The following is a 41,449-nucleotide window of genomic DNA, read 5'->3' as shown; positions in this document are numbered from 1 at the left end:
CTCGGCCATTGCGGTGGGCGATATCACCTATGCCTCCATCATGATCTGGACCCAGCGCGACAACGTGCTGGAACTGATGGTGCTGCTGCTGCTGTTCTTTGGTTTGCTGACCTGGGTGGTCAGCCATGCCGGGCACTGGCTGGAACACCGACTGAGGATGCCCGGCTATGGCAACCGCTGATTCCAACTTTGCGGGTTCGCCCGCATCGGCTTCATGGCCGCGCGCGGGCCGCTTCGCCGCGCTGCTGTGGTGCCTGCCGCTGCTGGCGGTGGGTCTTGCGGCTACCCGGCATCCGGACCTGGCGCGGGCGCTGGCCAGTGCCTGGCAGTGGTCGCCCGCGCTGGTGCGCGGCTTCCTGGTCAATATCGGCGTGAGCCTGCTGGCGATCGCGCTGGGCACGGCCGGCGGGCTGCTGGTCGGCGCCTTGCGGATGTCGCCGGTGGCGCTGCTGTCGCGCCCCGCGCATTGCTATGTGCAGGTGTTCCGTAACGCCCCGTGGCTGGTGCTGATCTATTTTTCCACCTATGTTTTTCCGTTCGAGCTGAATATCGGCAGCCACATCGTGCCGTTTCCCGACTGGTTCAAGGTGGTGGTGGGGCTGGCGCTGCCGGCCAGCGCCAACGTGGCCGAGGTGCTGCGCGGCGCGGTGCAGTCCATCCCGCTCACGCAGTGGGAGGCGGCCGGCTCGATGGCGTTCTCGCGCTGGCAGATCCTGCGGCTGATCATCGTGCCGCAGTGCGTGCGCCGCATGCTGCCGCCGTGGATGAACCTGTACGCCACGCTCACCATGGGCACCGCGCTGGCCTCGCTGGTGGGCGTGCACGACCTGCTCGATACCGCGCAGATCGCCAGCAATACCGTCAACCAGACCGCCTTTACCGTGCTGATCTACTTCATCGTGCTGGCGCTGTTCTTTGCCTGGTGCTACCCGATTTCCCGCTTCACCCGTTTCCTGGAACAAAAACATGCTGTTGCCTGAACACGCTGGCGGACCCGTGCTGTCCGCCGTCCCCACGGCTGCCGCCGCACCGCTGGTTGCGCTGCAGGACGTGCACCTGGCCTTCGGCGGCAACGCGGTGCTCAGGGGCATCGACCTAGAAGTGCGGCGCGGCCAGGCGGTGTCCATCATCGGCCCGTCGGGCTCCGGCAAGTCCACCATCCTGCGCTGCCTGACCGGCCTGCTGGAGCCGCAGCAAGGCAAGGTCACGGTGGGCGGCGTTTCCGTGCGCGGCCTGCGTACCGAGGCCGAGCGCATCGCGCTGCGCAAGCGCGTGGGCTTTGTCTTCCAGCAGTACAACCTGTTCCCGCACCTGACCGTGCTGCAGAACCTCACCATCGCGCCGGTGCGCGTGCTGGGCCGCAGCCGCGCGCAGGCAGAGGCGACGGCCATCGGGCTGCTGCGCAAGGTGCGCCTGGCCGACAAGGCCGGGGCTTACCCGGGCGAGCTGTCGGGCGGCCAGCAGCAGCGCGTGGCGATTGCCCGCGCGCTGGCGATGGAGCCCGAGCTGATCCTGTTCGACGAGGTGACCTCGGCGCTCGACCCCGAAACGGTGGGCGAGGTGCTGACCGTGATCGGCGACCTGGTGGACGAAGGGCTGACCTGCCTGCTGGTGACGCACGAGATGCGTTTTGCCGAGGAGATCAGCGACGAGGTGTATTTCACCGAGGGCGGCCTGATCGTCGAGCATGGCCCGGCCCGCCGCATCTTCAGCCAGCCGCGCAGCGAGCGCACGCGCGCCTTCCTCAACCGCGCGCTGGGGGCACCGGCCCGGCCGCCCGCCGATCCGTTCGTCGCCAGTTTCGACAAGCTGCGCTTTGCCATCTGACGGCGGGCCGCCAGCCAACCCACACCGAACGACCATGAGCCATCATCGCGATACCCGACTGATCCACGCCGGCACGCCGCCCTTCAGCCAGGGCCACGGCCCGGTCAATGTGCCGGTGGTGCGCGCCAGCACCGTGCGCTTCGAGAGCGCCGCCGCCTATGACGATATCCGCGAGCGCCATGCGCGCGGCGAGCGCGTCAGCGCCTACGGGCGGCAGGGCATGGAGACGCACCGCGCGCTGGAGGACGCGATTGCCGCGCTGGAAGGCGGCGACCGCACCTTCCTCGTGCCCTCGGGCCTGGCGGCGATCTCGCTGACCTTCGTGGCGCTGCTGTCGCCGGGCGATCACGCGCTGGTGGTGGACAGCGTCTATGCGCCGGTGCGCCGGCTGGAGCAGACCCTGTTGCGCCGCCTGGGCATCGAGGTCAGCTACTTCTCGCCGGGCCGGGACGATGTGGCGGCGCTGATCCGGCCCAACACGAAGCTGCTCTACCTGGAGTCGCCCAGTTCGCTGCTCTACGAGGTGCTGGACCTGCCGCGCCTTGCCCAGATCGCGCACCGCCATGGCGTGGTGGTGGCGGCCGACAATACCTGGGCTTCCGGCCACGTGCTGCAGCCGCTGGCGCTGGGCGTGGATGTGTCGATCCTGGCCGCGACCAAATACATCAGCGGACACTCCGACCTGATGCAGGGCGCGCTGGTGGTCAGGGATGCAGCGCTGGTGCGCCGCCTTGCCGACGCCTACGACGGGTTCGGGCTGGCCATCGGCGCGGACGATGCCTACCTGGCGCTGCGCGGCATCCGCACGCTGGCGGTGCGCCTGGCCCAGCATCAGCGCAATGCGCTGGCCGTGGCGCACTATCTCGAGGCGCACGCGGCGGTGGGCAGGGTGTTCTATCCGGCCTTGCCGTCGGACCCGGGGCACGCGTTGTGGCTGCGCGACTTCTCCGGCGCCAACGGGCTGGTGTCGTTCTCGCTGCCCGGGGCGGACGCCGCCGGGGCGCGCAAGCTGGTGGATTCGCTGCGCCTGTTCGGGCTGGGCGCCTCCTGGGGCGGCTATGAAAGCCTGGTGCAGGTGGCCGCGCCGGAACGCCTCGCCGAGCACTCGTACTGGCGCGGCACGGAACCGGTGATTCGCTTGCATATCGGGCTGGAAGCGGCGGATGACCTGATTGCCGACCTGGAGCAGGGACTGGCGGCGTTGCCGCAAAGGCGCGCCGCGGCCTGAGACAGGCAGGGCTGGCCGGGTTGCCCGAAAAAAGGAAGCGGTGCGGGGTGTTTGCCCGCTTCCAAAAAAGCCAGTGTCATCGTTGCGCTGGCTTTCAGTACGCTTTGGCCTGGCGCGGCCGCGCCCGGCTGCCGGGGCTCAGATCGCCCAGCCGCCGCCGTAGAACACGGCCAGCGCCAGCGCAATGCCGACCGTGCCGACGTTCAGCTTGCGGAACTCGCCGGCCACGATGCGGCCGATCACCAGGGTGCAGAAGCCCAGCATGATGCCGGTGACGATATTGCAGGTGAGCACGATAAAGACCGCGCAGACCAGCCCGGCCATGGCGTCGACCATATCGTCCATATGCAGCTTGCTGACGCTGCTGAGCATCAGCAAGCCGACATACATCAAGGCCGGCGCCGTGGCGTAGGAAGGCACCAGCGCAGCCAGCGGCGAGAAGAAGATCACCGCCAGGAACATCAGGCCGACCACCACCGCGGCCAGGCCGGTCTTGGCGCCGGCCGCCACGCCCACGCTCGACTCGATATAGGCCGCCGCTGGCGCGCCGCCGAAGAAGGCCGAGAAAATCGAGCTCAGCGAATCCGCGGTCAGCGCGCGGCCGCCGTTGTGGATCTGTCCTTTCTCGTCGAGTTGCCCGGCTTGTCCCGCCACCGCGCGGATGGTGCCGGTGGCATCGAACACGGCGGTCATCACCAGGGCCAGCACGCTGGGCAGCACCGCCAGCGACAATGCGCCCTTGATATCCATCGCGCCGATCAGCGAGGCATGGCCCGGCGCGCTCAGCGAGGGCAGGGCGAACACCCCGGAGAACCTGACGGCGGGATCGAAGGCCAGTCCCAGCGCGGAGATGGCCACGATCACCAGCAGGATGCCGCCCGGGACGCGGCGCTTTTCCAGGCCGAAGATCGCCGCCAGCCCCAGCACCGACATCACCACGGGGAACGCGGTGATCTTGCCCAGCGCGACCGGCAGGCCGGCGCCGGGGTTCTTGACCACCAGGCCCACATCGCTGGAAGCGATCAGCAGCAGGAACAGGCCAATGCCGATCCCGGTGCCATGCGCCACGCCGGCGGGCAGGTTGCGCAGGATCCAGGAGCGCACGCCGGTGACGGAAATGGCGGTAAAGACCACGCCCATCAGGAAGATCGCGCCGAGCGCGACAGCGGGCGTGAGCCCTTGCCCCAGCACCAGCCCGAAGGCGGTGAAGGCGGTCAGCGAGATCGCGCAGCCGATGGCGATCGGCAGCCTGGCCCACATGCCCATCAGCAAGGAGCCGAACGCCGCGGTCAGGCACACCGCGACAAAGACGGCGCTGCTGTCGAAGCCCGCTTTGCCGAGCATGCCCGGCACCACGAACACGGAATAGACCATGGCCATGAAGGTGGTGACGCCGGCCACCACCTCGCGGCGCTGCGTGCTGCCGCGCGCGCTGATCTGGAAGTATCGGTTCAGGAAGCCCGTGACCTTGGTGGCTTCGATCGCCTCTGCGGCGTCGATGGCCTCGGTGCCGGGGGCGGCGGCACGGCCGGGGAACGGCTGTTCAAGCATGGCGGAGTGTCTCCTTTGTGATGCACTGGGGCGGTGGCTGGGCACGCGCATCCAGGCTGTCTCGCTTTATCGTTGTCGGTACCGGAGCCGGCACGCCATCCGCGGCACAACGCAAGGTTGCGCTGCGGGCAGCACTGCATGGTTCCGGTACGCCGCTGTCAGCCAGGTGTTCGCCACTCCGTGCTGGCGCCCCTGGTCAGACATGGCGCAAGACTAAGGGAGGGCGGGGCGTTTCCCCATAACCGGCCGCGCATGGCGGGCATTGCGATTTTTGTATGGGGAGGCAGGCGAGTGCCTGCCGCGGCACCGGGTTGGCTATCCAGTCAACCGATCGGCAAAATAAGCGGCGAAGCGATTCGTCAACCGATACGCGTTCTGAGTCCGATGCGGCGCAGGACTGCCTGGATGGCATCCGTGGCACCGCCTCTTGCGCGCGCGTCGTTCAACACGGCGCGGACCCGCAGGGCCAATGCTTGCGCGATCAGCAGGGCATCGGCATGCTGCGGGCTCGATCCGCTGCGCGCGTAGAGGTCGACTTCGTTCAGCGGCGTGCTGCCCTGGTAGACGAAGAGCCGTACCTTCGGCAGATAGCCGCCGTCGGCGAGCGCCTTGGCGCGCGGCATGACGCGGTAGGAAATCTCATTGTGCGTGGATGGCATGACGGCATTCACGGTCAGGCGTCGCGCTTCAGGGGCGACGTGGCAATGCCGACTTCAGGCCGGGTGGCGTAGTCGACGCCGTGCCGCTCCAGATAGTCGCGGATCAATTGCCGCACCACTTGCGAGGGCGTTTGGTCCTGCGCCGCGCATAGCGTTTCAAAGGCTTTCTTCTTCACCGGGTCGATCAACACGGTGAGACGGGCGGTCTTGGATTCCATGCGGTCTGTCGTGGCGCTTCATGATAATAGAATTATCATTATATACAACTGCGTGCTGGCGTAACAGCACACAGGCGCGTGCCGGGCCATCGCTGGCGAATGACGGATCGGACCCGCACCGGCGCGCCTCAGACCAGCACGTGGCGCGTTTCCTCGAAGAAGCGGAAGATCCGCCGCTCCATCTCCGGATCGATCATCGCCTCGGGCCGCTTTCCATGCGGGCAGGCCAGCCGTGGCGTGGTCCCGAACAGCCGGCAGATCAGCGGACGCTCGGCGTACACCTGGCAGCCGTTGCTGCCAAGGTGCGGGCAACTCAGTTGCGCAAGCGCCGCTTCATGCTCGGCATCGCTCTTGACGGGAAGCCTCGACATCTCTTCGGTGGAAGTGGTCACCGGTCCACAGCAGTCATGGCATCCGGGGACGCACTCGAACGCGGGGATGCGGGAGCGGAAGAACCTGATTTTCTGGCTGGTCATTTGCATTTGACGCTTTCCCCGTTTTGCTTTCCGCACCACACCGAGTACCAAGCCGAATACCGCGCCGGTTGCCATGACCATGCCAGGCGCATGGCGCTCAGGAAAACCGGCGGGCGAGCCATGCCGCTACTCCTGCCGCCGCGGCCATCCATAGCACGATAACCGCGGCGCCCGCTATCCAGTTGACGGGCGCCTCGGCCGTGGGGCCGGCCGCGGCCCGGTGCTGTTCCATCACTGCGGGCGGGATCAGCCGGATGGCCACCAGCACGCCGAGAGGCAGCAGCACCACATCGTCCAGATGGCCGATCACCGGGATCCAGTCCGGCACCAGGTCGATGGGCGACAGGGCATAGGCAGTGATCAGGCGGGCAACGCCTTTCGCGTACCACGGCGTGCGGGGATCGCGCGCGGCCAGGCGCAGGGCGGGGAGCTCCCGCCTGACCTCGCCCTCCCATGCGCGTGCGCGCGCCGCCAGCCGCTGGAGCAGGTCCCGGCGCAACAAGCGGTGCCGTACATCGTCGATGACGGGCACCGCGGCGAGCGCGAGCAGCAGGGTGGCCAGCGGCAGGGTGGAGCTGAACCCGATATGCTTGAACCCCAGCGCGCCGATCACGCCGCCGGCGAAGAACAGGGAAACCAGCACGGCGAGTACCCGCAGCTTCTGCCGGTTGGCCAGCACCGGAGGATGGCCGTTGCCCGCCCTGGCCAGGTTCCAGTAGAAGAGCTTGCCGAGTTCGATGCCGATGTCGGTCACCATGCCGGTGACGTGGGTCGTGCGGATCTCGGCATTCGATATCTTGGTGATCATGGCATTCTGCAGTCCCATGATGAAGCAGAGCACCATCACCGTCGCCGGCACGAACAGCCATTCGTGGTGTTCGAGATTGCTTCCCAGCAAGCCGAAACACACCAGCAAGGCCGATTCCAGCATCAACGGCAGCGCGTATTCGCTGTGCAGGCGTTCGCGCCGTCCCCAGTTGATCAGGATCGCGGAGCATGCGGCACCCGCCAGGAACGAAAGCAAGGCCCCGAGCCCGTCGAGGATGAGCCCGATATTGCCTAGCGCCAGGTTGTCGGCCATGGCGGAAACGATGCCCGACATATGCGAGGTGTACTGCTGTACGGCGAGAAAGCCCCCCGCATTGGTCGCGCCGGCGACAAAGGCAAGATAGCAGGCCAGTTGCCGGTTAGCCTGGGGGCTGCGCACCCTCCCGGTCAGTTGACGCAAGTACGAAGTCGGCATGGTTGCTGTTCGTGGGCAAGGCTGCGCGTTGTGCCGGCAGTGGATGCAGGTTCGGGCGGTGCGCTGCCGTCGTCCGCCGGCGGATTTTCAGTTTGCCAGCTTGCGCCAGAAGCTGCTGTCCGCGGCGAACTGCCTGCCCCGCTTCATGCGGCGCGCGGCGGAGCGCAGGTTCAGTGGGTGCGCCATCTCCAGGATGCGTGCCCGCGCGAGCAGCGCATCCAGCGACGGGAGCGCCCATTCCCCTTTCCATGCGAACAGCGTGTAATTGCAGCTATCCTCGGACAGCGAAACGACGAACGAATCGCCGAATACCGAGCTGACCTCTTCCAGGTAGAACGGAATGTCCTCGTCGCTTTCGAGGTAGTTGGCGACCAGCACGCCATCGTCGGCGAGCCGCCTGTGGCAGGCGGCGTAGAAATCCGCGGTACCCAGCCGTGCCGGCATGCCCGAGGAAACGAAGCCATCCACCAGGATCACGTCCGGCCGCGCATCCTGGCCTTTGACGTAGTCCGCACCATCCGCGCAGACCACTTCGAAGCGGTCGTCGTCGGGCGGGATAAAAAACGTATCGCGCAGCGCGATGACCGCCGGGTCGATCTCGATGGCCACCAGCCTGGTCGCCGGCAGGTGCCGGTAGCAGTACTTGGCGAGCGAGCCGCCGCCGAGTCCGATCATCGAGATCCGCGCTGGCGATGGCCGCAGCAGCAGAAAGCCCATCATCGTCCGCGTGTATCCGAGCACCAGCTTGTCGGGCTCGCGCACCGACATCATGCTTTGCGTTGCATGCACGTCGAAATGCAGGGAGAGCGCATGCTCGGTTTCCAGCACGACCGGCGTACCGTCGCCCGGCGCCTCGGCGAGAAACTTCAGATAGGCTTCAAAGGAGGTCAGCGTGGGATCCATCTGGCGGGGGTGGTCCGCTCGCAAGCCTGGCAGCGCCGGCGGGTGGACTCGTTTAGTCGCATAGCATGGTAATAGCATTATCATACAGTACTATTCCGAGTCGCATGAGAGGCCACCCGCCGCGTTGCGCCGCGCCGGCCGGCCTGGCGGGGCCAGGAAGGCGGGCCCGGCAGGCTGGACGCTCTGCGGGCTTCGCTCATACACTGCAACGCTCAACCGGCCCACCGAGCGATGCCATGCAAGTGATTTTCCGCTGCGATCCCCTGTTGCAGGACATCCTGCCGCGCCCCCTGCCGGCGCAGCAGGCGCTGCCGGACTGGGTGCGGGCAATGCGGCCCAAGGCCTTCTCGGCGTTGCACGGGCGGGATATCCGCACGGTCAAGCAGTGCCCGCCGTTCATCGACGCCATGACGCTAGGCTTCGTGATCGTGCTGCCGTGCGATGTGCGGGTGGAGCGGGGCGTGTTTTCCTGGGACTGGGCCTTGCCGGAGCCGGGCATCGACGGCCATCCGCGCGCGCCGCTGAGCTTTCACGTGCCGGAGCAGCTGGCCGGTTCGCCGCTGCATGCCGGCGCGGTTGCCCTCAAGTTCAACAGTTTCTGGACCATCGAGCTGCCGGCCGGCTGGTCCTTGCTGGCGATGCATCCGGCCAACCGGCTGGACTTGCCTTTCCGGACCCTGAGCGGCCTGGTCGACGCGGATCTTTTCCATGACGTCGGCATCAACTTCCCGGCCCTGTGGACCGATCCGGATTTCGAGGGGGTGCTGCCCAAGGGCACGCCGGTGGCGCAGTGCTGCCCGGTGCCGCGCACGCAGCTCGCGTTTTCCTATGCGGCGATCGACGGGGAGAGCGCCGTTCGCTACGAGAAGCTGGCCGCGGACGTGCTGACTACGCCCGGGGTCTACCGCAAGCGCTTTCGCGCGCCGCGCGAGCGCGGCGGTCAGTCCTGAGCATGGCCAAGGGTGGCCAGCAAGGCGCGCAGCGCACCCAGGTCCGCCCATAGACGGCCATGCGGCCCTGAGCACAGGGCTTGCGCGATGCGGCCGAAGGTGCCGGGCTCCACGCGGAAGGCGTGGGCGTATGCGGCCAGGGCCGCATCGGGCTGGCGGTCCGCCTGCAGCACGATGCCGAGGTTGACCGCCGCCGGCGCGGCATCCGGGCGGCAGGCCAGCGCGCTGCGCAAGGCGGCCTGGGCGCCGGCCAGGTCGTGCCGGTCCTGCCGGACCAGGCCGAGCTTGATCCAGCCGTCGTAGTCGTCCGGGTGCGCGGCGAGCAGGGTTTCCAGCGAGTCCTGCGCGGCAGCCAGCTCACCCAGTTCCTGTTGCGCAATGGCCAGGTTCAGGCGGGCCTCCCTGCTGCGCGGCTCCAGTGCCGCGGCATGGCCAAAGGCGCTGGCCGCTTCCGCCAGCCGCTTTTGCCCGTACAGGACCTTGCCCCGCTGGAAGTGCGTGCGCGCGGCGTTGCCGTCAAGCGCGATGGCGCGGTCCAGCGCGGCCAGCGCGGCTTCCGGCTGGCCGGCCTGCCGCATCGCGTCCGCCAGTTCGATCCAGGCCGGCGCGAAGCCCGGCGCGCGCTGGATCAACTGGCCCAGTTCCGCCAGGGCGTCCGCGCTGCCCATTTGCCGGCGGGCGACACAGGCGAGGTAACAAGGCTCGACGGCATTGCCGCTCAGCGCGCAGGCCCGCAGCAAATGCGGCAGCGCCTGTGCCGGCGCGCGATCCGCCAGCGCGGCACGGCCGGCGATCAGCAGCGACGGCAGGTGGTCCGGGCGCAACGCCAGGCTTTGAGCGATATGGTGCCGTGCCTGCGCGGTCTCCCCGCGCTGCATGGCGATCAGCGCGATCAATTGCAATACCGCGGGATGCGCCGGATGGTGCCTGGCCAGGGCGGCGGCGCATGCCGCGGCGGCTTCGGCCCGGCCTTGGTTCAGGTGCGCAAGGGCGGCGGCCAGCCCGGCTTCCAGGCTGGTTTCCTGTCCGTCTTCAGGCGTGGCTTGATCCGTACTCTGCCTGGTCATGGCGCGCGGGGTCGTTGGGTTGCCGCAAGCTTAACCGGTCTGGCTTGCCGGCGGCATGCGCGCAGCCGATTCGCCCTGGATTCAGGCCGGACCGAATTCCGCCAGCAGGCTGGCGCGGTGCTCGTCCAGCCTGGGCGAGCGCCTGAAGGCGGCGCCGGTGCCGGGCGCGCTGCCGACCTTGACCGGGTTGCCGGCCAGGGTGATGGGACGGTTCTCGCCGATGCTGGCCTGCAGCAGCATAGCGCGGGCCTGCACATGCGGGTCCTGCACGATGTCGGCCACGCTCTGCAGCGGACCGTGCGGCACCCCGGCACGCTCCAGCGCGGCCGACCAGCCGGCGCAGCCGGCCTCGGCAAGGCGGGCTTCCATGCAGGTCTTCAGTTCGGCATGGTGCTGGTTGCGCGCCACCACGGTGGCGAAGCGCGGATCGGCGGCCAGCTCCGGCTGGCCGAGCGCGGCGCAGAGTTTCTGGAACAGGGTGTCGTTGCCCGCGGCGATGACGATATGGCCGTCGCCGGTCCTGAACATGTCAAAGGGCGTGATGGAGGGATGGCGCGTGCCCAGCGGCGCGGGCACGGCGCCGGTGGCCGAGTGCCGCGCGATGGCGTTTTCCAGCAGCGCGACCTGGCAGTCGAGCATGCCGATATCGACGCGTTCGCCCAGGCCGGTGCGGCCGCGCTTGAGCAGCGCGGACTGGATGCCGATGGCGGCATACAGCCCGGCGCCCAGGTCGCCGATGGAGACACCCACGCGCACCGGGTCGCCGCCGCTCTGGCCCGTCACGCTCATCAGCCCGCCCATGGCCTGTACCACCATGTCGTAGGCGGGCCTGTCCCGGTAGGGGCCGGTCTGCCCGAAGCCCGAGATCGAAGCGTAGACCAGGCGTGGATTGGCGGCATGCAGCGCCTCCCAGGTGAAGCCGAGCTTCTCCATCACGCCGGCGCGGAAGTTCTCCACCAGCACGTCGGCGCTGGCGATCATGGCCGCCAGCACGGCGCGGTCGCGCGGCGATTTCAGATCCAGCGCGATGGATTCCTTGTTGCGGTTGACCGAGGCGAAGTAGGCGGATTCCCCGTCCACGAAAGGGCCCACATGCCGCGAATCGTCGCCGCCGTCGGGGTTTTCGATCTTGATCACGCGCGCGCCGAGATCGGCCAGCATCATGGTGCAATAGGGGCCGGCCAGCACGCGGGTCAGGTCCACCACGGTGAAGCCCGCGAGCGGGAGGTCTGCGGCAATGCGATTCATGGAAATCCTCTTGGGCCGGAGCGGCCCGTGTATGGCGAATGGAGAAGACAACGGCGCTCAGTCGATCCGGGCGCCGCTGCTGAGCGTCAGCTCTGCCACGGTCTTGCCCTCGCGCTGCGCGAACGCCTTGAACTCGGCAGGAGATACCGATGGCGAGACCTCCTCGCCGCGGCTTGCCAGCTTTGCCCGCAGGTCGGGCCGCGCCAGCGCCCTGGCCGAGGCGGCGAAGAGCTTCTCGATGATGGCGGGAGGCGTTTGCGCCGGGGCAAACAGGCCGTACCAGCCGCTTATGTCGTAGCCCTTGATGCCGGCTTCCGCTAGGGTGGGATAGTTCGGCAGCACCGGGGAGCGCTTGGCCGAGGTCACGGCAAGGCCGATGACTTTGCCCGTATCGATCATCGGCTGCACCGAGGCCGGTGTGGCGAAGGTGAATTGCGCGTCGCCGGCGGCCACGGCCTGCGCGGACGGCGCGCCGCCCTTGTACGGCACATGGGTGATCCGCACATCGGCCAGCCTGGCGAACTGCAGGCCGGCCAGGTGCGTGATCACGCCGTTGCCGGACGACGAGTAGTTGAGCTCGCCGGGATGCTGGCGGGCTTTTGCCAGCAGCTCGGCCACACTGCCGATGCCGGCGCCCTTGCTGGCGGCCAGCAACAGCGGCGACGCGGTCAGGCGCGTGATGGGCGCGAAGTCCGTGGGCTCGTAACGGATGGTCTTGTACAGCACCTTGTCGCCGCCCATCAGGCTGGCGGTGGCGATATACAGGGTGTAGCCATCGGCGGGGGCCTTGGCCACGGTGTCGGCGGCAATGGTGGTGCCGGCGCCGGGTTTGTTGTCGACGATGACCGGCTGGCCCAGTTCCTTCGAGAGCGCATCGCCATACAGCCTGGCCACGTTGTCGGCGCCGCCGCCGGCGGGGAAGCCGATCACGATGCGGATCGGCTTGGATGGGAAGGCGTCCGCCGCCAGCACGGGGCCGGCCAGCGCGGATGCCATCAGGAACAGCAGGGTAGGGTGCCGCTTGATCATCGTCGTCTCCTGTTTTGTTTTTTCGCGCCGATGCGCTGGTCTGCTTCTGGTGTGCTTCCGGATGGCTTCGCCCCGGGCTAGCGGCCGGTGAAGGCCGCCGGCCGCTTCTCGCGCCACGCGGCCGCGCCCTCGCGCAAATCGGCCGACGCTCCGGCGCGCGCGATGTCACGTTCCAGGGCGGCTACGTCCAGCGCCCCGCGCGCGATCTGGTTCAGGGCCTGCTTCATGCCCAGCAGGGCGATGGGCGCCATGCCGGCGAGCGTGGCGCTGAGTTCTTCCACCCGCTGCGCCAGCGTGTCGGCCGCGACCACCTCGTTGAGGAACCCCACCCTCAGCATCTCGCCGGCATCGAGCCGCGCGGCAGTCAGGAAAAGGCGCTTGGCGGTATCCACGCCCAGCCGGCTGACATAGCGCTCCAGCCCGCCGCGATAGAAATGCAGCCCCAGCCTTGCCGCTGGCATGAACATGTCGCAATGGGGCACGCCCACGCGGAAATCGCAGGCCAGGCAGAGATCGGTGGCGCCGCCGTACACGCCGCCGTTGACCGCGGCGATGGTGACGGGGCGCGCGGCTTCGATCAGGTCGATCAGCTCGCCGAAGGCCGGCGCCCCCGCCTCGTCGGCATTGGCCAGGGCGCCGATGTCGTAGCCGCTGCAGAAATATTTGCCCGTGCCGGTGAAGCGCAGCACCAGAACGTGCGCCATCGCGTTGACGGAGTTGATATGCTCGCGCATTACCTGCAAATCCCCCGGACTCAGCCGGTTGGCTAGCTCGGGTCGTTTTAAAGTGATTGTTGCAACGCTTTTTTCGATGCAGAGATGCGGTTCGCCGTTTGTTTGCATATAAGATTGATGTTTAGATATATTTAAATTGATTTTAGATATGCCCAAAGAGCCTTCAAATCGAGGTTTACCCGTGCAGTCTCTCCAGGACCGGATCCGCGAAGCCATCGAGGAAGAGATCCACGCCGGCAAGCTGAAGCCCGGATCGCAGCTCGACGAGCGCGCGCTGGCCGAGCAGTTCGACAGTTCGCGCACGCCGGTGCGGGAGGCCTTGCTGATGCTGGCCGCGCAAGGCCTGGTGACGATTGCCCCGCGTGCCGGGATCTTTGTCCATCAGGCAACCATGGCCGAACTGGTCGCCATGTTCGAGACGCTGGCGGAGATGGAGGGTGTGGTGGCGCGTCTGGCCACGCAGCGCATCGGCGCGGCGGGCAGGGCGGCGCTGGTGTCGGCCTTCGAGCAGGGGCGCGCCTATGTGGAGGCGGCCGACATGCCCGGCTATGTGGAGGCCAACCGCGCGTTTCACGACGTGCTTTACCACGCCACGGCCAACCCCTACCTGGCCGATCAGATCCGCATGCTGCGGCGGCGCCTGGCGATCTACGGGCGCCATCGCGGCTTGATCAATCCGGCCCGGATGCCGGGCTCATTCCATGAGCACGGGCTGATCGTTGCGGCCGTGCTGGAGGGCAATGCGGACGCGGCGGCGAGCGAGATGCGCGCGCATATCTCAGCGGGCGGCAAGGCCGTCGCCGACCTGGTACTGATGGCGCAGGACGCCTACTGCGAGTCCGCCGGCAGCACCGTAGCGCGCTGACAAAAGGCGGCGGGCAGGCGTGGCAGGCGCGCGCGGGCGACAACTGGTAGCATGGCAGGCAGCTTGCCCGGACGGGGAGGCGGGGCCTGGATTCCGGGTTCCCGCGCCCGTTCGCCGCGGCCGTCAGGCGGGGGCGCACCGCGCGGCCCCCGGTCTTCAACGCTGTCTTCCCGACTATCCTGCCTCGTGTCCGCCGATATCCATTTCTATGAGCCCGCAAAAGGGCATGGCCTGCCGCATGATCCCTTCAACGCCATCGTCGGGCCCCGGCCGATCGGCTGGATCTCCTCGCGCGGCGCCGACGGGATCGTCAATCTCGCGCCCTACAGCTTCTTCAACGCCTTCAACTACACGCCGCCCATCGTCGGTTTTGCCAGCATCGGCTACAAGGACAGCGTGCGCAATATCGAGCAGACCCGCGAGTTCTGCTGGAACCTCGCCACGCGGCCGCTGGCCGAGCCCATGAATGCAAGCTGTGCGGCGGTGCCGCCGGAAGTCGACGAGTTCGTGCTGGCTGGCCTCACGCCAGCGGCATCACGCGCCGTCTCGGTGCCGCGCGTGGCGGAAAGCCCGGTCTCGTTCGAGTGCAGGCTCACGCAACTGATCCAGCTCGAAGGCGTCGGCGGCGAGAAGGTGCCGACCTGGCTGGTGCTGGGGGAGGTGGTGGGCGTACATGTCGACAAGGCGCTGCTGAAGGACGGCATCTATGACACCGCCGCCGCCCGGCCCATCCTGCGCGGCGGCGGCCCGGCCGATTACTTCGAGATCGGGCCCGAGGCACTGTTCAAAATGTGGCGTCCGCGCTGAAGACAGCCGCGGGAGTCGTTTCTGGCGGCTGATTTCCGGGGATCGAGGCCGTGTCGAGGCGCACCTTGACAGACAGACCTGTCTACTCAAATAATGTAGACAGGTCTGTATCATTTCGTGAGCGACCGGTGAGCCGAATGTGCCGCCGACGCGCCAGTCATGCGCTGCGGGCCATGGTTCGGATCCCCGGACCCGCTTCGGCCACCCCGGCCGTCGCGCCTTAACGCCGCCAGGAGAAACCGATGTCGTCGCATGCCGAAGTCCGTCCGCCGTTGCCCCCATTCACCCGCGCGACCGCCATCCAGAAGGTGCGCGCCGCCGAGGACGGCTGGAACAGCCGCGACCCCGAACGCGTGGCGCTGGCCTATACCGCCGACAGCGCGTGGCGCAACCGCGCCGAATTCGTCAACGGGCGCCAGGCCATCGTCGATTTCCTGGCGCGCAAGTGGCAGAAGGAACTGGACTATCGGCTGATCAAGGAATTGTGGGCATGGGAGGGCAACCGCATCGCGGTGCGCTTTGCCTACGAGTGGCACGACGATTCGGGCAACTGGTACCGCTCCTATGGCAACGAGAATTGGGAGTTCGACGAAGCCGGCCTGATGCAGCGGCGCTTTGCCTGCATCAATGATGCGCCGATCAAGGAAAGCGAGCGCAGGTTCTTCTGGCAGCTGGGACGGCGTCCCGACGATCACGCGAGCCTGAGCGATCTCGGCCTGTAAAGCGGCATCATCCGCCCACGCTTTGAACCAAGGAGTCTTTCAGCCATGGCCACGCCTTCCGCCCGCGAGCGCATCCTGGATACCGCGGCCCGCCTGTTCTACCAGGACGGCCTGCGCGCGACCGGCATCGACAGGATCATTGCCGAATCCGGCGTGGCCAAGATGTCCCTGTACCGGCATTTCGCCTCGAAGAACGAATTGATTGCCGCCTTCCTGCAGCGGCGCCACGAAAGCTGGATGGCCTGGTTCGAGCAGGAGGTGGAGGCGCGCTTCGCGGCCAGCCCGGGGCTGGACGTCATTGCCGACGCGCTGGCCGGCTGGTTCGATGGCGGGGATTTTCGCGGCTGCGCCTTTATCAATGCGGTAGCCGAGGCGGGCGCATCGGGCGAGGGGAGCCAGGTCGCGCAGTCCGTGGCGCACAAGGCGGCGCTTGCCGCCTTCATCGGTACGCTGGTCAGGCGGCTCGGCCTGCCGGAGCCCGAGGCGGTGACGGAAGAAGCGATGCTGTGCGTGGAGGGCATGATCGTGCGCTTCCAGATGACGGCCGACCCCGGCGTTGTCGATGCCGGCCGGCGGCTGCTGCGCCGGCTTCAGCAAGCGGGTTGAAGGGCGGGCCGATGCCCGCCTGCTGCCCTATTGTTTCAGCGAGGCGATCAGCCGGATGCCGAGCAGCGCCATCACGCCACCCGCCGCACGGTCGAGCCAGAGCTTGAAGCGCAGGTAAAAGGCGCGCGGGCGCGCCGACGACAGCGCCACCGCCACGATGGCGTACCAGCCGGTCTCGATGGCGAAGACCATCAACGGCAGCGCCAGCAGCAGCGGCGCCGGCACCTCGGCCGGCAATAGCGCGGCGAAGACGCTGGCATACACCACGGCGGTCTTGGGGTTGCTGAGTTGCGTGGCCAGTCCGCCAAGCAAGGCGCGGCCGCCGCCGGGGGCCTGCACGGTGCCGCTCTGCTGCGCGCCGGCCGCCATCGCGAGGGGCTCGCTCGCGCCGCGCCAGATGCGCATGCCCAGGTAGACGAGATAGACGCCGCCGCCGACCTTCATCGTCATGTAGAGCCAGGGCACCGCGGCCAGCAGCAGCTTGAGTCCGAGCAGCGCGGCTGTCGCGAACACCACGCCCCCAAGTCCCATGCCCACTGCCATGTGGAGTGCGTCCGCGCGCGAGCGGGCAATGGCGGCGCGGGCCACCATCACGAAGCTGGGGCCGGGGCTGACGGCGCCGAGCGCCAGCGCTCCGCCAATGGCCAGTATGGATGTCAATGCGTTCATGGGGTTGTCTCGCGGGGGATCACGTCGTCAGGGAAGGGCGCGCCAAGGCGCGGCGCCTTGGCGGCATGGCTGCCATGGTAGCAGGCCACCTGCACGCGCCGGCACTGCGTGCATGGCACAGGCGCTTTTTTCAGTTCGCGCCAGCCTGCAGGCGGCTCAGTCCGGCCACCGTCTCCGCCAGTTCCGCCCGCAATCTCGCCACCAGCTTCGCCGCCGGCAGGCTGCGCGACAACTGCGCCGCCTGTCCCGCCCACTGGGCGGCAAAGGCGGCATTGCCGCGTGCCTTGGCTGCCGCATGCAGGGCCTTGCCGGCATCGTAGGTAAGCGGATAGTCGGGAATCGGCGGGCAATCCCGTGCCTCGCCCAGTCCGGTCAGGCGGTTGACGAAGCCGCGCGCGCGCCGGCCCGAGATGGCGCTGGTCAGGGTGGTGCCGGCTGGCTGGCCTGCCAGCAGGGCCGCGCGGTATGCGGCGTCGGCCGCGGACTCCGGGCAAGCCACGAAGGCGGTGCCGAGCTGCGCCGCCTGCGCGCCCAGCGCCAGCACCGCCGCGATGCCGGCGCCGTCCATGATGCCGCCGGCGGCCACTACCGGTAGGCTGGTGTTGCGTGCCAGCAGGCGTACCAGGGCCAGGGTGCCCAGGCCTTCGTCACGCCCTTCGGCCTTGAAGGTGCCGCGATGGCCGCCGGCCTCGATGCCCTGCGCCACGATGGCGTCGATGCCGGCGTCTTCGATCCGGCGGGCTTCGTCCAGGCTGGTGGCCGTGGCCATCAGCACGATGCCTGCCGCACGCAGCGCGTCGGTCCAGGCCTGCGCGGGCAGGCCGAAATGGAAACTCACCACCGCCGGCCGTTCTTCCAGCAGCATCGCGTACATGGCTTCGTCGGCGACAAAGCTGGTGTAGATCTCGCGCAAGGCGGCCGGCGGCGTGGCGCCGAACTCGGCGAAGTACGGCGCCAGGTAGGCCAGCCACTGTGCCTCGCGCGCCGGGTTGGCGATGGCGGGCGCGTGGCAGAACAGGTTGATGTTGAAGGGCTTGTCCGTCAGCGCGCGGGTTTCGCGGATGGTCTTGCGGGCACTCTCGGCATTCATGGCGCCGACGCCGAGCGAGCCCAGGCCGCCGGCATTCGATACGGCGGCAGCGAGCGCCGGGGTGCTGACGCCGGCCATCGGCGCCTGGATGATCGGCGTGGCGATGCCGAGCAGGGAAAGCAGCGCGCGGCGCTGTGTGGCTGGGCTGTTCATTGGCAGGCTCCTACGCATGGGTTGAATTGTTGCGATACCGGGGGTGTCTGCTAAAGGAAGCATGCGGCGGTCGACGCCAGCAAGGCGACGGTGGCCGCGGCAAGGGGGCCGGCAAAGCTCTGGGCGTGCGCCATCAGCGCATTGGAAACCAGGGGGCCGGCGATCTGGCCGACCCCATAGGCGGCGGTCATGGCAGCCAGCAGGTTGAACCTGACGGCGTGCGCCATGCGCTTTGCCGCCGGCATGGCGATGGTCACCGTCCCGACGAAGGTGCCGCCCACCAGCAGCGCGCTGGCCAGGTAGGATGGCGCCGCCTGGCTCAGCGCAGGCAGGATGACGCCCACGGCTTGCACCAGCAGGTTGAGCGCGAGCGCACGCCGCGTGCCGAGGCGGTTGTGCAGCGCATGCCAGAAGAAGCAGGAGGGTGCGGCGCCAAGGCCGAAGGCCGCCCAGATATGGACCGGATCGATATGGCCGAGCGCGTCGCGTACGAACAGCGGCAGGTAGGTCGCGGTCACGATGTAGCCAAAGCCGGCCAGGCCGTAGCTTGCCACCAGCGGCCATGGCCCGGGGTCCCCGGTCCTGGCGGCGGGATAGCCGGCATGGCCCGGCGCGTTTGGTGACGGCGGCGGCTGCGGCGCACGGCTGGCCCCGAAATGCGGCCATGCGGGCAGGGCCAGCACGGCGGAGCCGGCGCAGAGCGCGCTCCATAGCACAGGGCTGTGCCAGCCGGCGGCGTTGCCGGCCGCGATCAGTTCGGCGGAGAGCAGGATGCCGGCACCCACGCCCGAGAACAGCAGAGGCGCGCTGTGCGCCTGGCCCGGCAGATGGAACAGCCAGACGGAGGCGGCAATCAGCGCGATCGCGCTGAATACGCCCGCCAGGAAGCGCACCGCGATGAAGAACCCGGGGGCCGCCGGCAGCGCCAGCGCCAGCAGGCACGCGGCGGTGCCGAGCAAGGCCACGCGGCACAAAAAGGGCGCGGCGCGCTCCGGGCTGCGGGTCATGGCGAGGGCGCCCGCCAGGTAGCCCGCATAGTTGGCCGAGGCCGCCAGCGAGCCGGCGCTGACGCTCAGCAGGCCATCGCGGACCATGAGGGGATACATGCCTGTGAACGCGAAGCGGCCAAAACCCATGCCCACCGCGAGCACCAGCGCGGCGGCCAAGGAGGGCAGCAAGGGCAGCCACGCTGCCAGGGCGGTGCGCGCCGATGCGTCCCCGCGCACCGGGCCGGAGCGGATCCTAGCCACGCTGCAACTCCTGCAGGAAGGCTTCGTACGCCGAGGTGATGAACCCCGAGCGCCGCACCAGGAAGGTGTGGGCGGTACGCACCGGCACGGTCTGCAGCGCCGTAGCATCGGGATGCAGCGCAAGCAGCGACCTGGGCAGGATGGCGACCGCCGAGCCGGCCGCCACGCAGGCCAGGATGGCGTGATAGGAAGCCAGCTCGAGCATATTCGGGGCAGGCCGCGGGGTCTCGGCGCCGCCCGCCAGCCACGCCTCGGCGCACATGCGATACGTGCAGCCGCGTGCGAAGGTGGCCAGGCTGCGCGGCAGGATGTCCTGCGGCGCACGCACCGGCGGATGGCCGGGCGGCAGCACCAGCAGGAGTTCCTCGGTGAAGAGGAAGGCGCCTTCGAGGCCGGGGCCGAGCACGTCCATGTCGAGCGTGGCCGGCGTCCCTTCGGCGGGGTGGGCGACCACGGCGCAATCGAGCCGGTGCGCCAGCAGGGAATCGATCAGGGCCTGCGTGGTGCCGGTCTGGATTTCGATCTGCACATCCGGCCACTTGCCGTGGTAACGCGCCAGTGGCCGGGGCAGCCGGCTGGCCGCCGAGCTCTCCATGCTGCCCACCCGCAGCTTGCCGGTGGGAACGTCGCGGCGCATGGATTGCCGGGCTTCCTCGGCCAGGGCCAGCAGTTGCTCGGCGTAAGCGAGGAAGCGCTGGCCTTCGGGCGTCAGCGTCATGCGCTTGCTGTCGCGCAGGAACAGCGCTACACCCAGTTCCTCCTCGAGCTGCTTGACGCGCGTGGTCACATTGGACTGCACGCGGTCCAGGCTCCTGGCGGCACGGGTGACGCTTTGCTCAAGCGCCACGGCCCGGAAAATCTCAAGTTCGGCCAGATCCACGGCAATCCTCTTGTAGACAGAGACCTTTACGTTCTTAAAAGAAGAACGTATTTTTGCTTACTATCATTTATAAGGATGAATAAGTCAAGGAAGTCCTACACCCGGCAGGGCGGCGCAGGGACAGCGGATAAAGTGGAGTAGCACCGGAGGCGGTCAGGGCAACGGTGGTGGCGCAAGCTCGGCCCGGAAGATTTCCGCCGCCCATTCGATAAAGGCGCGGACTTTCGCCGTCAGGTGGCGGTTGCGCGGATACATGGCCACCAACGGCAGCGTGCCGGCGTTCCAGTCGGGCAGCACGGGCACCAGCCGGCCGCTGGCCAGGTGTTCCCGGATCATCCGGTTGGCCGGGCTTTGCATCAGGCCCATGCCGGCTACGGCCGCGGCGATATAGGTGTCGGCATCGTTTGCCGCGACCCAGTGCGGCCGGTTGATTTCATAGGCCTCGTCGCCGCGCCGGAAGTCGAAGGGGAATATGCGCCCGGTCTTGGCCGAGAAGAAATTCACGAAGCGATGCTGGTCGAGGTCCGCCAGCGTGGCGGGCGTGCCATGCCGTTGCAGGTAGCAGGGCGCCGCGCACGTCACCACCGCCAGTTCGCCCAGGTGCCGCGCGGCCAGGCTTTCGTCATGCACCAGGCCGCCGCGAATCACGCAATCCACGCCTTCGGCGATCAAGTCGACCGGACGGTCGGAACTGCCCAGTTCCAGCACGATCTGCGGGTAGCGGCGGAAGAATTCCGGCAGTGCGGGCGCGATCATGTGGCGGCCAGTGGCGGCGGGCACGTCCACCCGGAGCCGTCCAGCGGGCGTCACCACGGCATGGCCGAGCGCACCTTCCAGTTCATTCATTTCCTGCAGCATCGCCACCGCGCGCTGGTGGTAGACCATGCCATCGTCGGTCAGGCTCAGCCGGCGCGTGGTGCGATGCAGGAGCCGCGCGCCCAGATGCGTCTCCAACTCCTGGATGATGGTGGTGACACGTCCCTTGGGCAGATGCAGCGCGGTCGCCGCGCGGGTGAAGCTGCCAAGCTCGACCACGCGGACAAAGACTTCCATGGACTTGAATCGGTCGATGCTCATGGGGGTGTACGTCGCTGATTGTTTTGATTGGTGTGAACAGTGATTCTCCGAATCGTAGTTTATTCGGAAAGAACCGCACAATAGACTGGCTTCATCGCACAACCGATCAACGAACCGATCAACGAACCGATTGAAGGAGAAGCAAGATGACCGCATTGCGCAACGTTCCCGCCATTGCCCTCGGCGCGCATGGCCCGCGACAGGTTTCCGCCCTTGGCCTGGGCTGCATGGGCATGTCGGATTTCTACGGCGCCAGCGACGACGGCCAAAGCATCTCGACCATCCACGCCGCGCTCGATGCCGGCATCAACCTGCTGGATACGGGGGACTTCTATGGCGCCGGCCATAACGAAATGCTGATCGGCCGGGCGCTGAAGGGGCGCCGCGACCAGGCGCTGGTCTCGGTCAAGTACGGCGCGCTGCGCTCGCCGGACCACGGCTGGCTGGGCATGGACGGCCGACCGGCAGCCGTGAAGAACTTCGCCGCCTACAGCCTGCAGCGCCTGGGCACCGATTGCATCGATATCTACCGCATGGCCCGGCACGATCCGTCGGTGCCGGTGGAGGAGACCATCGGCGCTGTCGCCGACCTGGTGAAGGCTGGCTATGTGCGCTACATCGGCTTGTCCGAAGTGGGGCCGGACATCATCGAGCGCGCCCACAAGGTGCATCCTATCAGCGACCTGCAGATCGAGTACTCGCTGCTCAGCCGCGGGCCGGAGGCCAGGATCTTCCCGCTGCTGAAGGTGCTTGGGATTGGCGTGACCGCCTATGGGGTGCTGTCGCGCGGCCTGCTTGGCGGCTCCAGGCCCAAGGGGCCGGAGGACTTTCGCAGCCACCTGCCGCGCTTCAGCGGGGAGAACCTGGACCACAACCGGCAACTCGTGGACGCGCTCCAACAGGTTGCGCGGGGGCTGGGCGCCACCAGCGTGCAGGTGGCGATCGCCTGGGCCCTGGCCAAGGGGCGCGAGCTGGGTGTGCAACTGGTGCCGCTGGTCGGCTCGCGCACGCTGCAGCAGCTGGAAGGCGCGCTGGGCGCGCTGCCGCTGACGTTGTCCCCCGCGGATATGGCCCGCATCGAGCAGGCCGTGCCCGGCGATGCCGTGGCCGGCACGCGCTACGGTGCCGAGCAGATGGCGTTTCTCGACAGCGAACGCTGAGACCGCGCAGGCCTAGCACGGCTGCTGCCGCGGATGCTCCTGGTTCAGCGAGCCGTGCTGCGCTGGTGCGGGTCTTGCAAGCAGTTGCCGGATCGAGGCCAGGTAGCGCTCCCCGACTTCGCGGCTGGCGCGGGTGGCCTGGCTGCGCAGGGCGCGGCGGCTCGGTGGCGTCACGTTCAGGCTGCGGCAGATCGTCGACAGGTAAGGCTTGCGGTCGCCGGTCAGCCGCTGCGCCGCGGCCTGCAGGGCGGCGTCGCCAATTCGCGCGCGCAGCCAGGCCAGGACTTGCCTGTCATATTCGTTCTGTACCCGGACCAGGTGTTCCATGATCGGCTCCTGTAAATTCTGGGAAAGACTGTTGGCTACTGTTCATGCATACAGTACCTGTAAATATATACAGTATTCCCGGATTTGCAAGGGCGCGATCGGCAAGGCTCTTGGCCGATCCCGGCGATCCGGCGCTAGCTTCCCGGCAGCTCCCGCTCCGGGATCCTGCCGGTCTCGCCCGCCGTGGTTCCCTGCGGCCGACGTTCCCGCAGGGCGGGGTGATTCTTGTCCGCCCAACGTATCACTTGCCACAACGCGAGGATGCAGATGACTGCGTAGCTGCAATAGGAAAGGATGAGCATGTGCGCCTCGCTCCGTGCCCGCTTGGGGGCGAGTGGTTGAAGTAGCTGCGAGTATGCGCAATGACGCACTCGAAGCGATATCACTCCATGGGGGGGCTCGCGCGCCACTTGCCGCAAAGCCATGCTGGTGGCCGTTCCTGCCGCCACGCCCGAGCCAGGCGAGACAATTGTTTGCAGTTCGGGCGGCTTGCTTCAGCGAAATGGCGCGTGACGGGCGTGCCAGGCGGGCAAGCTAGGCTTGATCATCCGCGGGCGCATCTGCGCGGTATTCCAGCAGATCGCCTGGCTGGCAGTTCAGCGCCTCGCAGATTTTTTCCAGCGTATCGAAGCGGATGCCCTTGACCTTGCCGGATTTCAGCAGGGAAAGATTGGGCTCGGTGATGCCGATGTACTGGGCAAGTTCGCGCGATTTCATCTTGCGCTCGGCAAGCAGGACATCAAGTCTGACAAGAATGGTCATGGCGTCTCAAACAAAGCCTTCGTTCTCCCGGGCGATACGGGCCGCTTCCACCATCGCCCAGGCGATCGCCAGCAGCAAGCCACCCAGCAGACCCAGCGCAAAATCGCCGAAGTTGACGATCACCAGCATGTAGGGGCCGGGGCCATCGCCGCTGACCAGGGCCAAGCCCAGCAGCGTCTTGGTGAGCGGAACCACCGCGCTGAACGCCGTCACCATCAGCGCCACGCGGCGCAGGCGCAAAGCCGTTTCCAGCGTGAAGACCATACCGTGCGCGAACGCGGCGAAGAGCTTGCGCGCCTCCATCAGGCCGCCGACGAGCACGCTCGCCGCACCCGCCGTGATGACGAAGCCGGCCAGGCGGTACGGCATCGACACCAGTACCCGGTACTCCGCTGCCCGGATCTCCAGGAACCGGCGGAGGTGCTGCTCGAGCGCTGCATCGGACAGCCAGAACCAGAGGGCGATCATGCCGGCCAGCGTCATGGCGATGCCGCAAAGCGTGAGCCATTGCATCCGGCGTGCAATGGCGCTGACGCGACGCATTGCGGCGTCAGCCGGCAATGAAGGGGCAAGCGGACTTGGCATGCCAGTCTCCTGATGGGATTGCATGATACGAATATTTGCTGTAAAAAGGAAATATCTTATCGTTTTGCGATAATTTATATTCGTTGGAGATTAAATTATATGCGCTCTATCGTTGTTCTTCGCCGCCTGCGCCTTCATCTGGCATGCGCGCTCGTGCCTGCTACTGCGCTGGCGATATCTTCCGGCGCGCCCGCGCACGCCGCGGGCGCCGGGCTTCCTTCGAGGCCATGGACGATGCGCATCGGCGTCGTCACCAAGGCCATTGCATGGCTCGGGGCAGGTTGCGTGCTTGCCGCCTGCGCGCCCACGCAACTGGCCAGTCCGGCCGCCACGGCGGTCAGGATCACCCACAACGAGCCGGGCGCGGGATGTACCTACCTCGGGGATGTCACCGGCAGCCAGGGCGACTTAGTACGGGGCGCCGTGACGTCGAATGCGGACCTGGAAACCGGCGCGCGCAATGACCTCAAGAACAAGGCAGCGGCAATGGGCGGCAATGTGGTGTACCTGCTTACCCAGCGCGCTGGCCAGACCGGCGGCAAGGATCGCCTGGAGCAGACCAATGTGACGCTGTCCGGCAATGTGTACCGCTGCGCTGCGGTGGCCTCGCCCGGATCGCGAATGCCCGGCTGAGGCAGGCCGCCCGACCGGGCGCGGCACGGTAATCGCCATCGGTGCGCGCCGGGCATGGTGCCAGGGATGCATGCTGTCGAAGCGGGCGTGCCCGGCCTGGCGGCAGCCTGCGAAAATCGACAGGCCGTCGCCGAACGACGCCGCGCGGTATATCAGGCCGGATCAGGCCAGCGCGCCGATCAGCGTGCTCTGGGCCGAGATGCCGCGGCGGCCGCGGCGGCGCCGGTAGTTGCCATCCGAATCCATTTCCCAGGTGTCGCGGGTGTCCTTCAGGTAGAGTTTCAGGCCTTCCTCGATGACGCGCTTCTTGAGGGCCTTGTCCAGCACGGGGAAGCACACCTCGATGCGGCGGAAGAAGTCGCGCTCCATCCAGTCGGCGCTGGACAGGCGGACGTCTTCCGCCTTGTCGTTGTAGAAGTAGAAGATCCGCGCATGCTCGAGGAACTGGCCGAGTACCGAGTGCACCCGGATGTTCTCCGACAGGCCCGGTATGCCGGGCCGCAGCGCGCAGCCGCCGCGCACGATCAGTTCGATCCGCACGCCATCGCAGGACGCCTGGTACAGGGCCTGGATGATCTTGGGCTCCAGCAACGCGTTCAGCTTGGCGATGATCAGTCCCTTGCGGCCGGCCTTGGCATGCTTGCCTTCGCGGCGGATGGCGTCGAGCAGCGCCGAGTGCATGGTGAAGGGCGATTGCCATAACTGGGCGAGGGTGCCGGGGTGGCCCAGGCCGGTCAGCTGGGAGAACACGTTCGCCACATCGTCCGCGATGGCTTCCTTGCAGCTGAACAGGCCGAAGTCAGTGAAACGCCGGGCTGTCTGCGAGTGGTAGTTGCCCGTGGACAGATGCACGTAACGCCTGAGTTTTTTCCCCTCGCGCCGCACCACCATGGCCATCTTGGCATGCGCCTTGTAGCCGACCACGCCGTACACCACATGGGCTCCGGCCTCCTCGAGCTGCGCGGCCCAATTGATATTGGCCTCCTCGTCGAAGCGGGCCAGCAGTTCCACCACCACACTGACTTCCTTGCCCCTGCGCGCGGCGCCGATCAACGCCTGCAGCAAGGCCGAGTCGTTGCCGGCGCGGTACACCGTCTGCTTGATCGCCATCACATCCGGGTCTTCCGCGGCCTGCCGTATGAAGTCGACCACAGGGGAAAACGACTGGTACGGATGGTGCAGCAGGATATCGCCGTCGCGGATGGCGCGGAACATGTCGGGCTGGTTCACCAGCGTCTTCGGCAGCCCTGGCCGGCACGGGGGATACTTCAGGTCGTCGCGCTCGACGCTGTCGGGCACCGGCAGCAGCCGTACCAGGTTGACCGGGCCATTTACGGCAAAGACCTCGGGGTCCTCCAGGCCGAACTGGTTCTGCAGGAACCGCGTCATCTCGTCGGAGCAGTTGTCCGCGACTTCAAGCCGTACCGCGTCGCCATAGTGCCGCTGCGGCAATTCGCCCTGCAGCGCTGCGCGCAGGTTCTTGATCTCTTCCTCTTCGACGAACAGCTCGCTGTTGCGGGTGACACGGAACTGGTAGCAGCCGCACACGCGCATGCCGGGAAACAGTTCGCCCACATGGGCGTGCAGGATGGACGACAGGAACACAAAGCCGTGTTCGCACCCGGAGACCTCCTTCGGCAGCAGGATCACGCGGGGCAGGGCGCGCGGCGCCTGCACGATGGCCGCGCCCGCCTCCCGGCCGAAAGCGTCCCGGCCTTCGAGCTCCACGGCGAAGTTGAGGCTCTTGTTGAGTACGCGCGGGAACGGGTGCGCCGGATCCAGGCCGATCGGGGTCAGCACCGGCATCAGCTCGCGGAAGAAATAGTCGCGGATCCACTCGGCCTGCTGCTGCGACCAGTGCGGGCGGCGGAGGAAGCGAATTTCCTGCTGGTCCAGTTCGGGGATCAGCACTTCGTTGAGCAGGCGGTACTGCTCCGCCACCAGCTCGTGCGTACGGGCGCTGATGAGCGCATAGACCTGCCTGGCGTCGAGCCCGTCCGGGCCGGGAACGGCGGCCTGGAGCTTGATCTGCTCCTTGAGCCCGGCGACGCGGATCTCGTAGAACTCGTCGAGGTTGCTGCTGAAGACGCAAAGAAAGCGCAGGCGCTCGAGCAGGGGGATATCGCGGTTCTTCGCCTGCGCGAGCACCCGCCGGTTGAATTCGAGCAGGCCTGCGTCCCGGTTCAGGAACATCGGATGCGCGCCGGACAGGAAATCCGGCGGCGCGCCGCGAGCATCACCCGCGGGGAGGGGCAGGGAAGGGACGACCTGTAGCGGGGCAGCCGAGCCTTCAGCCATGATGGGCTTCAATCCTTTCTCTGGTGTGGATCATCGGGAAACGATGAACTGGTAGCGTGATATTACCGCGCTGCGAGGCGCGGGAGCCAGTGGTGTGCGCAAACTGTCCCTTGTGTGTGTCGCGCAACGTACAGGGCGCCGCCGTCTTGGTGTTGGAGGGGCGGAACCGGGGCCGCCGGTGGTGCGCGTTGCCTCTGCATGGCTGATCGGCGCAGTGCTGGCATCGCCATTGGCGCAAGCCCGGGTTCGCCTGATGGACGAAGCGCCTGTGATAACGTGGCGCGCGCGCCGGCCGAAATCGAAGAACTGATCGCGTCCTTGAAGGCGCAGCCCCCTGACGAACGGCGCCGCGCTCGCCAGCCTGCGCGATGCACGGGCCGTGCCGTTTCTTGCCGGTGCGTTGCGGGACGGCGACCACGAGGTTCGGTGCAAGGCGATCGAGGCCATCGGCCGTATCGACGCGACGGGCCATGCCGCCCTGATCCTGGGTTGCCTCCAGGACCCGAGCCGGCAAGTTCAGCAGTCGGCAGCCGAAGCACTCTGGCTGCCCGGCGGCGCCGTAACACCGCCGGAAGCGCTGGCCTTTCTGTGCGCCCCCGATGCGGATGCGCAAGTGAAGGCATCGCTGGCGAAATCGCTGACGCGCCATGGCGACCCCGCAGTCATTCCGCATCTGATCGACGCGCTCGCCACCACGCAGGCAGATGCGCGCGCAGGTCTCGTTGAAGCCTTGCGGGAACAACCCGATCCGCGTGCGATGGCGCCGCTGCTTGGACTGCTGAGTGACGACGACGGGGTGCGCAGCGAGGCGGCGTTGGCGCTGGCGGCTATCGGCGACGATAAGGCGGTCGCGCCATTGGCGTCGCGGCTAGAGCGTGAGCCGTCGCCGGACGTCCGGCGCCGGGTTGTCTGGGCGCTGAGCTTCTTCACGCCCGGCAAGGTGCTGCCGTTGCTGACGGGCAGCTTTGGCGACAGCGATCCCCATGTGCGGCAGCAGGCTGTCCAGGCGCTGGCCGAGATCTGCGACGTGGCAGAGCTGCGCGCTCCGCTGTCGGCACTGCCGAAACGGCTCGACGATGTGAGGCAAGCGCTTGAGGAGGCGATCGAGGCACTCGAATGCGACGCGACGCTCGGCGAGCGTGGCAGATCCCGCCGCGTCAGCATCGGAACGGTGCACTACGCGTAGCAGGCCGCACTTTGGGCTGTCCAATGCCGCCTTTCACCACCCGTTGTGGCTTTCTCGCATACGTACATTCACCTAATGCTGCGCTGCGCCATTCCTTTTGCTACAATTAGGGAAAACCCGATGAGGGTTATCCCTGAAAGGAAGAAAGCCATGAACACCCATACCGACATCAAGATGACCGACCAACTCGAACGCGAACTGATGAAACGCGAACTTGGTCCCCGCAGCCCCGCTTTCGTCGAAGACGTGAAGAGCGCCATCGCCGCCGTCCAGAGCCTCGTGGCCCGCCTGCAAAACCAGGCACGCAAGGCCAAGGTCGTTTTTGCAAACGGCTGATCGCCTGAGCACTGACTGACACCAAGCCCGAAGTTACCAAGAAGTCTGAATCGTTATTGTTGCGGTAGTGCGCTGTAGTTGTTTTTGTTTGTAGCTGATTGTTGATACATGTAGTTTTGGTTTGACGAGTACCACTGTTGCTCGCTGGCGTGCGCCAAGGCATGCACCCGGACGAGGGCAGCCGGGCACTACGTGAAACCTGCGTGGGGATTTTCCACGCGGCAAGACCGGCCAACGCGTCGCTCCACGGAGCGCAACGCATTTTGGCCGGTTTTTTTATTGGTGCGCCGGAATCGCGGAATCGCGGGCGTTTTCGCTCATGGACATTCTCTTGCGAAATCGGCTCGCAAGCCTTGCGAGACATTTTCCTTTTACTGCCGCACAGGATGGCGCTATCGTGGAGGCCCCCAAAAGAGCCTCCCGCGCCCCCCATGTCTCCCCGCCTGCTGCTCTGCCTGACGATTACCTACCTGGTATGGGGCACGACTTATCTAGCCATCCGCTTCACGCTGGAGAGCTTTCCTCCCTTCCTGATGATGGGTTCGCGTTTTATGTGCGCGGGTTTGTTGCTCGCCCTGTGGCTGTGGTACCGCGGCGCTTCCATGCCGACGCTGCGGCAGTGGCGCAACTGCGCGGCGCTGGCTGGCTTCCTGCTGGTCGGCGGCATGGGGCTCACGGCGGTGGCCGAGCAGACCATCTCCTCCGGCGCGACGACCGTGATGATCGGCTCGATGCCGATCCTTGGCTTGTTCTGGGGATTCTGCTTCGGCGCGCGGCCGCGCTGGTATGAGGGGCTGGCCATCGCACTGGGCAGCCTGGGCATCCTGGTGCTGACCGGTGGCGCCGAATTCCGCGCCAGTCCTGCGGGCGTCGGGGCGCTGCTGCTTGCCATCGCCAGCTGGTCGTTCGGCTCGCAGCTTCCCAGGCGCATGGACCTGCCGCGCGGCGCGGTTGCGTTTGCCGCCGAGATGCTGTTGGGCGGGGTCGCGTTGCTCGTCATTTCCACCGTGACCGGCGAGCCATGGCCGCGGGCGGTCAGCAGCCAGGCGTGGTGGGCCTGGGGCTACCTCGTGGTGGCCGGGTCCCTGGTGGCGTTTTCCGCCTATATGTACCTGGTGGCCAATGTTTCGCCAACGATCGCTACCAGCTACGTCTACGTGAACCCGCCGGTGGCGCTTGCCGTGGGCGCGTGGCTGGGCGGAGAGCAGATCGCGCCGCAGACCTGGGGGGCGGTAACGCTGATCCTGGCCGCGCTGGCTGTGCTCAGCCTGGGCACCTGGCGTGGCGCCAGGGTGGCCGCGTCCACATGAATCCCGGATCCGGCACTGGGAAACCGCTGCAATGGCGGTGCCTCAGGACTGGGATTGTTCCTCGATCCACATCGACAGGCGCGCCTTGTAGGCCTGCTGGATATGCCGGCGCGTGATCTGTTCGGCCAGCGCGGGGTCGCGTTGCTCCAGCGCTTCCACCAGGGCGATATGGTCTTCGTAGGAGACGCGTGCGCGCCCCGGCAGCGCCAGCGTGGTCCGGCCCAGCAGTGCCATCGACTCGTGCAGGGAGCGCAGGGTCTTGAGCAGGTAGCGGTTATGCGCGCAGCGGTGCAGGGTTTCGTGGAAGAGGCGGTTGTTGGTGGCGAGCCTGTCCGGCTCGTCGGCGATGGCGAGGTCGCGTTGGACGATATCGCGCAGCAGGGAGATTTCCACATCGGTGGCGTGGCGCGCGGCAAGCGCGGCGGCGGTGCCTTCCAGCACCTCGCGCATGACGTAGAGCTCGCTGACCATGCTGGCGTCGAGCCGGGTCACCATCATGCCGCGGTTGGGCTCGTTGACCACCAGGCCTTCGGATTCCAGGCGCGACAGCGCTTCGCGCACCGGCGTGCGCGACAGGCCCAGCGCGGCGGCCAGTTCCACTTCGCGCAGGCGGGTGCCGGAGGGCAGTTGCCCTGCCTGGATGGCGTTGCGCAGGTGCTGGTAGGCCCGCTCGGCGCGGGGCAGGGATTCATCGGGACCGGTGCCTGCGGCGCCGTTGGGATCAGCGGAAATCATGGGAGACTGCGAAAGAGCCGTGGTCGTAGCGTTATCGTTGCCGGGCCGTGCGCGGCAGCCTCGCAGGGCCGCCGGATTGCCCGGTCGCCATCATGATACGCGCTCCAGGTCCGGCAACATCACACTGGCGGAATATCCGTCACCATGGGGCCCCGGCATTGCGCGCCGATGGCCCCGAGATGCCTGTCCGGCCAGGCCGCGGGCGCGTTCGATCAAGTACTGCGCGATTCGCATGACGTTTGGCGGAGATCCGCCACGGCAATCCGGTTTCGGCGGAGGGCAGATCCTGGCGGCGGCAACGCCATCCGCACAGGGTGGCGGCACCGGATTTTCCTGAATTCCCGGAAATTGATTGTTTTATTTTCCGGCTAATCGGCGAGGGCGATCAGGGTTACGCTCAGGTCATGGCGCGATCCCGTGCCGCAGAACCGCAGAACCTGCTTGATGGAGCCCGCAATGAAAGCCGTTGGCCTGACCCGTTACCTGCCGATCAACGACCCGCAATCCCTGGTCGACGTCGAGATCGCCACCCCCGTGCCGGAAGGGCGCGACCTGCTGGTCAAGGTGGAGGCCATTGCCGTCAATCCGGTGGACACCAAGGTGCGCGCGCCCAAGGGCAAGGTGGAATCCGCACCCCGCGTCCTGGGCTGGGATGCGGCCGGTACGGTGTCCGCCGTGGGCCCGGATGTGACCTTGTTCAAGGTGGGCGATCCAGTTTTCTATGCGGGCAGCATCACCCGGCCTGGCGCCAATAGCGAATACCACCTGGTGGACGAGCGCATCGTCGGGCATAAGCCCGCTTCGCTCGATTTCGCGCACGCCGCGGCGCTGCCCCTGACCGCCATCACGGCCTGGGAGGCCTTGTTCGATCGCCTGGGCGTGTCGCCACGGGGCGAACATGCGGGGCGCTCCGTCCTGGTGATCGGCGGAGCAGGGGGCGTAGGCTCCATCGGCATCCAGCTGGCCAAGACGCTGGCGGGGCTGACCGTCATCGCCACCGCGTCACGCCCCGAGTCGGCCGCCTGGTGCCGCAAGCTGGGCGCCGACCACACCATCGATCATCGCGGCGACATGCCGGCGCAACTGCGCGGCCTCGGCTTTGCCGAAGTCGACTACATCCTCTGCTTCAATGATACCGACCGGCATTTCGGCGCGATGGCGGCCGTGATCGCCCCGCAGGGCAAAATCTGCTCGATCGTGGAGAACAGCGGCGCGCTGCCGGTGGGCGACCTGAAGACCAAGAGCGCCAGCTTTGTCTGGGAGTTCATGTTTACCCGTTCGATGTTCGGCACGGCGGACATGGTGGAGCAGCACCGCCTGCTCAACGAGGTGGCGCGGCTGATCGATGCCGGCCGCTTGCAGACTACCCTGGGCGAGCATCTCGGCCGCATCGACGCCGCCAACCTGCGGCGTGCCCACGCCATGCTGGAGGGCGGCCAGACGATCGGCAAGCTGGTGCTGGAAGGGTGGTTCTAAGGCCAGGGTATTACGGGCGTTCCAGGTCTTGGGGCGGGTGCCATTCGAGCAAGTGGCCTCGCATCTCCTGAATCCTTAGCACCACGACTGCCTCGCCGCTTGCAGCAGATTGCCATGTTTAGAAACCTGCTCGCTTGACCCTTGGGGTTGTCCTTGCTGGGCCATTTCTGCTCTTGCGGGTGCTGGTACGCAATTAACCGCCATTATTTTCAATCATCCGCCTGCTGCGGGTTCGTGGCATGCCACGAACCCGCTTTGTCTGCAGGGCGCGGTAGAAAACCCTGGCGGATGTCTAGTCCAGGCAGCTTGAGCAGGGCATGCGTCATGCGTGCAGCGCGGCCACCCCGCTTGTCCTGGCATGCCGCGGCAAGGCGGCCATGGAGCCGAGAAAATCCACCGTGCTGGCAATGACCCCGGCGTCGCGCAACACGCGCCGGTGCCCAAGTCCTTCGGTGGTCATCAACTTCGCGCCGGGCCAGGCGCCCACAATCGCCGCGCCGTTCTCCCAGCAAACTTCATGGTCCTGCCGGTCGTGGACGACCAGGGTAGGGGGCACCGGGCGGATGCGGCCGAGCGCCGGCACATTGAGCGCCGACCACGGCATGCCCAGCCAGCGCTCGCTGCTGCGCTGCATGCGGGCCAGGATCGCCGGGCCGATGCCGAGCCGCCAGGCCAGGGCCGCTGCGGCGCGGTGCATGTCGGCCGGCGGCGCGATCATGACGGCGGCCTGCAAGTGCAAGCCTTCGCGTATCGCCAGCGCCAGCGCGGCACTCCCGAGGGAATGCGATACCACGGCGTGTATCGGCCCGGCATGCCATGCCGTGGCCAGCAAGGCGCGTGACATCTCCACCACGGAGGTCTGGTCCGCGCCACGCGCGCCTGCGTCGGAAGCGCCATGCGATAACGCATCGAATGCCACCACGCGCATGCCCGCCGCCAGCAGGGGGGCAACCAGGGGCTGCCACTGGGCGGCATGGCCACCCCAGCCGTGCGCCAGCAGCACCGCGGGGCCGCTGCTTCCCCAGCGGTAGACGCGCACCCGGCGGCTGGCTCCCTGTCCGGTCACCAGCGCCCAGTCCATCCGCGCCTGCGCCAGCAGTTCGCGGCCTGCATGGTCCGGGCCGGTGCCGCGCGGAGGCCGGAACCATTCGCGTTCCAGCGCCCGCGCAGCGCCAGGCGGATACAAGTGTCCGGCCAATTGCCAGAGCAGGCGCGACCAGTGCCTTGGCGTGCCGGCGCCGCGCGCCGCATGCCGAGGCTGATGGGGTGGGGAAAGCGTTTGCGTCACGACGGACATCTCCAGCGAAACCTGCAATTTTCGGGTCGGTTTTGGCATGCGCAATCTCTCTCTTTTACATAAAAGACCGACCAGTCGTGCTATTTTTAATATAAAAAAATATGACGTTGATTTGTCGTCCCATGCGGGTCTGCACGCATGCCTCATGGGCTCTTTTTTCCCTGTTCCGGTGCAAAAAGATCCCCGTTCAGGTGCGCGAAATCCCCAGCCCCACAGCCATGTGCAGCCAGGCTAGAGACCAGCCGGCAGCGCAAGTTCGGCGCGCCTGAGCAAGCCTTCGAAGGCCCGGCAGGCCATGGTCTCGGCATCTTGGCGCCCCAGCAGCTTGAACGATTGCTGGAACGCCATGCCGATGCCGATCATCTCGAAAGCGAATTGCCGCGGATCCTGAGCGGCGGAGAGGTCGCCTTCTTCAATGGCATCGGCCACCACCCGCGCAATCGCGCTGTGCCAGTCCTTCATCGACTGCACCACCATATCGCGGATGGCACCCGGGCGGTCGCGGTACTCCTGGCCCAGGGCCATGAACAGGCAGCGCCCCTTGGTAACCGATCCCCCGAGCCATAGCAGGTAGCCGTCGAACAACGCCTGCAGCCGCCGGCTGCCGCGCGGCTGGCGCATGGCCGGCCGCACCACGATGTCGGAGAAACGCTCGAGGGCCAGCCCGAGCACCGCCTGCTGCAGGGCCTCCTTGGACTTGAAGTGGGCGTACAGCCCGCTCTTCGACATACTGGTGTCGGCGGCCAGCGTGGCGAGCGATAACTGCTCGAAACCGACCCGCGCCGCGGTGTCGAGGGCCTGTTCGATGATGGCTGCGCGCGTGATCTGACCTTTTTGCATGATTGTAAGAATAGCACGACCGGTCGGTTTGTCAACGATCCGCCTGTGCGCCGTCGTCAACCTATTGCCGGGTAGCTCGTTATGTCACACGGAGGCAGATGATTGTGCTCTATCGGACCTATTGACAGGTGCGGCAGAGCCTGCGCAGGGCGCTTGCAAGAAATCTGCACAAAGTGTTGCCTTGATTACATACGGAACGCTTTGCGTGCTCTATACTCGAATGCACGTCCGCGCACTTTTTTTTTCACTGGTGACTGGAGACCGACATGAACAGTACAGCCGTGCCTAGAGGCGCTAGCGAACCGTTCCGGCAACTGCGGGCGTTGCGCCGAGCGCGAAAGCTCAAGCAGGAAGACGTCGCCCGTAAGGCCGGAATTTCCCGGGAAGCTTACTTGCGGGCCGAATCGGGTCAAGCCGACCCCCGCATGTCGACTTTCCTAGCGGCTTGCGAGGCGCTGGGGCTTGAAGTGGTGCTGGCTCCCCAGCACCTTGCCGCCGACGTCAACGCGTTTATTGCCAGCCGCAATGGCGGCGTCACGGCCGCTTCGATGGCTGGGCAAGCGCCTGCCGCCACCCCCGCCGCCGCGAGCCCCGCACCTGCCTCCCCGGTCGGTTCGGGTTTTGCGTCGAGCCCGGGCGAAGGTCACAAGCCAGCCTGATTGCTTGCATCCGTTCCGGTCGGGTCTGCGGCCGGAACGGACCCAAGCGGGCCATACCCAAGGCGGATGCGCCCCCACGCGTCTGCCTTGGGGTGGCTTGCCTTGTATGCCTGGGGGGGCGCGTCCGCGACCGCCAGGGGCCGCTGGCATACGCTCGCGGCGTGCTATCGCCGCCCACGGTCATCAGGCCGGGAGGAGGCAGCGTCGCGCTGCCGGCCTCCGCTGCGCCTCCGGAACTGCCGCTTCCTTCCCTTGCTGTCTTTCTTGCGTTCTCCCACGGAGTAACGCCGCACCCGGCTGCTTGCTGCCCGGGCCGGGCAGAACATCGGCTTTGCGTTACGCGACGAAGCGGCGCATCCAGCTCTTTAGCGTCTAGCCCTTTCCAGGTTTCCCGCCGTTTCCCATCTTCCCGCCTAACCTTCTAGCAGGGCTGGCGCTCCTTGTTTTTCACGGCCCGCCGCCCGTGCGGCATCTCATTGTGGTTTGACACGCCCGAAAGCTGAGATTACGATATAGTAAATCGATTACGTATTGTGTAATTTTTGGTGGCGATACCGGCGCGCGCAGCTGGTGGAAGACCGCCGCGAGCGTGATCGCCGGTCGCCTGGAGTCCCCTGCGGCGCCATCCTGCCATGCCACGGCAGGGTTGCCCTGCATCCCGCGGGGCGCCGGTTCCACTAAAAGAGGAGCAACCATGAGCAAGGCCTTCGCATCGCAGGCGGATCTGCAGGAAAAGCAGGTCACCTTCACCAGGCTGTCGGATAACGCGTACGCGTATACGGCGGAGGGCGACCCGAATTCCGGCGTGATCATTGGCGATGACAGCGTTCTGATCGTCGACACCACCGCTACGCCGGCGATGGCGCAGGACTTGATCGCTCGCATCCGCGCCATTACCGACAAGCCCATCAAGCATGTGGTGCTGTCGCACTACCACGCGGTGCGGGTGCTGGGGGCCTCCGCTTATTTCAAGGAAGGCGCACAGAACGTGATCGCCAGCCGCGGCACCTACGAGATGATCGTGGAGCGCGGCGAGGCCGACATGAAGTCCGAGATCGAGCGCTTCCCGCGTCTGTTCGCCGGCGTCGAGACCGTGCCGGGCCTGACCTGGCCCAACCTGGTGTTCGAACGCGAACTGACGCTCTATCTCGGCAAGCTGGAAGTCAAGATCATGCATCTTGGTCCGGGCCACACCAAGGGCGACACCGTGGTGTGGATCCCTTCGCAGAAGATCCTGTTCTCCGGCGATCTGGTCGAGTACGACGCCGCCTGCTATTGCGGCGATGCGCAGCTCGAAGAATGGCCGGCCACGCTCGAGGCGCTGCGCGCGCTGGGGCCGGTGGCCCTGATTCCCGGCCGTGGACCGGCCCTGACGGACCCCGTCATGGTCGGGCGCGGCCTGGATTACACCCGTGACTTCGTCAGCACGCTGCTGCAGCGCGGCAGGGAGGCCGTGGCGCAGAAGCTGGACCTGAAAGGCGCCATGGCGCATACGCGCGCGGCCATGGACCAGAAGTTCGGCCAGGTCTTCATCTATGAACACTGCCTGCCCTTCGATGTGGCGCGCGCCTACGATGAAGCCAGCGGCATCAAGCATCCGCGCATCTGGACCGCGCAGCGAGACAAGGATATGTGGAAGGCGCTGCAGGAGTGAGGCGAGGCGGAGGACGATGATCCGCGGCGGCGCGGCTGCGCCGCTGCCCCATGGCGATAGCCGCAAGAGCCGCGCCAGCGGTCATGGCTGGATGGAGACACGATGGATACGAACTACCAGGCCCGTACCTTTGCGTACCAGCCCTGTGCCGAACAGCACGCGCCGCAGCCGGGCGCCGATGCGCATCCCACGCATCCGGTGGTGGTGATCGGCGCCGGCCCGGTGGGACTGGCCGCGGCCATCGACCTTGCCCAGCGGGGTGTGCCCGTGGTGCTGCTGGACGACGATTGCACGCTGTCGGCCGGCTCGCGGGCCATCTGTTTTGCCAAGCGCACGCTGGACATCTTCGACCGCCTGGGTTGCGGCCAGCGCATGGTCGACAAAGGCGTCAGCTGGAACGTCGGCAAGATCTTCTTCGACCGGGACCTGGTCTACAGCTTCGACCTGATGCCCGAGAGCGGTCACCACCGGCCTGCCTTCATCAACCTGCAGCAGTACTACGTGGAAGGTTTCCTGGTGGAGCGCGCCGCGGAACTCGCCAATCTGTCGGTCCGCTGGCGGCATCGCGTGGCCGGGCTTGCGCAGGACGCTGGCGCGGTGACGCTGGACGTGGAAACACCCGATGGCAACTATGCCCTGCGGGCGCGCTACGTGGTGGTGGCCGATGGGGCGCGCAGCCCGGTGCGCCACGCCATGGGCCTGGAGAGCAAGGGCCGTGTCTTCAAGGACCGTTTCCTGATTGCCGACGTGAAGATGGCCGCGCCATTTCCGAGCGAGCGCTGGTTCTGGTTCGACCCGCCGTTCAACCGCAACCAGTCGGTCCTGGTGCATCGGCAGCCGGACAATGTGTGGCGCATCGATTTCCAGCTCGGCTGGGACGCCGACCCCGATCTGGAAAAGCAGCCGGAGCGCGTGACCCCGCGTATCAGGGCGTTGCTGGGCGAGGATGTGGCGTTCACGCTGGAATGGGTCAGCGTCTACACCTTCTCGTGCCAGCGCATGGACAGCTTCCGTCACGGCCGCGTGCTGTTTGCGGGCGACGCCGCGCACCGCGTCTCGCCGTTCGGCGCGCGCGGCGCCAACAGCGGGGTGCAGGACGCGGAGAACCTGGCCTGGAAGCTCGCGCTGGTGTTGAGCGGCAACGCGCCCGATGCCTTGCTCGACAGCTATGCCAGCGAGCGCGAGTACGCCGCCGACGAAAATATCCGCAACTCGACCCGTTCGACCGATTTCATTACGCCCAAGACGCCCGCGAGCCGAGTCTTCCGCGACGCCGTGCTGATCCTGGCGCGCCATCATGCCTTTGCCCGCCAGCTGGTCAATAGCGGACGGCTCTCGGTGCCTGCGGTGCTGGCCGGATCGGTGCTGAATACGCCGGATGGCCCGGACGCGACAGGCGAGGGGATGTTTGCCGGACAAATGGTGCCGGGCGCGCCGTGCGCGGATGCGCCGGTGCGAGCGCAGGGCCAGGCCGCGTGGCTGCTGGGCCAGTTGGGCGAGCGCTTTACCGCCATGGTCTTCGCGGGCCCGGGCGGCTTGCCGGTGCCGCTGCTGACGGACTTGCTGGGGCTGGCGTCCGCCGCGACGCCGCTGCGGGTGCTGTGCGTGACCCCGGCGGGCAAGGGAGGCGCTACCGCCGCGCATCCGGCGCCGGCAGGCGTAAGCCTGATCGAGGACAGCGAAGGCTTGCTGGCGCGCCGCTACGATGGCCGTCCGGGCACTGCCTACCTGCTGCGTCCCGACCAGCACGTATGCGCACGCTGGCGGTCATGCGATCCGGGCCGGGTAGGGGCTGCGCTGCGGCGCGCGCTGGGATGGGAGCAAGGCAGTGGCGGCGTGGCCGGCGTTGCTGCCGGCGCCACCGCCGCTGCGATTGCGTGAATTGCCTGGGAGACCTGCCAATGCCACTGATCACCGAACCCAACCTGGCTCGTCCGGACGATTTCTACGAGGCGCTGATCGACATGCACCGCGACCTGTCCGACGCCCAGAGCCAGTCCGCCAACGCGCAGCTGATCCTGCTGCTGGCCAACCACATCGGCGATCTTGCCATCTTGCAGGAAGCCATGGAGCGCGCCCGCGCGGGCGCGCTCGAACGGGCTGGCCACCAGCCCGCCGCCCAACCGGCGGCCGCGGCTTGAGGCTGCGCGGCCAGCCGCTTCTCATATCGAGAGAACGAGTACGTACGAGTACGTGAGTACCAGAGAGAGGAAGACCCAAGACATGACGCAGACGCAACTGAACGTTCCGGCGCATTTGCCCGAGCATGGCGCACCTGGCTACCAGTCGGGCTTTGCCAACGAATTCGCCACCGAGGCGCTGCCCGGTGCCTTGCCGGTGGGGCAGAACTCGCCCCAGCGCGCACCCTACGGGCTGTATGCCGAGCAGCTCTCGGGCACGGCCTTCACGGCGCCGCGCGCGCACAACCGGCGCAGCTGGCTATACCGTATCCGCCCGGGCGCGATGCACGAGCCGTTCACGCGCATGGCGCAGTCGCGCCTCGTCAGCCGCTTCGACGAGGTGCCGCCGTCGCCCAACCAGATGCGCTGGAGCCCGCCCGCCATGCCAAGCGAGCCGACCGACTTTGTCGACGGCATCGTGACCATGGCCGGCAATGGCGGCCCGGAAGCCATGAACGGCTGCGGCATCCATCTGTACCTGGCCAACCGGTCGATGACCGACCGCTTCTTCTACAACGCCGACGGCGAGATGCTGATCGTGCCGCAGCAGGGCCGCCTGCGCCTGGCGACCGAGATGGGCCTGCTGGAAGTGGAGCCGCAGGAAATCGTGGTGGTGCCGCGTGGCGTGCGTTTCCGCGTGGAACTGCCGGACGGCGAAGCGCGCGGCTATATCTGCGAGAACTATGGCGCGCTGTTCCGCTTGCCGGACCTGGGCGTGATCGGCTCGAATGGCCTGGCCAACCCGCGCGACTTTCTCACGCCGGTAGCGTGGTACGAAGACCGCGAGGGCGATTTCGAGCTGGTGGCGAAGTTCCAGGGCAACCTGTGGCGCGCGCCGATCGGCCACTCGCCGCTGGACGTAGTGGCCTGGCACGGCAACTATGCCCCGTACAAGTACGATCTGCGCCGCTTCAACACGATCGGCTCGATCAGCTTCGACCATCCGGACCCGTCGATCTTCCTGGTGCTGCAAAGCCCTTCCGATACCCCGGGCGTGGACAGCATCGACTTCGTCATCTTCGGGCCGCGCTGGCTGGCCATGCAGGATTCCTTCCGCCCGCCCTGGTTCCACCGCAATATCGCGAGCGAGTTCATGGGCCTGATCGAAGGCGTGTACGACGCCAAGGCCGAGGGCTTCGCTCCTGGCGGTGCCAGCCTGCACAACTGCATGAGCGGCCATGGCCCGGACGCGGAGACCTTCGCCAAGGCCACCGCCGCGGATACGTCGCAGCCGCACCGCATCAGCGATACCATGGCCTTTATGTTCGAGACGCCGGCCGTGATCCGGCCGACGCCGTATGCGGCGGAATCGGCCGAGCTGCAAGCCGACTACTACCGGTGCTGGCAAGGGCTGAAGAAGCATTTCAACCCGAATCAGCGCTAAGCCCGGATGCCCGGTTGGCCGCGGCCGGCCGGGCCGATGATGTTCGCTTCCCGGGTGCCCGTGCAGACAACCATGCCGGCACCCCCTTGTCATTCCTCTCGGAGCCCCCGATGACCACTGTCCAGCAGAGTTGGATCGAATCCGCCAATGATGGCGTTACGCATTTCCCGCTGCAGAACCTGCCCTACGGCATCTTTTCCTCGAACGGGCAGGGCCCGCGCGTGGGCGTCGCCATTGGCGATTTCGTCCTCGACCTGGCCGTGCTGGATGCGGCTGGCTTGTTGCCGGCTTCGACCAAGGGCGTCTTCGGCGGCGCCACGCTCAATGCCTTCATCGCGCTCGGCAAGCCGGTCTGGACCGAAACGCGCCAGCGCCTGACGGCCTTGCTGTCGGCGGACGACGACACCCTGCGCGGCAAGTCCGCGCTGCATGAGCAGGCGCTGGTGCCGATGGCCTGGGCCACCTTGCACCTGCCGGTGGATATTCCCGGCTACACCGATTTCTACTCCTCGCGCGAGCACGCTACCAACGTTGGCCGCATGTTCCGCGACCCGGAGAACGCGCTGCTGCCGAACTGGCTGGAGATTCCGATCGGCTATAACGGCCGCGCCAGCTCGGTGGTGGTCAGCGGCACGGAGCTGCACCGCCCGAACGGACAGATCAAGCTGCCGAACGAGCCGCGCCCGATCTTCACGGCTTGCCGCAAGCTCGACTACGAGCTGGAGATGGCCTTTATCGTCGGCAAGCCTTCGACGCTGGGCGAGCCGGTCAGCACTGCCGAAGCGGCCGGGCATATGTTCGGCATGGTGATTCTCAACGACTGGAGCGCGCGCGATATCCAGCAGTGGGAATACGTGCCGCTGGGACCGTTCAACAGCAAGGGCTTCGGCACTTCTATCTCGCCCTGGGTGGTGACCATGGACGCGCTCGAGCCGTTCCGCCGCGACAATCCGGTGCAGTCGCCCGAGCCGCTGCCTTACCTGCAGCAGCCGCAGCGCAATGCCTATGACATCGCGCTCGAAGTCTCGCTGCGCCCCGAAGGCGCCGCGCAGGCCACCACGATCTGCCAGACCAATTTCAAGGCCATGTACTGGACCATGGTGCAGCAACTGGCGCACCACACCGTGTCGGGCTGCAATGTCCGCGTGGGCGACCTGATGGGCTCCGGCACCATCAGCGGCACCACGCCGGATTCCTACGGCAGCCTGCTGGAGGCGACCCGCAACGGCGCCGAGCCGCTGACGCTGGCGGACGGCGCCAAGCGCGGCTTCCTGGAAGACGGCGACGAAGTGGTCATGACCGGCTGGTGCCAGGGCGAGGGCTATCGGGTCGGGTTTGGCGAGGTGGCGGGCAAGATCCTGCCGGCCCGCTAAGC

The 41,449-nt window shown here is 67.0% G+C and carries 42 protein-coding genes and 1 pseudogene; 21 read left to right on the top strand and 22 right to left on the bottom strand.

Annotated elements, in window-relative coordinates; genetic code table 11:
* The 4 genes and pseudogenes from P3W85_RS31570 to metC form a co-directional block, all read left to right on the top strand.
* A pseudogene (locus tag P3W85_RS31570) lies at window positions 1–181 on the top strand (amino acid ABC transporter permease); the annotation flags it as partial.
* The gene (locus tag P3W85_RS31565) at window positions 168–980 is read left to right on the top strand and encodes an amino acid ABC transporter permease (RefSeq protein ID WP_276267651.1); all 813 of its coding nucleotides are present in this window, start codon (window positions 168–170) and stop codon (window positions 978–980) included. The pseudogene P3W85_RS31570 and the gene P3W85_RS31565, both read left to right, overlap by 14 nt.
* Window positions 967–1,827 (top strand): amino acid ABC transporter ATP-binding protein, encoded by an 861-nt coding sequence (locus P3W85_RS31560; protein WP_276267650.1) that lies wholly within the window; start codon window positions 967–969, stop codon window positions 1,825–1,827. Before P3W85_RS31565 ends, P3W85_RS31560 begins: the two co-directional genes overlap by 14 nt.
* A gap of 34 nt (window positions 1,828–1,861) precedes the next feature.
* Window positions 1,862–3,055, top strand: a complete 1,194-nt coding sequence (metC, locus tag P3W85_RS31555; protein ID WP_276267649.1) for a cystathionine beta-lyase — start codon at window positions 1,862–1,864, stop codon at window positions 3,053–3,055.
* A gap of 138 nt (window positions 3,056–3,193) precedes the next feature.
* Here the strand turns inward: metC and P3W85_RS31550 are convergent, their stop codons facing one another.
* The 6 genes from P3W85_RS31550 to P3W85_RS31525 all read right to left on the bottom strand — a co-directional run bounded on the left by P3W85_RS31550 (window position 3,194) and on the right by P3W85_RS31525 (window position 8,105).
* Window positions 3,194–4,606, bottom strand: a complete 1,413-nt coding sequence (locus P3W85_RS31550; protein ID WP_276267648.1) for an NCS2 family permease — start codon at window positions 4,604–4,606, stop codon at window positions 3,194–3,196.
* A gap of 359 nt (window positions 4,607–4,965) precedes the next feature.
* Window positions 4,966–5,265, bottom strand: coding sequence for a hypothetical protein (locus P3W85_RS31545; protein ID WP_017230660.1), 300 nt, complete (start codon window positions 5,263–5,265; stop codon window positions 4,966–4,968).
* Window positions 5,266–5,279: 14 nt separating this feature from the next.
* A complete protein-coding gene (locus tag P3W85_RS31540; protein WP_017230661.1) occupies window positions 5,280–5,483 on the bottom strand; it encodes a hypothetical protein in 204 nt (67 codons plus the stop codon).
* A 128-nt stretch (window positions 5,484–5,611) separates the two neighbouring features.
* Window positions 5,612–6,040: a YkgJ family cysteine cluster protein gene (locus tag P3W85_RS31535; protein ID WP_276267647.1), complete on the bottom strand. Its 429-nt coding sequence runs from the start codon at window positions 6,038–6,040 to the stop codon at window positions 5,612–5,614.
* Between the two features lie 16 nt (window positions 6,041–6,056).
* Window positions 6,057–7,202 carry a DUF1275 domain-containing transporter gene (locus tag P3W85_RS31530; protein WP_276267646.1) on the bottom strand — a complete coding sequence of 382 codons (1,146 nt, stop codon included), beginning with the start codon at window positions 7,200–7,202 and terminating at the stop codon, window positions 6,057–6,059.
* A gap of 87 nt (window positions 7,203–7,289) precedes the next feature.
* Complete coding sequence (locus P3W85_RS31525; RefSeq protein ID WP_276267645.1) at window positions 7,290–8,105, bottom strand: fused MFS/spermidine synthase; 816 nt, start codon at window positions 8,103–8,105, stop codon at window positions 7,290–7,292.
* Window positions 8,106–8,341: 236 nt separating this feature from the next.
* On the opposite strand from P3W85_RS31525, the gene P3W85_RS31520 reads away from it, so the two are divergent.
* Window positions 8,342–9,055, top strand: coding sequence for a hypothetical protein (locus tag P3W85_RS31520; RefSeq protein WP_017230665.1), 714 nt, complete (start codon window positions 8,342–8,344; stop codon window positions 9,053–9,055).
* Here the strand turns inward: P3W85_RS31520 and P3W85_RS31515 are convergent.
* The 4 genes from P3W85_RS31515 to P3W85_RS31500 all read right to left on the bottom strand — a co-directional run bounded on the left by P3W85_RS31515 (window position 9,046) and on the right by P3W85_RS31500 (window position 13,241).
* The gene (locus tag P3W85_RS31515; RefSeq protein ID WP_276267644.1) at window positions 9,046–10,122 is read right to left on the bottom strand and encodes a tetratricopeptide repeat protein; all 1,077 of its coding nucleotides are present in this window, start codon (window positions 10,120–10,122) and stop codon (window positions 9,046–9,048) included. The genes P3W85_RS31520 and P3W85_RS31515 overlap by 10 nt on opposite strands.
* Before the next feature lie 81 nt (window positions 10,123–10,203).
* Window positions 10,204–11,370, bottom strand: coding sequence for a CaiB/BaiF CoA transferase family protein (locus tag P3W85_RS31510; RefSeq protein ID WP_276267643.1), 1,167 nt, complete (start codon window positions 11,368–11,370; stop codon window positions 10,204–10,206).
* A 57-nt stretch (window positions 11,371–11,427) separates the two neighbouring features.
* Window positions 11,428–12,399, bottom strand: a complete 972-nt coding sequence (locus P3W85_RS31505) for a Bug family tripartite tricarboxylate transporter substrate binding protein (protein WP_276267642.1) — start codon at window positions 12,397–12,399, stop codon at window positions 11,428–11,430.
* Between the two features lie 77 nt (window positions 12,400–12,476).
* The gene (locus P3W85_RS31500) at window positions 12,477–13,241 is read right to left on the bottom strand and encodes an enoyl-CoA hydratase/isomerase family protein (RefSeq protein WP_276267654.1); all 765 of its coding nucleotides are present in this window, start codon (window positions 13,239–13,241) and stop codon (window positions 12,477–12,479) included.
* Window positions 13,242–13,314: 73 nt separating this feature from the next.
* Here P3W85_RS31500 and P3W85_RS31495 point away from each other — a divergent pair, with 73 nt between their 5' ends.
* From P3W85_RS31495 to P3W85_RS31480, 4 genes are all read left to right on the top strand, one after another.
* Window positions 13,315–13,998 (top strand): GntR family transcriptional regulator, encoded by a 684-nt coding sequence (locus tag P3W85_RS31495; protein WP_017229162.1) that lies wholly within the window; start codon window positions 13,315–13,317, stop codon window positions 13,996–13,998.
* A 186-nt stretch (window positions 13,999–14,184) separates the two neighbouring features.
* Window positions 14,185–14,805: a flavin reductase family protein gene (locus tag P3W85_RS31490; protein WP_276267641.1), complete on the top strand. Its 621-nt coding sequence runs from the start codon at window positions 14,185–14,187 to the stop codon at window positions 14,803–14,805.
* A gap of 242 nt (window positions 14,806–15,047) precedes the next feature.
* Window positions 15,048–15,527: a nuclear transport factor 2 family protein gene (locus tag P3W85_RS31485; RefSeq protein ID WP_276267640.1), complete on the top strand. Its 480-nt coding sequence runs from the start codon at window positions 15,048–15,050 to the stop codon at window positions 15,525–15,527.
* A 45-nt stretch (window positions 15,528–15,572) separates the two neighbouring features.
* Entirely contained in the window at window positions 15,573–16,133 is a 561-nt protein-coding gene (locus P3W85_RS31480) for a TetR/AcrR family transcriptional regulator (RefSeq protein WP_276267639.1), read from the top strand.
* Window positions 16,134–16,160: 27 nt separating this feature from the next.
* On the opposite strand, the gene P3W85_RS31475 is transcribed toward P3W85_RS31480, so the two are convergent.
* From P3W85_RS31475 to P3W85_RS31455, 5 genes are all read right to left on the bottom strand, one after another.
* Window positions 16,161–16,802, bottom strand: coding sequence for a LysE family translocator (locus tag P3W85_RS31475; protein WP_276267638.1), 642 nt, complete (start codon window positions 16,800–16,802; stop codon window positions 16,161–16,163).
* A 130-nt stretch (window positions 16,803–16,932) separates the two neighbouring features.
* On the bottom strand, window positions 16,933–18,045 hold the full coding sequence (locus P3W85_RS31470; RefSeq protein ID WP_276267637.1) for an NAD(P)H-dependent flavin oxidoreductase: 1,113 nt from the start codon (window positions 18,043–18,045) through the stop codon (window positions 16,933–16,935).
* 50 nt (window positions 18,046–18,095) lie between these two features.
* The gene (locus P3W85_RS31465; RefSeq protein WP_276267636.1) at window positions 18,096–19,295 is read right to left on the bottom strand and encodes a YbfB/YjiJ family MFS transporter; all 1,200 of its coding nucleotides are present in this window, start codon (window positions 19,293–19,295) and stop codon (window positions 18,096–18,098) included.
* On the bottom strand, window positions 19,288–20,175 hold the full coding sequence (locus P3W85_RS31460) for a LysR family transcriptional regulator (RefSeq protein ID WP_276267635.1): 888 nt from the start codon (window positions 20,173–20,175) through the stop codon (window positions 19,288–19,290). The genes P3W85_RS31465 and P3W85_RS31460 overlap by 8 nt, the downstream gene beginning before the upstream one ends.
* 153 nt (window positions 20,176–20,328) lie before the next feature.
* Window positions 20,329–21,252 (bottom strand): LysR family transcriptional regulator, encoded by a 924-nt coding sequence (locus tag P3W85_RS31455; RefSeq protein ID WP_276267634.1) that lies wholly within the window; start codon window positions 21,250–21,252, stop codon window positions 20,329–20,331.
* Between the two features lie 146 nt (window positions 21,253–21,398).
* On the opposite strand from P3W85_RS31455, the gene P3W85_RS31450 reads away from it, so the two are divergent.
* A complete protein-coding gene (locus tag P3W85_RS31450; RefSeq protein ID WP_276267633.1) occupies window positions 21,399–22,412 on the top strand; it encodes an aldo/keto reductase in 1,014 nt (337 codons plus the stop codon).
* Between the two features lie 12 nt (window positions 22,413–22,424).
* Here P3W85_RS31450 and P3W85_RS31445 read toward each other — a convergent pair whose 3' ends face one another.
* From P3W85_RS31445 to P3W85_RS31435, 3 genes are all read right to left on the bottom strand, one after another.
* On the bottom strand, window positions 22,425–22,739 hold the full coding sequence (locus P3W85_RS31445; protein WP_276267632.1) for a hypothetical protein: 315 nt from the start codon (window positions 22,737–22,739) through the stop codon (window positions 22,425–22,427).
* Between the two features lie 534 nt (window positions 22,740–23,273).
* A complete protein-coding gene (locus P3W85_RS31440; RefSeq protein ID WP_017227100.1) occupies window positions 23,274–23,501 on the bottom strand; it encodes a helix-turn-helix domain-containing protein in 228 nt (75 codons plus the stop codon).
* Window positions 23,502–23,507: 6 nt separating this feature from the next.
* A complete protein-coding gene (locus tag P3W85_RS31435; protein ID WP_276267631.1) occupies window positions 23,508–24,086 on the bottom strand; it encodes a DUF2975 domain-containing protein in 579 nt (192 codons plus the stop codon).
* A 234-nt stretch (window positions 24,087–24,320) separates the two neighbouring features.
* On the opposite strand from P3W85_RS31435, the gene P3W85_RS31430 reads away from it, so the two are divergent.
* Complete coding sequence (locus P3W85_RS31430) at window positions 24,321–24,719, top strand: DUF4156 domain-containing protein (protein ID WP_276267630.1); 399 nt, start codon at window positions 24,321–24,323, stop codon at window positions 24,717–24,719.
* Window positions 24,720–24,881: 162 nt separating this feature from the next.
* Here the strand turns inward: P3W85_RS31430 and ppk1 are convergent, their stop codons facing one another.
* Complete coding sequence (gene ppk1, locus P3W85_RS31425; RefSeq protein WP_430869659.1) at window positions 24,882–27,017, bottom strand: polyphosphate kinase 1; 2,136 nt, start codon at window positions 27,015–27,017, stop codon at window positions 24,882–24,884.
* A 334-nt stretch (window positions 27,018–27,351) separates the two neighbouring features.
* Here ppk1 and P3W85_RS31420 point away from each other — a divergent pair, with 334 nt between their 5' ends.
* The 3 genes from P3W85_RS31420 to yedA all read left to right on the top strand — a co-directional run bounded on the left by P3W85_RS31420 (window position 27,352) and on the right by yedA (window position 29,849).
* Window positions 27,352–28,203, top strand: coding sequence for a HEAT repeat domain-containing protein (locus tag P3W85_RS31420; protein ID WP_346430304.1), 852 nt, complete (start codon window positions 27,352–27,354; stop codon window positions 28,201–28,203).
* Window positions 28,204–28,353: 150 nt separating this feature from the next.
* Entirely contained in the window at window positions 28,354–28,539 is a 186-nt protein-coding gene (locus P3W85_RS31415; RefSeq protein WP_276267627.1) for a hypothetical protein, read from the top strand.
* Window positions 28,540–28,970: 431 nt separating this feature from the next.
* Window positions 28,971–29,849: a drug/metabolite exporter YedA gene (yedA, locus tag P3W85_RS31410; RefSeq protein ID WP_276267626.1), complete on the top strand. Its 879-nt coding sequence runs from the start codon at window positions 28,971–28,973 to the stop codon at window positions 29,847–29,849.
* A gap of 42 nt (window positions 29,850–29,891) precedes the next feature.
* Here the strand turns inward: yedA and P3W85_RS31405 are convergent, their stop codons facing one another.
* Window positions 29,892–30,584 (bottom strand): GntR family transcriptional regulator, encoded by a 693-nt coding sequence (locus tag P3W85_RS31405; protein ID WP_017227094.1) that lies wholly within the window; start codon window positions 30,582–30,584, stop codon window positions 29,892–29,894.
* A gap of 456 nt (window positions 30,585–31,040) precedes the next feature.
* Here P3W85_RS31405 and P3W85_RS31400 point away from each other — a divergent pair, with 456 nt between their 5' ends.
* Entirely contained in the window at window positions 31,041–32,060 is a 1,020-nt protein-coding gene (locus P3W85_RS31400) for a zinc-binding alcohol dehydrogenase family protein (RefSeq protein ID WP_276267625.1), read from the top strand.
* A gap of 322 nt (window positions 32,061–32,382) precedes the next feature.
* Here the strand turns inward: P3W85_RS31400 and P3W85_RS31395 are convergent, their stop codons facing one another.
* Window positions 32,383–33,357, bottom strand: coding sequence for an alpha/beta fold hydrolase (locus P3W85_RS31395; RefSeq protein WP_430869660.1), 975 nt, complete (start codon window positions 33,355–33,357; stop codon window positions 32,383–32,385).
* A gap of 231 nt (window positions 33,358–33,588) precedes the next feature.
* Complete coding sequence (locus P3W85_RS31390) at window positions 33,589–34,197, bottom strand: TetR/AcrR family transcriptional regulator (RefSeq protein ID WP_017228922.1); 609 nt, start codon at window positions 34,195–34,197, stop codon at window positions 33,589–33,591.
* A 266-nt stretch (window positions 34,198–34,463) separates the two neighbouring features.
* Here P3W85_RS31390 and P3W85_RS31385 point away from each other — a divergent pair, with 266 nt between their 5' ends.
* The 6 genes from P3W85_RS31385 to fahA all read left to right on the top strand — a co-directional run bounded on the left by P3W85_RS31385 (window position 34,464) and on the right by fahA (window position 41,447).
* On the top strand, window positions 34,464–34,856 hold the full coding sequence (locus tag P3W85_RS31385; protein ID WP_017228923.1) for a helix-turn-helix domain-containing protein: 393 nt from the start codon (window positions 34,464–34,466) through the stop codon (window positions 34,854–34,856).
* 694 nt (window positions 34,857–35,550) lie between these two features.
* A complete protein-coding gene (locus tag P3W85_RS31380; protein WP_017228924.1) occupies window positions 35,551–36,510 on the top strand; it encodes an MBL fold metallo-hydrolase in 960 nt (319 codons plus the stop codon).
* Between the two features lie 102 nt (window positions 36,511–36,612).
* Complete coding sequence (locus tag P3W85_RS31375) at window positions 36,613–38,391, top strand: FAD-dependent oxidoreductase (protein WP_276267624.1); 1,779 nt, start codon at window positions 36,613–36,615, stop codon at window positions 38,389–38,391.
* 20 nt (window positions 38,392–38,411) lie between these two features.
* Window positions 38,412–38,651 (top strand): DUF2783 domain-containing protein, encoded by a 240-nt coding sequence (locus P3W85_RS31370; protein WP_276267623.1) that lies wholly within the window; start codon window positions 38,412–38,414, stop codon window positions 38,649–38,651.
* Between the two features lie 82 nt (window positions 38,652–38,733).
* The gene (hmgA, locus tag P3W85_RS31365) at window positions 38,734–40,074 is read left to right on the top strand and encodes a homogentisate 1,2-dioxygenase (protein WP_017225367.1); all 1,341 of its coding nucleotides are present in this window, start codon (window positions 38,734–38,736) and stop codon (window positions 40,072–40,074) included.
* Between the two features lie 110 nt (window positions 40,075–40,184).
* Window positions 40,185–41,447, top strand: coding sequence for a fumarylacetoacetase (fahA, locus tag P3W85_RS31360; RefSeq protein ID WP_276267621.1), 1,263 nt, complete (start codon window positions 40,185–40,187; stop codon window positions 41,445–41,447).
* Window positions 41,448–41,449: the final 2 nt, after the last annotated feature.

It is taken from the genome of Cupriavidus basilensis (assembly GCF_029335485.1).
In the GTDB taxonomy this organism is placed as follows: domain Bacteria; phylum Pseudomonadota; class Gammaproteobacteria; order Burkholderiales; family Burkholderiaceae; genus Cupriavidus; species Cupriavidus basilensis_E.
Note: the sequence above shows the minus strand (reverse complement) of the source record. Positions and strands in the feature narration are given on the sequence as shown.

Coding starts and splice junctions, on each gene's coding strand:
- P3W85_RS31515 (WP_276267644.1), bottom strand. CDS start 10,122: ATGACCAGGCAGAGTACGGATCAAGCCACGCCTGAAGACGGACAGGAA.
- P3W85_RS31500 (WP_276267654.1), bottom strand. CDS start 13,241: ATGCAAACAAACGGCGAACCGCATCTCTGCATCGAAAAAAGCGTTGCA.
- P3W85_RS31395 (WP_430869660.1), bottom strand. CDS start 33,357: ATGTCCGTCGTGACGCAAACGCTTTCCCCACCCCATCAGCCTCGGCAT.
- P3W85_RS31545 (WP_017230660.1), bottom strand. CDS start 5,265: ATGCCATCCACGCACAATGAGATTTCCTACCGCGTCATGCCGCGCGCC.
- P3W85_RS31430 (WP_276267630.1), top strand. CDS start 24,321: ATGCGCATCGGCGTCGTCACCAAGGCCATTGCATGGCTCGGGGCAGGT.
- P3W85_RS31525 (WP_276267645.1), bottom strand. CDS start 8,105: ATGGATCCCACGCTGACCTCCTTTGAAGCCTATCTGAAGTTTCTCGCC.
- P3W85_RS31520 (WP_017230665.1), top strand. CDS start 8,342: ATGCAAGTGATTTTCCGCTGCGATCCCCTGTTGCAGGACATCCTGCCG.
- ppk1 (WP_430869659.1), bottom strand. CDS start 27,017: ATGGCTGAAGGCTCGGCTGCCCCGCTACAGGTCGTCCCTTCCCTGCCC.
- P3W85_RS31370 (WP_276267623.1), top strand. CDS start 38,412: ATGCCACTGATCACCGAACCCAACCTGGCTCGTCCGGACGATTTCTAC.
- yedA (WP_276267626.1), top strand. CDS start 28,971: ATGTCTCCCCGCCTGCTGCTCTGCCTGACGATTACCTACCTGGTATGG.
- P3W85_RS31400 (WP_276267625.1), top strand. CDS start 31,041: ATGAAAGCCGTTGGCCTGACCCGTTACCTGCCGATCAACGACCCGCAA.
- P3W85_RS31385 (WP_017228923.1), top strand. CDS start 34,464: ATGAACAGTACAGCCGTGCCTAGAGGCGCTAGCGAACCGTTCCGGCAA.
- P3W85_RS31415 (WP_276267627.1), top strand. CDS start 28,354: ATGAACACCCATACCGACATCAAGATGACCGACCAACTCGAACGCGAA.
- P3W85_RS31510 (WP_276267643.1), bottom strand. CDS start 11,370: ATGAATCGCATTGCCGCAGACCTCCCGCTCGCGGGCTTCACCGTGGTG.
- P3W85_RS31560 (WP_276267650.1), top strand. CDS start 967: ATGCTGTTGCCTGAACACGCTGGCGGACCCGTGCTGTCCGCCGTCCCC.
- P3W85_RS31455 (WP_276267634.1), bottom strand. CDS start 21,252: ATGAGCATCGACCGATTCAAGTCCATGGAAGTCTTTGTCCGCGTGGTC.
- P3W85_RS31475 (WP_276267638.1), bottom strand. CDS start 16,802: ATGAACGCATTGACATCCATACTGGCCATTGGCGGAGCGCTGGCGCTC.
- P3W85_RS31440 (WP_017227100.1), bottom strand. CDS start 23,501: ATGACCATTCTTGTCAGACTTGATGTCCTGCTTGCCGAGCGCAAGATG.
- P3W85_RS31435 (WP_276267631.1), bottom strand. CDS start 24,086: ATGCCAAGTCCGCTTGCCCCTTCATTGCCGGCTGACGCCGCAATGCGT.
- P3W85_RS31405 (WP_017227094.1), bottom strand. CDS start 30,584: ATGATTTCCGCTGATCCCAACGGCGCCGCAGGCACCGGTCCCGATGAA.
- P3W85_RS31445 (WP_276267632.1), bottom strand. CDS start 22,739: ATGGAACACCTGGTCCGGGTACAGAACGAATATGACAGGCAAGTCCTG.
- P3W85_RS31535 (WP_276267647.1), bottom strand. CDS start 6,040: ATGGTCATGGCAACCGGCGCGGTATTCGGCTTGGTACTCGGTGTGGTG.
- P3W85_RS31550 (WP_276267648.1), bottom strand. CDS start 4,606: ATGCTTGAACAGCCGTTCCCCGGCCGTGCCGCCGCCCCCGGCACCGAG.
- P3W85_RS31390 (WP_017228922.1), bottom strand. CDS start 34,197: ATGCAAAAAGGTCAGATCACGCGCGCAGCCATCATCGAACAGGCCCTC.
- P3W85_RS31380 (WP_017228924.1), top strand. CDS start 35,551: ATGAGCAAGGCCTTCGCATCGCAGGCGGATCTGCAGGAAAAGCAGGTC.
- metC (WP_276267649.1), top strand. CDS start 1,862: ATGAGCCATCATCGCGATACCCGACTGATCCACGCCGGCACGCCGCCC.
- P3W85_RS31480 (WP_276267639.1), top strand. CDS start 15,573: ATGGCCACGCCTTCCGCCCGCGAGCGCATCCTGGATACCGCGGCCCGC.
- P3W85_RS31565 (WP_276267651.1), top strand. CDS start 168: ATGGCAACCGCTGATTCCAACTTTGCGGGTTCGCCCGCATCGGCTTCA.
- P3W85_RS31450 (WP_276267633.1), top strand. CDS start 21,399: ATGACCGCATTGCGCAACGTTCCCGCCATTGCCCTCGGCGCGCATGGC.
- P3W85_RS31375 (WP_276267624.1), top strand. CDS start 36,613: ATGGATACGAACTACCAGGCCCGTACCTTTGCGTACCAGCCCTGTGCC.
- P3W85_RS31530 (WP_276267646.1), bottom strand. CDS start 7,202: ATGCCGACTTCGTACTTGCGTCAACTGACCGGGAGGGTGCGCAGCCCC.
- P3W85_RS31470 (WP_276267637.1), bottom strand. CDS start 18,045: ATGAACAGCCCAGCCACACAGCGCCGCGCGCTGCTTTCCCTGCTCGGC.
- P3W85_RS31505 (WP_276267642.1), bottom strand. CDS start 12,399: ATGATCAAGCGGCACCCTACCCTGCTGTTCCTGATGGCATCCGCGCTG.
- fahA (WP_276267621.1), top strand. CDS start 40,185: ATGACCACTGTCCAGCAGAGTTGGATCGAATCCGCCAATGATGGCGTT.
- hmgA (WP_017225367.1), top strand. CDS start 38,734: ATGACGCAGACGCAACTGAACGTTCCGGCGCATTTGCCCGAGCATGGC.
- P3W85_RS31540 (WP_017230661.1), bottom strand. CDS start 5,483: ATGGAATCCAAGACCGCCCGTCTCACCGTGTTGATCGACCCGGTGAAG.
- P3W85_RS31485 (WP_276267640.1), top strand. CDS start 15,048: ATGTCGTCGCATGCCGAAGTCCGTCCGCCGTTGCCCCCATTCACCCGC.